Source organism: Blautia schinkii, assembly GCF_013304825.1.
Taxonomy (GTDB): domain Bacteria; phylum Bacillota; class Clostridia; order Lachnospirales; family Lachnospiraceae; genus Blautia_A; species Blautia_A schinkii_B.
The window spans coordinates 57,672-115,342 of sequence record NZ_JAAWUO010000001.1 but is presented as its reverse complement, the minus strand read 5'-3'; the positions used below and the strand labels follow the sequence as shown (position 1 = coordinate 115,342).

Here is a 57,671-nt window from a genome sequence, read left to right as displayed (position 1 = left end):
CGGCACGTAAAAATATTTCACATAGCTGGCTACCGGATTGAAACGCTCCGGAATCTGACCCGGGTGAAGTTCCTCATGGCCTTCCCACGGATACTGGACATTTGCATACTGCGGAACATCGTATCCTTCCATCTGGATATGTGCAGGCACATAAATATCTTCCCAGTCTTTGCAGGAATAAGCCTCTGTCTCAAAGCCCTGGATCGTTCCGGCATAGTTCGGTGCATACTGGAATTTCCAGAGGCCGTTCATATCATAGCGGTAAGAAGTCTCACCATCTTCTCTCTCTTCCTCAGAACGGTAGTAAGTATGGTCAGAATGTGCCGCCATTCTTCCATCACAGAAATACTGAGGATCTTTTACCAGTGAATAATCGAATTTTTTCATTGCTTCCTCCTGTTTGAATCTTTAATTAGTTTCTTTCGCTCTTTTTTTCCTGTTGATATAGTTATTATAGTATAATCCGACGGATTATGGTATAATATGTTTCACCAAAATATATAACATTCAGAAACAGGTGAATACAATGTCAATTTATTTCAGAAATACCCCCGTCAGTGCTCCGTTTATCTTTGAATCTCTCGGCAACCACTGGAAGCAGGATACCGTACTCCGTCCGGGCGGATACCCTTACTATCATTATCTCCAGACAGAAAAAGGCTGCGGACGCATAGAAGTACAGGGAGAAAATTATTCTCTTGGTGCTAACGAAGGAATTCTTATAGCCCCCAATGTTCCCCATTCCTATCACAGGGATTCCACTACATGGATCACCATGTTTGCCACATTTACAGGCACTCTGGCAGGAAGCATTCCTTCCATGACGGAGAATCACGATGTTATTTTTATTGAGAAAGAACAGGGAGAGCATATTCAGAAGCTGATCTCCAATGCTCTCCGTAAATACCACCAGCCCAGCCCGGATCTGAAATCTCTTTCCTCGGACTGCTACAGCCTTCTGCTGAATTTCTCGGACTGTGCAGCTTCCCCGAAGATCCAGGAGAATCCTCTTTATCAGAGATACGTAGTTCCTGTAATAAAAGAAATTGAAACGAACTACCAGCTGGAACTCACAGCTGCTGAGCTGAGTCAGAGCGTATTTGTTTCTCCGCAGTATCTTTCCAGGATTTTCCGTCGTTTTTTGGGATGTTCTGTATATGAATACGTTACCATGTACCGAATCAGCAGAGCCAGAGAGCTTCTTTTATCCAATCCGCACATGAAAATCCAGGATATTGCCGGAGCTGTGGGCTTCTCCGATGCCAGCCACTTTATTGCCATGTTCCGTAAGATCACAGGAATAACGCCTCTGGATTTCAGGAAGATGTATTAGCAGCTTATGCGATTGACAAAAAAATCCGGCAGGAAATCTCTATTGAGTTAAATAACTCATGAATTTCCTGCCGGATTTTAATTTATCTCAGCTTTCGTAATACAGCTCAAGAATACGGTCAACTCTCTGACTGATCTCCAGATTCTTCAGCAGGTCGCTCCTGCTCATGATCTGGCTGTCCATCTTGCTGCGTTCCTTCTGCAGCTGCTGAAGCAGTGCTGCTCTTCGGGATTCTCTCGTTTCCCGCGGTATCTTGTTCTGGTTCATTCTTCTCTCCCTGTACAGTCTCTGTTTTTACAGGTTCTGCTGTGTTTTCTCTCTTCTCTGCTGCTTCCCGTTCCGCCTGATAGTCTTTCTCCATTCTGCGCATCCTGGCTGCAGCACGTTTCCTTGTCATAATACATCTTACTGTAACGATCACTGTACATACAACGAAGAGTATGCCTGAAATGACCAGTGAAACATCAATTTCTGTTCCCGGAAAAAATATTTTGTCTGTGCGGAACCACTGAACCACAAATCTTCCCAGTCCATAGCCGGCCAGATATCTCAGAAAAATCTCTCCCTGAAATACTTTTTTTCTAAGGTGCATCATAAGAATCAGAAGCAGCAACAGGCACCAGAGGCTCTCATAAAGGAACATCGGCTGAACCAGAACGCAGGCTGAACCACCCACAGTTTCCAGATTCTCACGCATCTTCGTTGTCACCTCACCAGCTCTTACCGCAGTCAGCGGAAGCTGCATGGAAAGGACATTATCAGCGTATTCTCCAAAAGATTCCCTGTTAAAGAAACATCCCCACTTTCCTATTATCTGTCCGATGAGAACTCCCATACATGCAATATCTGCCATCTGCCAGAAAGATTTCCGGCGGATGTGGCAATACAGTACTCCACCGATCACGCCGCCCAAAAGTGCCCCGTAGAACATCATTCCTCCGGAACGGACATTCAGGATCTGACCCGGATCATTCTTATAAAGGCTCCATGAGAAAGCCACGTAAAAAAGCCGCGCTCCGATCACACCGGTAATCAGCGTTACAATCGCCAGATCCAGGCATGCGTCTGCATCTTCATGGTTCCTTCGGGCTTCTAGCACTGCAAAAAAGATACCCAGGAGCATTCCTGCCGCGATCAAAATCCCGTAAATCGTTATCTCAAATCCAAAAATTTCAAAAGATCTCGGCACATAGTCCAAAACCAGATTCAGTCCTGGAAACCGAATTGACATATCCATAAAATCACCTGTTTATTATACGTTGAAACGGAACAAGATCACATCTCCATCCTGAACAACATAGTCTTTTCCTTCCATGCGGACAAGACCTTTCTCCCTGGCTCCTGCGTAAGAACCGCAATCCAGAAGATCCTGATAATTCACGACCTCAGCTTTAATAAATCCACGCTCAAAGTCTGTATGGATCTTACCGGCTGCCTGCGGTGCCTTTGTTCCGATCTTGATGGTCCATGCTCTTGTCTCGTCCTCACCTGCTGTCAGGAAACTCATAAGTCCAAGAAGATGATAGCTTGCGCGTACAAGTTTCTCAAGGCCGGACTCTGTAAGTCCAAGATCCTCAAGGAACATCTTTCTCTCATCTTCATCAAGCTCAGAGATCTCTTCCTCGATCTGAGCACAGATTACAAATACCTCACTGTTCTGTCCGGCTGCATATTCGCGTACAGCCTGAACATGACTGTTGTTCCCGCCGTCATCTGCAATATCATCCTCTGCAACATTTGCAGCATAGATCACAGGTTTTGCAGTAAGAAGGTTGTATGTTGCAAGCCATGCATCCTCATCCTCGTTCTCTGTCTCAAGAGTGATGGCAAGATTGCCCTCCTCAAGGTGTGCTTTTACTCTCTCAAGGAATGTAAGCTCTTTGGCTGCTTCCTTATCCATCCGTGCTGTCTTTGTAACCTTGGCAATTCTTCTCTCCAGAATCTCAAGATCTGAGAAAACAAGCTCCAGGTTGATCGTTTCAATATCGCGAATCGGATCAATATTTCCGTCTACATGGACAACATTGGAATCTTCGAAGCATCTTACAACATGAACGATAGCATCTACCTCACGGATGTTTGCAAGGAACTGGTTTCCAAGTCCTTCACCCTTGGATGCGCCTTTTACAAGTCCTGCGATATCAACGAACTCGATAACTGCAGGTGTCACTTTCTTGGATTTATAGAAATCGCCAAGAAGGTTCAGTCTCTCATCCGGCACTGTTACAACACCTACGTTTGGGTCGATGGTACAGAACGGATAGTTTGCTGATTCTGCTCCGGCCTTTGTCAGTGAATTAAATAATGTACTTTTTCCTACGTTAGGAAGTCCTACAATTCCTAATTTCATTTCTCTGTATTTCTCCTTTAAATATATAGATTTTACGGTAATTTCAGATACCTCCTGATATCAGACGGGTCATTTGCAGAGCCATTATGCTTCTTTGAGGGTATCTGCTACTTTCAGTATTTTTGCCTTTCTCATCTTACCATACACAGGTAGAATACGCAACCCACCGTACTTTCAGATTTATTTCTGCCGGCTTCGCCAGCCAAAGCAGCTCACAGAACACTGCCGGTGATCCGTAACCGTACACTAATCTCTTGACATGATCATAAGCAGCTGACCGCTGTCATACGTGATTTCTGCCGTCTCTTCTGCGATTTCATTGCTGACTGTGAGGCCGCTGTCCGCAACTGTAAGACGATATTTATTCAACGGATATTTAAATCCCTTCAAGGTCAGTCCGTCCACATCACCGCCAACAGTAAAAAACGAAACATATTTTCCAAACTGGGAATCCCGTTTCAGCACAGTTCCGCTTTCAGCCAGAGTTATGTAATTCCACTGATCCGCAATGGAAATATGCACACCTTTATCTTTTCCCATGGAAAGCAATCCCAGATTGGCCAGAACATGATCCAGTCTTGTCCCGGTCGCACCGAAGATCAGTATATCCCTGGCCCCTTTTTCTATGATGTGATTGACTGCTGACTGAGTATCGGAATCATCTTTCTCCGGGCAAAGCCTGATGATCTCAAGATCTGAAAGGCTTCTCATATAGGCTTCCCCTTCTTCGGAAAGACTGTCAAAATCTCCCACTGCAAGATCTGGTGTGATCTCCGGATTTCTCATAAACCACTCCAGGCCTTTGTCTGCCGCTACCAGCTTCAGGCTCTCTCTTTTACCCTCTTCAATTCTTTTTTTCAAAAAACCGAGGGCAAAACCATCCTGGATATTGCCCCCGCTCATTACTATCGTATCAATCATTTTCAGTCCAGCTTTTCTTTGATATTGTGAATCCTGTCTGTGATATGTCTTACATTGGCTGCCACATCTCCCTTAAATACCCAGGAGCCTGCAACCATAAAGTTGGCGCCGGCACGCATAACCGTTTCAAGTGTATCATCATTGATACCACCGTCCACCTGGATATCAACGTCCAGATCTTCCTCGTCAATAAGCTCACGAAGCTCCTGGATCTTTTCAGTGCACTCGTCCATGTATTTCTGTCCACCGAATCCCGGCTGAACAGTCATCACAAGCACCATATCCACATCTTCGAGAAGATGGCTGATGTCATTTACCGGTGTGGATGGCTTAATGGAAACTGCCGCTTTTACTCCTGCTGCCCTGATCTGCTCCAGTGTACGTTCCAGATCCTCACAGGCCTCTGCATGAACTGTAATGGAATCTGCTCCACACTCTACAAAATCACGTATATATCTCTCCGGTTCTGTTACCATCAAATGTACGTCGAAAAACATGTTGGATTCTTTTCGGATTGATTTGATCACCGGCATTCCAAAGGATATGCTCGGAACAAAATCTCCATCCATAACATCAATATGCAGATATTCCACGCCTTCTTTTTCCAGAATTTTAATCTGTTCTCCCAGTCGGTTAAAATCTGCTGATAAAATCGACGGGCACAATCGGTATTCCATGACTCAGTATCTCCTTTTCTCTTTTAATTCCTGGTGCAGCTCCAGATAATCTTCATACCGGAGTCTGCTGATCTTATTGTTCTCAAGGGCTTCCTTCACGGCACAGCCCGGTTCGTGTATATGACGACAGCCCTGGAAACGGCACTGGTCTTCATATCTCCGGAACTCCGGGAAATAATCCTTCAGTTCCTGTTCCTCCATGTTCTCAATATACAGGGAGGAAAATCCCGGTGTATCCACAAGAAATGTGTCCTGTGCCACCGGTATGATCTGTGCATGGCGGGTGGTGTGCTTACCCCTCTTCAGCTTACGGCTGATCTCGCCGGTCTCCATCTCCACTTCTTCCTGAAGGGAATTGGTAAGAGAAGATTTACCAACGCCGGAAGGCCCTGCTACTACCGTAGTTTTGCCTTTCAGCACCTCTTCGATCTCGCCGAGACCTTCGCCTTTCAGCGCACTTGACATGATCACCTGATAACCGCAGCTCTGGTATGTCTCACAGAGAAATTCCAGGTCTTCCGCTGTTGCCAGATCTTTTTTATTAAAACAGATGACGGCCGGAACATCCTCCCTCTCCATCATAATGAGAAAGCGGTCAAGGAGCATGAAATTGGGCTTCGGGTTATCCATGGCAAAGATCACCAGTGCCTGATCCACATTAGCTACTGCCGGACGGATCAGGGAATTCTTACGTTTATGGATCTCTGTCACGCTGCCTTCCAGCTCTTTTTCATCCAGAACTGTAATGTCCACGTTGTCACCGACCAGGGGCTTGAACTTATCCTTGCGGAAAATACCCTTGGCTCTGCATTCATATGTATTGCCGTCTTCTGCATATACATAGTAGAATCCGGCAATACCTTTTATAATTTTACCCTGCATATCACTCAGCTTTCTTGAAAGTGACTGTGTAGGTTCCAAGCTGCTGATAATCTCCGTTTACCTGCTCATAGAGATAAATGGTACCGCTTGTCACACCCTCAGCACCGGAAATATCCAGCTGGTACGGGAAGCTTACATTCTGACCGTTAATGATAGTAGACGCTTTCGGCTCTCCATTTACATCCTGGATCAGTTCCAGACGGATTGCTCCTCCGTTATATCCAGACGGAGTATCCAGAGTCTGTGTACATTTCCAGCCGGTATTAGCATTATCTGCAGTGCTTGTTGTGCTGTCTGCGGATACTGTACTGTCTGTAGCAGCAGTACTATCTGATGCTGTACTCTCTGAAGATGCTGTACTGTCTGCTGCGGATGCACTGTCTGCAGATGCTGTACTGTCTGCTGCCGGTGCCTTATCTCCGGAGCTGATCGTAATATAGACCGGCTGATCCGGATCTGCTGCTGTATAAGCTTCCGGATCCTGTGCAATAACAGTACCTGCTGCTTCTGTACTCTGCTGCTCTGTGATCTGAATATCAATAAATTTACCTAAAGTGGTAAGTGCATCATCCTTGGTCATTCCAACAACACTTGGAACTTCCGCATTATCACCATAATCAACACCTCTGCTGACTGTCAGTGTTACAGAAGAACCGCCCTGTACAGAAGTACCTGCTGCCGGCTCAACATTATATACATATCCAGGATCTACAAGTGCATATCCATTATCATCTGTATCGCTGTATTCTTTCTGAACAGTTACCTGAAGACCAAGATCTTCCAGTGTCTGCTGCGCATCAATACCTGTGCGTCCGTCCAGATCCGGAATTGTAACCTGTGCTGTTCCTGTACTTACCCAGTATTTCACAGTTGTATTCTCTGCAACCTGTGTTCCTGCAGCTGTCTCCTGACGTGAGATCTTGCCTTTCTCCTGATCGGACGCTTCCTCCCCGGCCATCTGTACGCCAAGATGTGCGTCATTTGCAAGAGTCTTAGCCTCTTCCTCAGTCTTTCCTACAAGATTCGGAACTATTGCCATTGTTGTGCCGGAAGTATCTTCTGTCTGTTCTTTCTGCGTATCATTTGTCTTACCGCCAGTTCCGAAAAGACCAGCTGCACGTCCAAGTACGACCACCAGAACGATCAGAAGCACTGCTCCTCCGATGAGAGCTGCAATCGTCAGTGCTCTTCCGGAACCGTGTTTCTTTTTCTTTTCGGATTTATGACTGGATTTCGGCTGATAATCATCCTCTGCATCATCGTAATCGTTATCATCGTATTGCTCTTTCTCAAGAGCTTCGATCTCCTGCTTGAGACTCTGCTTCGGTGTGTTCTTGATCTCACCAAGCTCTTCCTCTGAGATCACAACTGTCTTGGCATCATTGTCCACAGTAGCAAGCTTTACAAAATCTCCCTGCGGATCGATCAGTGAATGTTTCAGATCTGCGATCACATCTTCCATCCGGCTGTATCTGCGGTCAACACTCTTCTGTGTACATTTCAGGATGATCTGCTCCAGGCTGTACGGAAGATCCGGTGTGTAAACACTTGGCGGAACCATTTCTTCCTGCAGATGCTTGATGGCAATAGCAACTGTTGTATCCCCGTCAAAAGGAACTCTTCCTGTAACCATCTCATACAAAGTGATTCCAAGAGAATAGATGTCACTCTTCTCATCGCTGTATCCGCCTCTTACCTGCTCAGGTGAACTGTAATGAACAGATCCCATAACATTGGAGCTGATCGTATTGGAGGAAGCAGCTCTTGCGATTCCGAAATCCGTGACCTTTACCTTACCATCTGTTGAAATGATAATGTTCTGAGGCTTCACATCTCTGTGAACGATCCCGTGGCTGTGTGCTGCTTCCAGTCCCATTGACACCTGAATGGCAATACTTGTTGCTTCTTTAATAGAAAGCTTGCCTTTCTTGGAGATATACTCCTTCAGGGTGATTCCCTCGATCAGTTCCATTACAATGTAATAAACACCACCATCATCACCTACATCAAAAACATTGACAATATTCGGATGTGTCAGCCCGGCTGCTGCCTGAGCCTCACTTCTGAATTTCCTGATAAATGTGGTATCTTCCCGAAACTCCGGTTTCAGGACTTTCACTGCCACAAAGCGGTTGAGCTTATGATCCATAGCCTTATAGACATCTGCCATTCCGCCAGTTCCGATTTTTCCTACAATCTCATAGCGTTCGGCTATGATCATTCCCGTCTTCAACATGTTTTCACCTCATTCGTGAATGGTTCTACCAGTACGATTGCAATATTATCCTTACCACCATTCTGATTTGCTTCCCGAAGGAGCGCATTGCCCTTCTGATCAATATCTGCTTCCGGATCGGATATGATCTCCTGAATTTTGGAATCTTCCACCATATTGCTCAGACCATCCGAACACATCAGGATCGTACAGTCTTTCTCAAGCTTCAGATCAAAGAAATCAACATCCACCGTTTTCTCTGCGCCAAGTGCCCTTGTAATAATATTCTTATCCGGATGATTACGTGCTTCCTCCTCACTGATCTCACCCATTCTGACCATCTCCTGAACCAGAGAATGATCTTTGGTAATCTGTCGGATTTCATCACTGATCACATACAAGCGGCTGTCGCCAACATTGGCAATATAGGCATACTGATCTACAATAGTCGCTACCACCATAGTGGTTCCCATGCCCCGGAGATTTGCATCTTCCTGCGCACGGTTTCTGATCTCCGTATTGGCAGCTTCAATGGCATGACGAATGACCTTCACCGGATTGTAATCCGCGTCTTCACGGATTTCATCCACAAGGATCCGTACTGCATGTGAGGATGCATAGTCACCGGCGTTATGGCCTCCCATTCCGTCTGCGACTGTGAAAAGGTTAGGCAGATTTCCTACCGGACCTTCGGACACAAATACGTAGTCCTGATTCATCTTCCGCTTCTGCCCTACATCAGTAGCTGAGTATATCCTCATGTCACTTCTCGCTTTCTGTTTTTTCCATGTAACTTTTTCTTAGCTGTCCACAGGCACCGTCAATGTCGCTGCCCATTTCCCTTCTAATAGTAACATTAATTCCGTATTTTTCAAGTTTTATTTTAAAATTCTCAACAGCCTGTCGAGTAGAACGGACATAGGACCGTTCCTTAATAGGATTTACAGGAATCAGATTTACATGGCAGTTGATCCCCCGGATGCGTCCTGCAAGCTGTTTTGCATCTGCCTCGCCGTCATTTACCCCGGCCACAAGACTGTACTCAAATGTAATACGTCGTCCTGTCTTGTCAAAGTAATTCCGGCAGGCATCTAAGACCTCATCCATGGAGTATTTATTCGCTATAGGCATCAGTTCCCGGCGTTTCTCATCATTTGGTGCATGAAGAGAAAGTGCCAGTGTGATCTGAAGTTTCTCCTCTGCAAGATCATACATCTTAGGTACGATGCCACAGGTAGAAACCGTTATATTACGCTGGCTGATGCCAAGCCCGTTCTCATCTGTCAGGATCTTTATGAAACGGATCAGATTATCATAATTATCCATCGGCTCACCGGTTCCCATCACAACTACATTGGCAACGCGCTCACCGGTATCTGCCTGTATCCTGTAAATCTGATCCAACATCTCAGACGGTTTCAGGCATCTGGTAAGCCCTCCGATGGTGGAGGCACAGAACCGGCAGCCCATACGGCAGCCAACCTGTGAGGAAATGCACACCGAATTTCCATGATGATATCTCATAAGAACACTCTCGATCACATTTCCATCTTCCAGCTGAAACAGATACTTTCTTGTTTCGTCAATTTTCGATATCCTTACATCAGCCTGGATCAGAGCTGTGATCGGATAAACCGAAAGCTTTTCCCGAAGGCTTTTGGAAAGATTCGTCATTTCATCCCAGGAGGTAACAAGCTGCTGGTGCAGCCATGCGTAGATCTGTTTTGCCCGGAAAGGCTTCTCACCGATCTCAGTCATCAGATTTTTCAGTTCCTCCAGTGTCATGGATTTTATATCTGTCATTTTGTGTTATTTCCTTCTGAATCTGGCAATGAAGAATCCATCCGTCTTATGTATTCCCGGAAGGAGCTGCAGATAACCAAGTTTGGTTGACTTGCAGTGAAGCTCCTCCGGAAGATACGGATCCAGGCTTTCCAGCCTGTACGGGTAATTCTTCAGAAACCATAATACGTTTTCTTCGTTCTCTTCTCTTGCGATGGTACATGTGCTAAAAATCAGTGTTCCATCCGGCTTCACATACTTCGCAGCCTTGTCCAGAATCTTTCTCTGAAGCATAACAATCTCTTCCTGTTTCTGCGGAGTTGCCCTGTATTTGATCTCAGGCTTCTTTCCGATTACGCCGTATCCCGAGCATGGGACATCTGCGATCACAATATCTGCCTTCTCTTCAGAATCCGGATCATAAATGGTAGCATCCTGCACTTTTGCTTCCACATTGATCACACCTGTTCTCTGGATATTTTCCTCAATAAGATCAGCCTTGTACTGGCTTACATCCCTGGCATCCACATTACCATAATCGCCCATCTTATCTGCCACATGGATACTCTTTCCGCCAGGTGCTGCGCACATATCGATAATGTAGTCACCTTTTTTCGGACTGGCAGCCTCTGCCACCATCATGGAACTTACATCCTGCACCAGTATCTGTCCCTGGAGAAAAACATCCAGCGTCAGAATATGATTGTAATCTGAAATCTTCAGTGCATATGGCAGATATGGAGCCTGCTCCACAGTAACTCCCTGTGATCTGAGACTTGTAACAATGGCTTTTTTTGATGCCCTGTGCGTACGGCACCGCACTGTAAGCGGTCTCTCTGTAAGAAAATCTTCCAGGATCTTTTCCGTGGTCTTCACTCCATAGGCATCAATCCATTTATTCACCAGATATTCCGGCATGGAATATTTCACGGAAAGATACCGTACCTCATTCTCTTCTCTGGAAGGAAGCTCCAGATTCTTTAACTCCCTGGCGATCGTGCGGAGAACACCATTTACAAAAGGCTTCAGGTTGTAGAAGCCTTTCCGCTGGGCAAGCTTCACAGCCTCATTGCACACTGCACTGTCCGGAACACTGTCCATAAATTTCAGCTGATAAACACCGCTTCGGAGGATCTCCCTGATCTGCGGTTTCATTTTATTTACGGAAACCTTGGAAAAAGAATCGATCACATAATCAATATAAATCCGATATTCCAGAGTTCCCTCACACACTCTCGTAATAAAGCTTCTCTCCTGTTTCGGAAGAAACTGGTATTTGGAAAGAGCATTGCGGATCGCGATGTGGCTGTGCTCTCCTTCCTCCTCGATTTGTAACAGGATCTCAAGGATCAGTTCTCTTGTATTCACTCCGCTGCTAATCACGGTCTCTACCTCCTGCAAGGATAATCAGTCTCAGAAGCTGAAGAATGGATGATGCAAGAGCTGCCACATATGTAAGTGCAGCTGCTGTCAGCACCTTTCTTGCTCCTTTTTTCTCGTCAGTGCCTAAAATACCGGTAGTCTCCAGCATTGTAAGTGCTCTGGAGGAGGCATTGATCTCAACCGGAAGAGTTACCAGCTGGAAAAGTACTGCAAGTGAAAACAATGCAATTCCAAGCGTAACCAGCGGATGAATGGAAAAGATCAGTCCGGCGATAAACAGCGGCCAGGAAAGCTGTGAGCCGATATTCGCAGCCGGCACGATCGCAGAACGGATATTCAAAGGTGCATAATTGGTTGCATCCTGGATCGCATGTCCGCACTCATGTGCTGCCACGCCAACTGCTGCCAGAGAGTTTCTTCCATAAATATCCTCAGAAAGCGAAACTGTTTTCGTCCGTGGATCATAATGGTCTGTCAGGCTTCCTCTTATCGGAACAACCTGTACATCTGTGATCCCTGCTGCCCGGAGAATCCGCTGTGCTGCCTCCGCACCGGTAATCCCGGAATGATTCCTCACTTTCTTATATACTGCAAAAGTACTCTTAAGTTTTGCAGATGCGGCAAGGGAAAGAATCATTCCGATTACAAGCAGGAGCACTGTAGGGTCCATCCCATATCCATAATAACCATATCCGTACATTATTCATCACTCCCTGGAATCTGAAAACATGTCTCCTGGTTTCAACTGACATCCGCGCAGAAAAGCATCTGCTTCCATACGTTTCTTGCCTTCCAGCTGTACTTCGTGAAGTACCAGTACATCCTGTCCGCAGGCTACGTGGATACCATCTTTATCTGTGCTCACAACGGTACCCGGTATCTCTTTAACCTCTGCCTGCTCAACGGAACTCCTCCATACTTTAAGAGTTTTTCCATTGATAAAGGTAAATGCACTTGGCCATGGATTTAAACCACGCACAAGACGTTCCAGTTCCCGAGCACTTTTTGAAAAATCCAGAAGTCCCATTTTCTTTGAGATCATAGCTGCATATGGTGTCGGACTCTCCTCCGGCTGTTTCTCATATACAGCTGTTCCGTCAAAAATAGTCGGCAGCGTCTGAATCAGAAGCTCTGCTCCTGCCTCTGCCAGCTTGTCAAAAAGACTTCCACCTGTCTCATCTTTCGCAAGCGGCACCACGATCCTGGAGATCATATCTCCGGTATCCAGGCCGGTTCCCATCTGCATGAGGGTAACGCCGGATTCTTTTTCCCCGTCAATAACTGCCTGCTGGATCGGTGCTGCTCCGCGGTATTTCGGAAGTAAGGATGCGTGGATATTGATACATCCGAATTTCGGCATCTCCAGAATACTCTTCGGTATGATCTGTCCAAAAGCTGCTACAATAATGATATCCGGTGCAATTTTTGCAAGTTTTTCCACAAATTCCGGATCACGCACCTTCACAGGCTGCAGGACCGGAATGTCATGTTTCAGTGCTTCTTCTTTTACAGGGGTAAACATCATGGTTTTGCCTCTGCCCTTAGGCTTATCCGGCTGTGTGATCACAGCCTCAACCTCATATCCGTTCTTTACCAGTGCAGCAAGAGGTGCAACTGCAAAGTCCGGAGTTCCCATATAAACAATTTTCATATTATCCCGCCTTTAGTCTTCTTCGTCGTAGTCGTAAGTTACCTTGTGAAGTTCTCCCTCTACAAGTTCTGTGTACATTTTCCCATCGAGATGGTCAATCTCATGGCAGAATGCTCTGGCAAGAAGCTCCTCGCCTTCGTAGATCACTTCTTCCATGTTTACGTCAAGTGCTTTTACTTTCACATAGTTCGGACGCGTTACCTGTCCTGCCATTCCCGGAACACTTAAGCATCCCTCATCACCTGTCTGCTCACCACTTGTCTCTAGGATCTCCGGATTGATAAGAACGATCGGGCCTTCTCCCACATCGATCACAACGATACGTTTCAGGATTCCTACCTGCGGTGCTGCCAGACCTACACCCATTGCATCATACATGGTATCCAGCATGTCTGTGATCAGCTCACTGATCTTTGGTGTCATTTCCTCTACAGGACGGGATTTTTTGGTCAGTACAGGATCTCCCTCTACTCTGATTGTTCTAAGTGCCATTTTTTCTTCTCCTTTTCATTTCAGATGATAAGCTTCTGCCGGCTGTCCTGCCTTATCAGCTCATATCAAATTGTATGTATATTTTCCGGAAACCGGAATTTATCTCTATATACTGCTCAAGCTTCTCTCTTACTGCCGTGAGAAAAGCCATGTCCACGTTTTTCAGATGGAGCACCTGGCGGTATACATCCTTCACTTTTCCCACAGATGCTGCTGCAGGACCGATCATGTGAAGTTCCTCTTTCGGACTTACCCTGCAGATAAAAGCTTCTATATAATACATGGCTTTTTTCAGAAGTTCTTCATCCTGGCAGGCGCCAAAAATCGTCATTATATGTGCTGCGGGCGGATAATCCATAAGCAACCGGTAGCCCATTTCTTCTTTATAAAATTCAGCGTAATCCTGGGTAGCTGCTGCCCTGATACTGTAGTGTTCAGGCTGATAAGTCTGTATCACCGCATGCCCTGGCTTCACTCCGCGGCCTGCACGCCCTACGGCCTGGGTAAGAAGCTGAAATGTCCGCTCTCCGCAGTGATAATCATCCATATTCAGGGAAAGATCCGCTGCGATCACACCAACCAGCGTCACATCCGGAAAATCATGACCCTTGACGATCATCTGGGTTCCCACCAGAATATCTGCTTCATGCCTGGAAAAAGCTGCCAGGATCTTCTCATAGCTGTCCTTTGTCCTTGTGGTATCAAAATCCATCCGAAGGACTCTTGCCTCCGGAAAATCCTTCTCAAGAACCTTCTCGATCTGCTGAGTTCCTGCCTTAAATCCTCCGATGTGAGGGGATCCGCAGGAAGGACAGACCTGTGGCTTCACCGTCTCATAGCCGCAGTAATGGCAGATCAGGCGGCGGCCATTATGCTCACTTAAAGACACATCACAATGCGGACATTTCATCACATGGCCGCAGGCACGGCAGGAAACAAATCCCGCATACCCTCTTCTGTTGAGAAAAAGCATGGCCTGCTCTTTCTTTCGGAGAGTTTCACTTAAAGAAGCTTTCAGTTCCATACTCAGAACAGAACGGTTTCCTTTCTTTAATTCTTCCCTCAAATCCACGATTGATACCTGCGGAAGAGGTCTTTCTTCATAACGGGCATTCAATTTCACCAGAAGATACTCCCCGCTTTCTGCACGGCTGTAAGCAGAAAGTGATGGTGTAGCTGATCCCATCACCACATTCGCATGCTCCATCCGGGCCCTCTGGATGGCGGTTTCCCTTGCATGGTACCGCGGTGTATTCTCACTTTTGTAGGTAGACTCATGTTCCTCATCAATAACGATCAGTCCCAGATTGGAAAATGGTGTAAAAAGTGCAGATCTTGGCCCTACCATCACCTGCACTTCACCACGTTTCGCTCTTTTAAACTGATCGTAACGCTCTCCCTGGGAAAGTCTGGAATTTAAGACTGACACCTTATCTCCGAACATGGCATAAAATCGCCGCACAGTCTGATAGGTGAGGGCAATCTCCGGGATCAGGACAATAGCCTGTTTTCCCTCCTGTATCACCTGCTGGATCAGCCGCATGTACACCTGAGTCTTGCCACTTCCCGTAACTCCGAAAAGAAGTACCGGCCTCGGTTCCTGTTCCTTCCATTCCCTGAATATCTGCTTAACTGCCACATTCTGTTCCGCATTCAGACATAATTCACAGTCTTCTTTTACAAGATCAGCCTGATTCGGAATCCTGTACATTTCCTGATTCTCTAAGCGGATCATACCTTTTTTTTCAAAAAAATCAAGAACCGATGCACCTGCGCCAAGTTCCTTCGAGGCATAAGTATATTCCAGTCTTCCGGCTTCCAGTATCGCCCGGAGGAAACGTTCTCTTGCCCTGAACCGGCTGCCGGAGAGTTCTTCCAGTAGCTCTTCCGCAGCCTGTCTTTCTCCGCAGAAAAAAATCAGCCGCTTTTCTTTTGCACGTATCTTGTCCTTTACAGGAAGAACGGTTTTAAGAGCCTGGATCATGGTTGAACCATAAGTCTCCTTCATCCAGGCAGCCAGGGCGATGAGACGTGATTCTGTTGTCTCATCATCTGTAGACACGCTCTGGATCATCTTAATCCTGGAAGTATCATATTTGGCTTTTTCTGTGACTCCGATCACATAACCTTTCCGAAGCGTGTTGCCCTTCCCAAACGGAACGGTGACAACAACGCCCGGCTTTATCTCCTGTTCCAGTTCATCCGGGATCCGGTACTGAAAATCCCGGTCAACTTTCTCATGAGAAATATCAATGATCACATCTGCATAGGTCATGCGTTTACGCTTTCCTGTCTTCTTCCAGAATTTCCTGAATCAGCACACGCTCATCCATCGGATATTTTTTGCCCTTGATCTCCTGATAATCTTCGTGTCCTTTTCCTGCGAGGACAATGATATCTCCCGGCTCACCATGATGGATAGCATAGGCGATCGCCTCTTTACGATCCGGGATCTCCACAAATTTACCATCTGTCTTGGCCATTCCCACTTTAATATCGTCAATAATAGCCTGCGGTTCTTCATCTCTCGGATTATCAGAAGTAATGATGGTAAGGTCTGCCATTCTTCCGGAAACCTCGCCCATTTCATAACGACGGAGTTTGGAACGGTTTCCTCCGCAGCCGAACAGGCATACCAGTCTGTGAGGATTATATTCTTTCAATGTGCCAAGAAGGCTCTCAAGTGCCATTGCATTGTGGGCATAATCGATCATCAGAGTAAACTCATCAGATACCTTGATCATCTCGATACGCCCTTTGACCCTGGCTACCTTGAGAGCTTTGACGATGTTCTCCTCAGATACCCTGAAATGACGGCAGATTGCAATAGCTGTCAGGGAATTGTAGATACTGAACTTACCTGGAATGTCGATCTCTACTGGGAAGTCGAGAAGGCCTTTTACATGGTAGGAAATTCCCAGATATCCCTTTCTTCCTACAAGTTTCGCATCCTCAGCGCAAAGATCTGCTTTTTCGGAAAAGCCGTATGTTTCAAGCTCGCAGGTATGTCCTTCGATGATCTTCTCAAAATGCTCATCATCTCTGTTCACGATGCCCACCTTACATTGTTTGAGAAGCATGGATTTACAGTGAAGATAATCATCAAAATCCTTATGCTCATTCGGTCCGATATGGTCTGGCTCGATATTGGTAAAAATACCGAAATCAAAGATAAATCCCTGTGTTCTGTGAAGCATCAGTCCCTGTGAAGATACCTCCATAACAACAGCATCGCAGCCTGCTTCTACCATATCATGAAAATATTTCTGCACCATGTAGGATTCCGGTGTTGTGTTAGCTGCCGGAATATGTTTCTCACCGATGATCGCCTCGATAGTTCCGATCAGGCCAACCTTATATCCTGCATTCTCAAGAATGGATTTCACCATGTATGTTGTGGTTGTTTTTCCCTTGGTTCCGGTGATTCCGATGGTTTTCAGCTTTCGGGCCGGATGTCCGAACCATGCAGCGGAAATAAATGCCATTGCATAACGTGTGTCCTCTACCTGGATCACAGTCACATCAGCAGGAGCTTCTACCGGTTCCTCCACGATAAGGGTTTTGGCTCCTTTGGCAATTACATCCGGTACGAATTTATGGCCGTCCACCACAGCACCTCTGATGCAGATAAAAAGGCTTCCTTCTTCCACCTTGCGGGAATCATATACAACAGAGGTTACCTCCTGCTCTGTATTCCCCTGAAGGCATTTGTATTCAAGATGTTCCAATAAGGATAAAAGTTTCATTTCTTCTCCTCCATTTCCCCCTTTTTCTGCCTGTTTCTGTGACAGCGGAAAGCGGGAAGACATGCTGGTTTTTGATTTATATACATACCATATAGAATAGCACACCTCCCCCCTGTTTTCAACGTTTCTTTCCCCGGAAATGGCTTGTCCATGGCATATCCCGATACTTTCTGTGAAGCCAGAATCCGCCAAGTATGGTAATTCCTGCTGCAAGTAACAACAGGGTAAAAAACTCTGTCCTCGTATTATCGCCGGTCTTTGGATGAGAAGACACACTTCTGGCCTGGGATTCATTCTGAACTGCTGCATGGTTTTGTTCTTCTGAATATCTTTCCAGTTGTGACTGTTCCTGCTGCTCTGTTGGTGCTGCTGTTACAGCCCCTCCTTCTACTGTGATCTGCGCAGATGCTTCAACAACCCGCTCTCCTGTTTCCTGGCTTGTGACTGTTACCTGATTCAGAAGCTTCTGATTCACAGATTTCTCCGGGATCTTTACAACTGCCTGGAGGAAAACTGCTTCTCCCGGAGCGATCTGCGGAATCAGAGCTTTCGTTTTTGTGCGGTTCAATGTAATACCTTCCTGCTCCACAAACTGAGCCTGGATTCCTTCTGCCTGAAAACGCTCGGTTCCTACAACTGAATGAAGTGTTTTTTCTCCTGTGTTGACAATGCAGATCTGATAAGTTACCATTTCTCCAGGTTCCGCTTTTTCTTTATCTGCTGTTTTCTTTACCGTAAAATCAGCTTTCAGTGCCTGTAGTTCATCTGTAACCGATACAGTTCTTGTAATGGCTGCATCCGGTTTTTCTTTTATGGTGGCAGTTGCTTCTATTTTATGCTCCAGAGGTTTCTCCTGCTCATTTTCCAGCGGAGCCAGAACGTACAGAGCTCTGCTTTCACCAGCCTTTAATGTAAAGATCTCTGCCTTGTCCCCTTCTGTCCGGAAATTTCCAGAATTTGAACCCTCCTTGTTCTCCCACCGCTGAATAATCTTCGGACAGGAAAACGTACTGGTAAGATGAACATCTGTAAGATCCAGTTTTCCTGTATTAGTCAGGTCGATCCTGTATCGGATAGTCTTTCCGGCTTTCATTTCTTTCGTTTCGGAGGCCACCGCCACATTCATATCTGCCTGAGCAGCTTCCACATCCAGCGATGGTGAAATTCCTTCTGCCAGTATCTGTGTCTCCTCATTTTCTTCCATAAGAAGAAAGGTTCCAGCACCGTTTCGGTCTTTTTTCAGAGGTTCATCCTGAACAAGGCTGTAACCGGATGCCTCTGCCGGATAACGGTATTCTTCCCGCAAAGTCAGTGGAATGCGCAGAGAAAGAGCTTCTTCCGGCATATTTTCCGTGTCTATCTTATATTCCAGTTTCATGATCTCTGTATTTTTTCCCTTTTGATTCTTTATGGTAATTGGTGTAACAGATATATCTCCCGGAAGCTCCGAGATTTCCGCAAAAAAATATTCTGAGATGTATGTGACAAGTGTCAGTTTCTTCTGCGCCGCCTCCGGAGCTGGAATTTCTTCTGAAACTGCAGTATCTTCCGGGGCTATGGCAGGGATTCCTCCTTCTGATGGTTCTGCATACTCTGTTTTTTCTACAGCTTCTCCGCCGGCCGCTTCTCCCTCCTGTGGGCTCGCACCCGTTTCCTCCTGCTCTTCATTCTCCTGCTGTACTGTTTCCCCGGATGCCAGCTCCTCCACGTACTCATATTCTTCCTCCCTTTCCTGATCCTGATCGGTACGTTCCTCGTCTTCCTGCTCCTTGTCAGTACTCTCCATATCTTTCATGGCTTCTCTCTGCTCCAGCCAGCCTCTGAGTCGTTCCACCCGAATCTGTAGTTCTGCTTTTCCATTCTCTCTGTCTGTCCAGCTTCCAATCTGACCAATTGAAATATTTACATCTGTCAGATCTGCACTTTTTACAGTTTCCGGCTGGAATCCTGCACCTAATACAGCCCCTGCAGCGGCAGCGGCGATCCCGATTCTTCGTATCTGTCTCCATATTCTGTTTTTCATCGAAATTCTCCCATCTCTGTTTCACAGCATGATATCTGCGGATTGCTCCGATTTATACAGTTTTCACAATCCTCATATCATTTTTACACATAGTTTCCATATCACAGCTTACTTTTCCACAGACAAAGGCATCCCTCCCTGAAAAATCGGTGCATAACCGCCGGTGATTCTGTTAATTTCTAAATACAGTGAATTTTTGCATCGAACTGATGCGTGAATGTTTCCCGCAGAACGCGGAAATAAGACCTCTTTAATGTAACACATTCTCTGATATCGTGCAACTGCATATAAAAAATATAAAGTTTGTTTAAACTTTCTTTATAAATTTTCGATTTCTTTTAGAATGCCGACATAATTTAAACATATTTCATCTATATAATAGAACTTGGATAGATGAAAAACCACTCTCTATCTCCCCCCTCAAAAAAATAGTAGGAAATGAGCCGTCTGAGAAATCAGACGGTTTTTCCTTTGTCCCACATTACAGTCTGACATACAGCCTGTTTGCAGTCAGGCTGATATTCACACTCCGCATTCGCCACATAACTCTACACCGAATAGCTGCTTCACAGTTTATCAGTTAAAATTGTATTGCATTTCCCACATGGGTCTTTTATAATAAATATAATAATGTCAGGGCAGAAAATCTTTTGTCCCGACCTGATCGCGGCTTGTTCCGCAGCAGTTCAATTTTAAAGAGAAATGAGGTATTTCCTATGAGCGAAAAAACCGTAGTAGTTGCATTAGGCCACCGAGCACTTGGTACCACACTCCCTGAGCAGAAAACAGCCACACGTCTCGCAGCAAAAGCGATCGCAGACCTGGTAGAAGAAGGAACCCGCGTGGTAATTTCCCACAGCAACGGTCCGCAGGTAGGGATGATCCACACCGCAATGAATGAATTCGGCAAGGCGCATCCTGATTATACATTTGCACCAATGTCTGTCTGCTCTGCCATGAGCCAGGGTTACATCGGCTATGACCTTCAGAACGCCATTCGTACGGAACTGATTTCCAGAGGAATTTTCAAGCCGGTAAGCACAGTTCTTACACAGGTTGTCATCGATCCATATGATGAGGCTTTTGCTGAACCTGAGAAGGTCATCGGTCGTGTTCTCAACGCTGAAGAAGCTGAGGCCGAAGAAGAGAAAGGTAACTTTGTTACAAAAGTTGGCGACGGCCAGTACAGACGAATCCTTGCAGCACCGAAACCGCAGAAGATCGTTGAAATCGAAACAGTGAAGGTTCTTTCCCAGGCTGAGCAGATCGTTATCGCAGCAGGCGGCGGCGGAATCCCGGTTCTTGAGCAGGGCGCACAGCTAAACGGTGCCAGTGCCATCATCGAGAAAGACCGGGCAGCCGGACTTCTTGCCGAGGAGCTGAATGCAGATACCCTGATGATCCTCACAAGTGTTGAGAAAGTAAGCCTTGACCATGAGACAGATCATGAGTCCTATCTGGATACTATCTCCACAGATGATGCGAAGAAATATATTGCAGACAACCAGTTCGCACCTGGTTCCATGCTTCCTAAGATCGAAGCAGGCGTTTCCTTCGTTGAGAAAGGAAACGGACGTCGTACCATCATCACAGATATGGCCCATGCAAAAGATGGTTACTGCGAGAAGACAGGAACTATCATTAAATAAATCTCTGAATATAAAAAAATCCCATGCCCGGATCAAGAGTAAATCCTTGATCAGCGCATGGGATTTTTTATATTATTATTGAATAAAGCACAAACACAACCGCCTCTGTGACCGACCTGTATATTACATAGATTTTCTTTCAGCGATCTCCGCCATCTTCGCCTCATTCAGACGTGTATCACCATGCACACGGCTGTAGGAAAGATATCCGTTCATACGATCGATCTTAGTCAGGTTTCTGGAACCGCATACAGGGCATACGTCCATCTCAAGCTCCTCGTGACCACAGTCGTCACAGTATGCAAGAGAAAGATTTACTCCCTCATAATATCCCAGATCCATGGCTCTGCGGATCAGAGTACGGATCGCTTCTTTATTATATCCGATCGGATAACGTACATACTGAATCTTACCGCCATTGCAAAGCTCCCAGAAACGTCCCTCAAGATCCTGCTTCTCGATGGGAGTCACATCCTCAGTTACATGACAATGGAAACTGTTGCTCACATACGGTCTGTCGGAAACGCCTTCGATAATTCCGTACATCTTACGGAACTGCTCTACCTGCAGGCCGCAAAGACTCTCTGCCGGAGTTCCGTAGATCGCATAAAGATAACCGTCCTCTTTCTTATACTCGTTTACCTTGTTATTGATATATCTCAGAACTTCCAGAGCAAACTCACCATCTTCTGCGATAGATTTGCCATTGTAAAGCTCCTGCAGCTCATTCAGTGCTGTAATACCGAAGGAAGCTGTCATTGGCTTCAGGATCTTACCGATTTTTTCATTTGGTTTCAGATGTCCGCCATAGAAACCACCCTCGCAATATGCAAGCGGATTTGTAGAAGCACGCATCTGTCCCAGGTATTCATAAGTGCGGATATGCAGGTTACGGATCATCTCAAGATAGAAATCCAGAACCTCGTAAAAATCTCTGCTCTCTGCTCTGGCTTTCGCAAGGATCATAGGCAGATGAAGACTCACTGCACCAATGTTAAAACGTCCTACAAAAACAGGTGTATCATTCTCATCAGCCGGCTCCATTCCTCCGCGCTCATACCATGGGCTTAAGAAAGCACGGCATCCCATGGGGCTGATAACTTTCTTATATTTCTTGTACATACTGGAGATGTAGCCTGCACCTGACATGGAAAGCCAGTCCGGATACATGGTCTTGGAGGAACACTCCACACCAGCCTCAAAAATATCCTCACAGCATTTTCCAGGGCCATGGATCTCCTTGTCATAAAGGAACACGATCTTAGGGAAAAGCACCGGCTTCTTATGACCTGTCTTACCCTGTCCGCCCTGATGGACTTTCAGGAGAGAAACAGTACACATCTTCTCAAACTGCTCAGTCCCCAGTCCCAAAGTCACTGTAACAAACGGATAATCGCCTCTGGAAGAACCAACCGTATTCAGCTTGTACTCAATTCCCTGCCATCCCTGGTCGTACTCTCTTCGTACTTTATCAAGAGCATACTCTATTGCTTTCTCCTCGCGGCCCTTCCAGCTCTCATCGGAGTATTTCATAAATTCGGAAATATATTTATCATAGCTCTTCTTGGCATATGGCGCAAGGATCTTATCTACCTCCGGCACTGTAAATCCACCGTACTGCTGTGCTGCTGTACTGAGGATAATATCACCCATAACATCAAAAGCAGTATCCAGAGTCTTAGGCTCGTTATACCATACATTACCCATCTCAAAACCACCGCGCAGAACAGCAGCTACATCAAAGAGACAGCAGTTCATGGTATCCAGACGTGCTGACTGATCATGAATATAAATATAGCCATCCTTACATGCCTGAAGCTCGTTGCGGTTCATAAAGAATTTACGGTAAAGCTCCTTGTTCAGCTCATTAAAGATCAGACTTCTCTTGGTAGCTACAAGTGCACTGTCTGTATTGGCATTACTCTTGTCTCCAATGTAACGGATTGCCTGACTCTTGGTATAGACGTCATCCATCATATGAATGAAATCCAGCTTATAATTACGGTAATCGCGATAGCTCTTGGCTACAGCCGGGTTCACACGCTCCAGGGCACCCTCTACGATATTGTGCATCTCCTGGATCTCGATCTCATTTTTTCCAAGGGAATCTGCATGCTCCTGGGCAAATCTGCAGATAAAATCCTTCTCCTCATCTGAAAAAGTATAAAGTATACGCTCTGCTGACTTATTCACGGCAGCCACGATCTTCAGAGGATTGAACTCCTCTCTTGTCCCGTCTTTCTTAATCACATATATCATGACTCATCTCTCCCGATACTATATATAGTACTATAGTTCTCTATATCTTGATTTTTCTCTATATATTGTGCTAGGCATGAGTATACCACAGCTGGCATGAAAAGAAAAGGGGGTATTTCTGTATACAAGAAAATACAGACTCTTAGTACTGCCTGATCTCACTGCGGAAATATTCTTACAAATTTGTTCCGATCCAGTCAATAATAGTATCCAGCAATCCCGGAATTGCACAAAGCAGACCGATGATCAGCCATATGATCCAGCCTTTCCCGCCGGATTTCCGGCTGATATTTCCGCTTCTGCTGTTCTGCCTGTCCACGTTTCCTGTATTTCGATTCCCGTTCGTATTCCGGTTTTCTCTTCCACCACGCTGCACTGTTTTGCTCCCAGGCTGCTCATACTGCCGCATCAGATCACGCACTTTAGCTGAAGCGTGCTTATAATGTACCTCCCTAGGCTCATTAAGGTGATACAGTATTTCATCATTTCTATAAGGCATCCCACACAATGAACACCTTCCATTTATAACCTTTCCTCCGCAAATCTGACATTTCTCAGCCATAAACAACCTCCATTCGGTCTGTCAGAACAGACATTTTAAAATAATTCTCTTTTTTCCAGTATATCACACCAGACCTTTAATACCCAGTATTTTTCCTGAATTCAAAGCCAGACTTCCCTCTCCCCTTATTGCCACTCCCCCCATTTTCTGCTATAATACCACACAGAGCAAACAAGCAAAAAAATCATCAGGAGGACCGATAATGAATACAATCACAATCCCCGCAACCTATCATGCAGACCTGAACCTCCATGATACACAGATTGCGATCAAAACTGTAAAAGATTTCTTTCAGCAGACACTCTCCCAGAAGCTCAATCTTCTCCGGGTATCCGCACCGACTTTCGTAGCACCGGAATCCGGTCTTAACGATAACCTGAATGGTGTGGAGCGTCCTGTAAGTTTTGATATCAAAGCTATCGAAGGCAGCAACGCTGAAATCGTACACTCCCTGGCCAAGTGGAAACGCTACGCACTGAAGAAATACGGTTTTTCTCACGGAGAAGGACTTTACACAGATATGGTAGCAATCCGCCGCGATGAAGATCTTGACAATATCCACTCTGTTTATGTAGATCAGTGGGACTGGGAGAAGATCATCTCCAGGGAAGAGCGTTCCGTAGAAACCCTTAAGGAAACTGTACGCAATATCTACAGCGTCCTTCGTAAAACTGAGAAATACATGGCAGTACAGTACGATTACATCGAAGAGATCCTTCCGAAAGATATTTTCTTTATCACAACCCAGGAACTTCTTGATATGTATCCGGACTGCACACCGAAGGAACGCGAATACAGGATCACCCGTGAAAAAGGTGCTGTATTCCTTATGAAAGTCGGCAAAACTCTCACAAACGGAGAGCGTCACGACGGACGTGCCCCGGACTACGATGACTGGGAACTGAACGGCGATATCCTGGTATATTATCCTGTACTTGATATTGCCCTGGAGCTTTCCTCCATGGGAATCCGTGTTGATGAGGACGCACTTGACCGTCAGCTCACAGAAGCAGGCTGCAATGACAGAAGAGAGCTTCCTTTCCAGAAAGCAATCCTTAACAGGGAACTTCCATACACCATCGGCGGTGGAATCGGCCAGTCCCGAATCTGCATGTTTTTCCTTCGCAAAGCACACATCGGTGAAGTTCATGTATCTCTCTGGCCAAAAGAGATCACAGATGCTGCTGAGGCACACGGACTTCAGCTTCTGTAAAACAGCTCAGAGAAATGAGGTGATAACGTGAACATTCTGTTTTTTCTGATTCCCAAAAGCGAAGTTGCCTACATCTTCGAAGATGAAACACTTCGCCAGACCCTGGAAAAAATGGAGCATCGCAAATACTCCTGCATCCCGATTCTTACCATGGACGGTAAATATCTTGGAACAATCTCAGAGGGCGATCTTCTGTGGGGAATGCGCCACGCTGATATCCATGATATCAAAGAGACTGAAGGAGTTCCTGTTATGGCGATTCCACGCCGTGCAACCTATAAGCCGGTGCACGCAGACTCCAATATGGAAGATCTTCTGGACCGCGCTATTAATCAGAATTTTGTTCCGGTTGTAGATGACCAGGGTTCTTTTATCGGAATCATAACCAGAAAGTCAATCATCAAATACTGCTACAACGAAATGAAGGCAGCACAGAAATCCGAAGACGAAAAAAACGGATAATTTTCGTTTTCAGCAGTCTGTCAGCTGCATGCAAAAAGGATGGCATTCATTTTCCGTTATACAATAATACGGAAAATGCTGCCATCCTTTTTATTTCCGGTTTCCACCGGACATTCATCTTTCACTCTTAAAAAAATCCTGCTTCACTCTGACACTCTATATCACTTTTACAATATTAAGTTTTTCATCTGCAAGCACAATATCTGCCTTCTTTCCCGGTACAAGAGATCCCACTTCATCATATATTCCAATACTTCTGGCTGGATTCCTGGTTGCCGCAAACACTGCTGCCCGCTCCGGCACTCCCATTGCGATCACACATCTCATACATTCATACAGACTGGTAGCAGAGCCGGCAATGGTTCCGTCCTCCAGCACTGCCTTCCTGTCCTTCACAGTCACCTTCTGTCCGCCAAGCTCATAAAATCCATTTGCCATTCCTGCAGCCATCATGGAATCACTGATCAGTACTATACGTTCTTCTCCAAACATACGAAATGTATTACGTACTACTGCCGGATCAATATGAATACCATCGCCGATCATCTCAACCATACATTCCGGATCATCAGCAGCCGCACAGACTACCCCCGGTGCACGATGTCCCATATCATTCATTGCATTGTAAAGATGGGTCACATGATGAGCACCGCTCTTCATGGCAGAAGCTGCACAGTCATAATCAGCATCTGTATGACCTATGGAGATCACTACATCATCCTTCAACTCCCGGATAAACGTCTCTGCCCCCTCCATATTCGGTGCCACGGTAACAACACGTATCCTGCCGCCGGATGCTTTCTGGCACTCCCTGAAAAAATCAATATCCGGTTTTCGGATATATTTTTCAACGTGTGCACCTTTTTTTACCGGATCAAGAAAAGGTCCTTCCATGTTCAGTCCGACGATTCGAGCACAATCCGCATCCGGTTTCACTGCATCTGCGGAAGCAAATATCCGTATCAGCATATCAATAGGCAGCGTCATGGAAGTAGGACAGTAAGATGTAATACCCTGGGATTTTTCATACCTGAGAATTTCTTTCAGACCAGTGGCATCTGCATCTGAAAAATCATGCCCGACTGCACCATGGCTGTGAATATCAACAAGTCCCGGCAGTACCTTTAACCCGGCCGCATCAATTTCTTCTTTTTCCGAAACCTCTGTCCCGCAGTCAACGATTCTTCCATTTTCCACATAGAGATCCATTCTCCGATAAGTGCCATCCTCCTGAAAAACATTTCCGTTTCTGATGATCATAGTTCTTCTTTTCCCCTCTCCGCAGTTCTCTCATGCTCTGTGCTTATAAAAGTCCTTTTTCTCTGATAATCCCCAAAGCCTCTTCATCTGCCACAACAGTAAGATCCGGGTGCAGCTGCAGGATAGACGCAGGCACATTCGGCGTAATAGGTCCATACAATGAATTATACAATGCTTCTGCCTTACCCGCTCCTGTGGCTATGAGAAGAATTTTTTTTGCAGCCATGATGTTCTTGATTCCCATGGTATATGCCTGTTTCGGAACCTCATCCATGCTGTCAAAAAATCTGGCATTCGCCCTGATGGTACTTTCTGTCAGATCCACACAATGGGTTTCTTTCTCAAAAGCCGATCCGGGCTCATTGAAGCCGATATGTCCGTTTCCCCCGATTCCCAGAAGCTGCATGTCCACACCACCGGTTTCACGGATAACCTCATTGTATTGTGCGCACGCCTTCTCACTGTCTTCTTCCAGACCATCCGGCACAAAAGTTCTTGCCTTGTCAATATTTACATGGTCAAAAAGGTTCCTGTTCATAAAATAGCGGTAACTCTGGTCATTGTCTCCTGAAAGTCCCTTATATTCATCCAGATTCACAGTTGTCACCTTTGAAAAATCCAGATCCCCTTTTCTGTACCATTCTGCCAGCTGTGCATACATGCCTACAGGCGTGGAACCTGTAGCCAGACCGAGAACTGCATCCGGTTTCATGATAATCTGTGCAGACATAATATTGGCTGCCTTTCTGCTTACATCCTGATAATCTTTTCCTGCGTAAATAACCATATTTTTATTTCCCCCTTTTATATTTTTTGCTGTTTACGCCCAAATTTTGTAAAATACAATCCCATATTTTAATCGCTGCTGTTCACTCCGTGACCAGCAGCACTCTTCGCAAAGCAAACTTGATTCCCGGGGTTTCTGTGACCTTCTCCTACATAAAAACTCCGCAGAATATTGCCTGCGAATAATAGCATCATTATACCATATACTGTACTACAAAAAAAGCCGATATTTTCCGTTCTGCATACAATACAGTTCACGAAAAGCACCGGCTTTTGGATTTTTTTATAATGTTTTTGAAAGGAACTCACGAAGTCGTTTGTTCTTTGGATTTGCAAAAAACTCTTTCGGAGAATTCTCCTCCTGGATCTTCCCTTCATCGATAAAAAGAACTCTTGTTGCCACTTCACGGGCAAATCCCATCTCATGTGTTACCACTACCATGGTCATGCCGGATTTTGCAAGCTCCTGCATCAGTTCCAGAACCTCACCGACCATCTCCGGGTCAAGGGCAGATGTTGGCTCATCAAAAAGCATCACATCCGGATTCATAGCCAGGGATCTTGCAATGGCAATACGCTGCTTCTGACCGCCGGAAAGCATATCCGGATAGGAATCTGCCTTATCCGGAAGACCGACACGCTTCAGAAGCTCCAGAGCTGTTTTCTCTGCCTCTTCTTTGCTCATCAGCTTCAGAGTTACCGGCGCAAGCATAATGTTCTCTTTTACAGTCTTGTGAGGGAACAGGTTAAACTGCTGGAACACCATTCCGATCTTCTGACGGTGACGGTTGATATCCACCTTCGGATCTGTGATGTCTGTTCCTTCGAAGAGGATTTTTCCCCCGGTAGGCTCCTCCAGAAGATTCAGGGAACGGAGGAATGTGGATTTACCGCAGCCGGATGGTCCGATGATGGCTACTACTTCACCCCTGCGGATCTGTGTGGTAATTCCGTTGAGAACCTGATTACCGCCATAGGCCTTTTCAAGTCCCTGCACATCAAGAAGTACTTCATTACTTACGCTCATTGGTTCTCAGCCTCCTCTCAAGTTTTCCTACAAGGTAGGTAAGGAAGCAAACGATCACAAGATAGATCGCTGCTACTGCCAGCAATGGAAAAAGTGCGCTGTATGTCTGGCTTCGGATAATATCACCGCCACGGGTCAGATCTGTAAGACCGATGTAACCACTGATGGATGTCTCTTTTAAGAGAACGATCAGCTCATTTCCAAGTGCAGGAAGAATATTTTTGACTGCCTGCGGAAGAATGATCTTCGTCATAGTCTGTGTATAATTAAGGCCCAGGCTTCGGCCTGCCTCAAACTGTCCCTGGTCAATGGACATGATACCGGAACGGACGATCTCAGCTACGTATGCAGCGGAGTTCATACCGAATGCAATAATAGCAACTACGATCTTACCTGGATCTACAGTTGCAAAAATAACATAGTAAACGATCAGCAGCTGTACCATGGTTGGTGTACCGCGGATCACTGTCAGGTAAACTCTGCAGATTGCATTGAGGATCTTAAGCTTACCTGTTTTATCATGTGTGGAACGGACAATGGCGATCACAAATCCAAGGAAAATACCAAGCAGAACCGCAAAGAATGTGATTATGATGGTGTTTTTCAGACCGGATACAATGAACTGCCAGCGATTGTCGTCCAGAAAGTTAAACTGAAACTGTTCAATAAGACTCAAAATTTCCACCCTTTCCAAAATTACAGGTTCCAGACTCCGGAAATGCCCCCGGATATCCGGAACCTGAATTCAGTTCTTATAATTTTCTGTCAGAAAAATCTCTTTATTTCTGTACAATGATAACCTGTTCTGCTGTTGTGTATGGATCTGTGAAATCAACGCTCTTCTTACGGTCTTCTGTTACAGTCATTCCTGCTGCACCGAAATCTGCTTTTCCGGATTTAACCGCATTTACGATGGCGTCAAACTCCATATCCTCGATCTTCAGCTCATATCCAAGTTTATCGCAGACAGCCTGAGCGATATCAGCATCAATACCTACGATATTATCTCCGTCATAGTATTCGTATGGCTGGAATGTTGCGTTAGTTGCCATTGTAAGAGTTCCCTTGGAATGATCTGCATCCTTCGGAGACTCATATGGTGTCTTACCAGCGTCATCACCGATGTAGTTATCTCTGATGGAATCCAGTGTTCCCTCATCCTTCAGCTCCTTCAGTGCTTCATTGAACTCTTTCGTCAGATCTTCATTGTCTTTGGAAAGACAGATTGCATACTCCTCTTTGTCAAAAACATCCTCAATGATATCAAGGTCGTCGTTTTTCTCAACAAATTTCTTAGCCGGCTCGCTGTCGATAACTACACAGTCAACTTTACCCTGTTTCAGAGCAAGAACTGCATCGTTTCCTTTATTGTATCTCTCTACTGTTGCATCCTTGATGTCTGTTGCAAGTGTATCACCTGTTGTTCCAAGCTGAACACCGATCTTCTTACCTTCCAGATCATCTGCACTTTTAATCTCATCTGCTGCAAAAACAGCGGATGTCATGGATACTGTCATAGCTGCTGCAAGTGCAAGTGCCATAAATTTTCTCTTCATTTTTTTCTTCCTCCTGAATTTTGTGTACATCGCGAAAGGGGCTGCTTTCTTACAAAGCCAAAGCAGCACATTTCGCGATGCACAGCATAATTATGCAATGTTATGCATATTGCTTTGTTTTATGATACCATGTTTTCAATAAAATGCAAGCACCGAAAACCTATATCCAGGATTTTTTCTTTCCAATCCATGGTAAAATTCACTTTTCGATAACAATTATCCAGTATACTATAATACCAGAGGAAGAAATTGAAACACTGTTCACTCCGCAGCCGGCCAATATTCCCGGAATGTTTTTACAGTAAGGGCTTGTGCTCCTGCGGAAAAACCAAGTATAATAGTCTGGAATAAGGAGGTTATTATTATGAAATTCACGAAAATGCACGGCATTGGAAACGATTATGTATATGTAAACTGTTTTGAGGAGACTGTCAAGGATCCGTCAGCTGTAGCGAAATTTGTCAGCGACCGCCACTTTGGCATCGGTTCCGACGGTCTGATCCTGATCCGCCCGTCCGAGATCGCAGACTGCGAGATGGATATGTACAACCTGGATGGTTCCCAGGGTGCAATGTGCGGAAACGGAATCCGCTGCGTTGCCAAATATGTCTACGATCACGGTATTGTGGACAAGACATCCTTAAGCATTGCCACAAGAAGCGGTATTAAATATGTAGATCTCACCATCCGCGACGGCAAGGCTTCCATGGTAAAAGTCAACATGGGCTCCCCGATCCTTACTGCAAAAGAGATCCCTGTCGTTGCTGAGACTGAACAGGTCATCAATGCGCCTATCACTGTGGATGGAAAAGAATACCGCATGACTGCTGTTTCCATGGGTAATCCTCATGCGATCATTTATGTAGATGATGTAGACAGCCTTGATCTGGAAAAAATCGGCCCTTCTTTTGAGAATCACGTATGCTTCCCTGACAGGGTCAACACGGAATTTGTCCAGCTGATCGACCGCAATACTGTGAAGATGCGTGTCTGGGAGCGTGGCTCCGGTGAGACACTGGCCTGCGGTACAGGTGCCTGCGCAGTAGCTGTTTCCTCCATACTCAACGACAAAGTGGACGGCACAAAACCGGTAACTGTACAGCTTCTCGGCGGTAACTTAAGCATTTCCTGGGAAAGAGACGAAAACCTCGTATACATGACCGGACCTGCAACTACAGTGTTCGACGGAGAAATTGATCTTGGTTTTCTTGGTGAATAAATGATAAAGGGAGAAAGCCTTCAAATGCTTTCTCCCATACTTTAGAGACAATTACTTATTGCCGATCCAGATATTTTTAAGTATTCTTTGTTAAAACTTCGTTCTCTCAGATAAATACCAGCACCCGCTCCACAATAAACACTGCCGCGCATGCCAGCAGTGCCACTGTGATCAGGCTCTTTTCCTTATATGCTGCGATGAGGGCTACGAAGAAGCCTGCTGCGCCGGAGATGATGCTGTCTGTGGCTTTGAGGATGGCCGGGAAAGTCATTGCTGCCAGACAGGCGTATGGTACATAGTACAGAAAGGACTTGATAAACGGGCTTCTGATCTCATTTTTTGCAAGAGCAAGGGGCAGCATACGGATCAGGTAGGTGACTGCTGCCATCACCAGGATATAGAGATATACATTATGACTCATGAGATGCTTCCTCCTTCTCTTCCACCGGGCAGAAATAAGCTGCCAGACCTGCAACCAGCAGTGTTGTAATGATGATCATAAATCCGGAAGATACCTGCTTCAGCACAGGAATCACCGCAAAGATAGTGCTGACTGCCATGGAAGCCACAACAACACCAAGAACAGATTTGCTCTTCTTGGATGGTGGAATGATGATCGCCAGGAACATTCCGTAAATAGCCACGCTCAGTGCACTGAGCATAAAATCCGGAAGAAGGCTTCCTGAAATACCGCCCACCAGGGTTCCCAAAGTCCATCCAGGGATCGCTACACACATAGCTCCGTAATTATAAAATACGCTGACTTTTCCCTCCTGGGCCGCACTGATCCCGAAGATCTCATCTGTGATTCCGAATGCAGCGATGTACTTCAGGATACCTGATTCCTCACGCCGGAATTTCTGCGACAGGGAAAAAGACATCAGACAATACCTGAGGTTGATCACCAACTGGGTCATAGCCATCTCCCACATGGAACCCCCTGCAAAAATAATATCCAGTCCTGCAAACTGCCCAGCTGATGTCAGGTTGGTCAGCGAGATAAGAACTGCCTGCCAGATACTTAAACCTCCGGCAACGGCCATCATGCCAAAGGTGAACGACACTGCAAAATATCCCAATGCAATGGGAATGCCATCCTTCATACCTTTTCTGAAACTTTCTCTTTTCATCGATTTCCTCCATTGTATGTACGTCCGCCAGGCAGATGAGATCATCTGCGTTTACGGCCCGACCCAGAATTCTATGTAGTCATAAACCTGGTTGTACACGTAAATAAGAGCGTGCCTGGAAACTTTTTTCTGCTTCCTGACACGCTCTTTTATTGTAGCATTGCCATATCAAAACTTCAATACTTCACAGCAAAATGCGATACTTCATTCCTGAATTTCCTTTTTTATTTCTCTTCTTCTGCTCCGTCCGGATTCACAAGGCGATTGAGAACTTTGAAGCCGTTGTTGCGGAGTACGCTCTCTGCAACCAGAAGATCTTCACAGTGCATGATCGCTACCGGGACTTTCAGGCCCCTGTGGAAGAAGGTGTAAATGTAGTGAAGGTTTACATTGCTGTCGCCCATAACGCTTAAGAGCTTGTCCAGACCGCCGATCTCGTCCTGAAGGTCTACAAGGATCGCCTGTGTGATACGTGTCATGTAGCCATTCTCAGCCATGATCTTGTCTGCTTTTTCCGGTGCATCACATACCATACGGAAGTTTGCGAATTCCGGAGCGTCAAAGCAGCCAAAGCCGTAGATGTCGATCTGATTCTCCGCAAGGATCTTAGTTACTTTCTGAAGACTTCCAGGGGTGTTTTCTACAAAAACGATGTTCTGTTTTACCATAATCTATTCCTCATTTCTATATAGTTTTTCTTTCCCAAAGGAGGAGTTTTGTTACATTTTACAGGCCTTTTCAATGTTTAACAGCAGCGTGCCCGGAAAAAGGGAACGCAAAAGGAAAATGATCTCCGGGTATCCCCCTGCCGCACACAGCAACCACGTTTTATATTTGCGCGTTAAAGCGTAACGCTTTCAATCATTAAATTCAAGTATCAGTATATCATACACCCACAAAATGTCAATTACAAATTAAAAAAACATACAAAAAGCCGGACACACATCCCTCGACATGTGCCCAGTCTTTGCCTTGCGAATCTTAACAATCCACTACATTTCATGTATGCAATACAATCAGAAAACTTACCGTTTCATTTGAAACAAAACAATTCTACGCTAATCCAAGACCTCACGTCTATGAACGCACCCAATTGCAGTTGCCTATGAAGACCTCAGTCAAGTTCTTCATCCACATACTTCTGAATATTAGAAGCATTCACATACTTCTTAACCTGTGCCCCGTCAGTGATCACCAGAGTCGGAGCCTGGCGGATCCCATACTGTTTGACAAGCTCCGGATTCTGCTCTGCGTCGATGATCTCCAGCTCTTCACCTTCCAGCATCTTTTTTGCCATACGGCAGTTCGGGCAGGTGCTTGTTGTAAACAGATACTTATGAGATGCAACCGGCTGGATCTCAACCTCGTCACCTTTCATGGTCATCACACTGGTATGAACCTTTTTCAGCTGTGAATGTGTGATATCATAAAGCGTACGGTTCTTATACTCCTGAGTCTTACCGTCATTCCAGTTCTGTACAGGACGGTAATATCCTGTGATACGGCTGTAGACCTCAGCCTTCTTGCCGCATTTCGGACAGGTAAAGTGCTCTCCGCTGATGTAACCATGCTCCTGACATACAGAATATGTAGGAGAAATGGTGTAATACGGCAGGCGATAGTTCTCTGCGATCTTACGTACAAGAGAAGCTGCTGCTTTCCAGTCCGGAAGCTTCTCGCCAAGAAATGCGTGGAATACAGTTCCTGATGTATACAATGTCTGCAGATCATCCTGGATATCCAGTGCGTCAAAAATATCCGCAGTATAGTCAACAGGCAGATGAGAGCTGTTTGTATAATACGGTGTGTCGCCCTCTTTTCCTGCTGTCAGAATGTCCGGATAACGCTTTCTGTCATGCTTTGCAAGACGGTAAGCTGTAGACTCCGCAGGTGTTGCCTCCAGGTTGAAAAGTTCTCCCGGATACTGCTCCTGGTAGTCAGACAAACGGTTTCTCATATGCTCCAGGACTTCCTTTGTAAACTTCTGGGTTGCAGGATCTGTCATATCCTTCTTAAGCCAGCATGCGTTCAGACCGGCCTCGTTCATTCCCACAAGACCAATGGTGGAAAAATGATTATCAAAGCTTCCAAGATATCTCCTGGTATACGGATACAATCCCTCATCAAGAAGCTTGCTGATCACATCTCTCTTAATGTGAAGAGATCTTGCGGAAATATCCATCATTCTGTCCAAACGGCGGTAAAACTCCTGAGGACTTTTTGACAGATATGCGATACGCGGCATGTTGATGGTAACAACGCCTACAGAACCTGTACTCTCACCGGAACCGAAGAAACCACCGCTCTTTTTGCGAAGCTCACGGAGATCCAGGCGGAGACGGCAGCACATACTGCGGATGTCGCTTGGTTTCATATCGCTGTTGATATAGTTGGAAAAATACGGAGTACCGTACTTGGATGTCATTTCAAAAAGAAGTCTGTTGTTCTCAGTGTCAGACCAGTCAAACTCTTTAGTGATGGAATAAGTCGGGATTGGATACTGGAATCCACGGCCGTTGGCATCGCCCTCGATCATGGTCTCAATAAATGCCTTATTGACCATATCCATCTCTCTCTTACAGTCTTTATACTTGAAATCCATATCCCTGCCGCCTACAATAGCAGGAAGCTCTGCAAGATCATCCGGAACTGTCCAGTCCAGTGTAATATTTGAGAACGGTGCTTGTGTTCCCCATCGGCTCGGTGTATTTACCCCGTAAACAAAAGCCTCGATACATTTCTTAACCTCCGGATAGGAAAGATTGTCTGCCTTTACAAAAGGAGCCAGATACGTATCAAAAGATGAAAATGCCTGTGCCCCGGCCCACTCATTCTGCATGATCCCCAGGAAATTCACCATCTGGTTGCAGAGCACGCTTAAATGCTTCGCAGGTGCGGAAGTGATCTTGCCCTCGATCCCGCCAAGTCCCTCACGAATCAGCTGTTTCAGTGACCAGCCTGCACAGTAGCCTGTAAGCATGGAAAGATCATGGATATGGATATCTGCATTCCTGTGTGCCTCTGCGATCTCATTATCATAAATCTCAGACAGCCAGTAATTGGCAGTTACTGCACCGGAATTGCTTAAGATCAGTCCTCCTACGGAATAGGTGACAGTTGAGTTCTCTTTTACACGCCAGTCTTCAACCTTCACATAGCTGTTTACGATCTCTTTATAATCAAGGATGGTAGATTTCATATTGCGGATCTTCTCACGCTGTTTACGATACAGGATATAAGCCTTGGCAACATCGGAATATCCTGCCTGGATCAGTACATTCTCCACACTGTCCTGGATATCCTCTACTGAAATTCGATTGTTCTCGATCTTATTCTGAAAATCTGCAGTAACACGAAGCCCCAGAAGATCGATCATATCCGGGCTGTAATTCTTGCCCTTCGCATCGAATGCCTTGTCAATGGCTGCGGTGATCTTTCCCATTTTAAATCCATCCAGTTCGCCGTCTCTTTTTACTACCTGAAACATAAAAAATGCCTCCCTCACACATGTATATATAAAGTGTTTTTGATCACTGATCAGACCTCATCCAGTGACGTTTTTCCAAAAACGCTGTAGGCTCATTGTATCAGACCGGCACCTTTGCGTCAACACAAAAAGTACCATATATAGTGTCCATTTTGTTCACGGTACTATATATGGTACTAAGTTAATTATTCAACATTATGTTACTTTCGGATAGATTTCACGGGGAATCCTCGCTTTTACAGCAATTCCGCCCTCTGTATACTCCTCGAAAAGAAGCTGTCCGTACTCACGGATCAGCTGGATCTGACCAGCTTCTGAATACGGAAAAAGCCGCTCCATATAGATCTGTCCCTCTGCCAGAATCCTGGAAAGGAGTTCCTTAAATTCGCCGAGTCCCTCTCCTGTTCTTGCAGAAATCTTCAAGGTATGATCTGCACGAAGATCCCGGAGACTCTCCCCCGCTGCTTTGTCCTGCTTGTTAAAAAGCGTGATCGTTTTTTTGCCAAGGGCACCTAATTCTTTCAGGGTCTCATACACAATGTGCATCTGCATTTCTGCCTGAGGATTGGACGCGTCCACCACATGGATGATATAATCCGCGTATTTTGCCTCCTCCAGGGTACTCTTAAAAGCCTCTACCAGATTGTGTGGAAGTTTTCGGATAAATCCTACAGTATCCGTAAGAAGCAGCTGCTGCCCGTCATCCAGGGTCAAAAGCCGCGTTGTAGGATCAAGTGTTGCAAATAGCTTGTCTTCAGAAAGCACGGAAGCTCCTGTCAGCGTATTCAGAAGTGTGGATTTACCTGCATTTGTATATCCCACAATGGCAGCTGTCTTAAGATTACCTACCGCTCTTCTGGAACGGATCAGCTCTCTGTGCTTCTCTACCTGGGAAAGCTCCTGCTTCAATGCTGAGATCCTGTTTCGGATCAGACGTCGGTCTGTCTCCAGCTTCTTCTCACCAGGACCTCTTGTTCCAATTCCGCCGCCAAGACGGGAAAGAGAGGATCGAAGTCCTACCAGTCTTGCTGAACGGTAACGAAGCTGCGCCAGTTCGACCTGGATCTTACCTTCACTTGTCACTGCCCGCTTTGCAAAAATATCAAGGATCAGCAAGGTTCTGTCCATAACCTTGCATTCCAGCTCACGTTCCAGATTGTTCATCTGGGCAGGAGAAAGCTCATCATCACAGATCACACCATTGGCATTTAACGCATAGAGAAGGCCTTTTACCTCATCGATCTTACCTTTGCCGATATAAGTTCCCGGATGGACGGCCTCACGGTTCTGAATGATCCTGCCTGCCACCGCTGCTCCGGCTGTAGCTGCAAGCTCTCCAAGCTCGTCCAGGGATTCCTCCATATCATCACCAATACTGGCCTGCACGCCGATCAGGATGACTCGATCCTGTATCTCGTCAAAATATTCCATATCAGCCCTCCGAAGATGTTCTGGTTTTCAGAAAAGCCAGCTCTTTTTTTGCTGCGGAGTCTTCCGGGAACATATCAATATATTCCTTGACCTTGGTCAGTGCTGTAGCAAAATCGAGTTTTTTCTCATAAGTTACGATCTCATTGAACAAAAGACTCTGCATCTCATCGGTTGTAGCTGTCGGCAGACCTTTGGTAATATTATCAAGAGCAGAATCATAATCTTCGTTCCTGATATCACACAGTGCAAGTCCGTTATAACCTTTTGCTGAATCACCTGCCGCTGAAATATACTGTGTATACATGGCTTTTGCATTATCCACATCGTCCTGTGCCAGATACACCATACCCAGAAGAAGTAATGCCTCTGTATTATCCTTTTTGGAGGCTTCCAGAAGTTCTTTTTTCGCATTACTGTAATCTTCCATATAGTAGTAGACACGGCCTCTGTCGCAGTGATCCTTGGCATCCTTCGCCTCAGAGGAAAGTGCAGCTTCCAGATATCTGGTTCCGTCTGCTTCCATATCTTTATCAAGATATGCCTCATAGATCTGGATTGCCATATCGTAGGTAGAATTCTCACCGTAAGCCTGCTTAAAGTTAGATGCAGCTTCCTCGTAGGAATCCATGGCAAGCGCAACCTTTCCGGTGAGGAAATAACTGCCGGCATCCATTTCAAAATCTTCTCCAAGAGTCTGACAGTCTGCCATTGCGTCTTCATACTTACCGGATTTCAGCTCTGCTGTTGCCCTGTAGGAAAGAATATCCTTGCGCAGACTTTTGCTTACTTTGTCACAATTCAGTGCATCTGTAAAGCTGGATATCGCGTCATCATACTTGCCCAGACGGAGACTTGCAATACCTGCACCGCGGTAAGACTGTGCAGGTTTTACCCCGTTTTGAATAGAAGTCTGGTATTCTTCTAGTGCATATTTATAGCTGCCCTGGGAAAGATCTTTTCCTGCCTGCTCATATATTTTTGTTTTTTCGCTGCCGCAGCCGCCCAGGAGAAGAGCTCCTGTCACGGCCGCGAGAATCAATACTGTCTTTGTATTTTTCATGAAATTCCTTATTCTACAACAAGCCCTTCGGCTTCCATTACATCAACAACACTGTCTACATATTTATGGCAGAGTTCATCTGTTCCTGCTTCTACCATTACACGGATCAGCGGCTCTGTACCACTCTCACGCACCAGGATACGTCCGTCATTTCCAAGAGCCTCTGCTGTAGCCTCGATGGCAGCTTTCACCTTCTCATTGTCCAGTGCTGTCTTCTTGTCAGAAACACGCACATTGCGCAAAAGCTGCGGATAAACCTTCATTTCCTTCGCAAGGTCACAAAGTGTAGCTTTCTTATCCACGCAGGCCTCCATGATCATCAGGGAAGTGAGGATTCCGTCACCTGTAGCAGAATAACGGCTGAAAATAATATGTCCGGACTGCTCGCCACCGATGCTGTAATTATTTTCCATCATATTCTCAGCAACATATTTGTCACCAACTGCTGTCTGCTCGTAATCAATGCCCTCACGCTCAAGCGATTTATAAAGACCAAGGTTTGACATAACAGTTGTAACAACTGTATTTCCGTTAAGCTGGCCTTTCTCTCTGAGATATTTGCCGCATACATACATGATCTTGTCGCCGTCGATGATATTTCCACGGTGGTCTACTGCGATACATCTGTCTGCATCACCATCGTATGCAAAACCGATATCCAGTCCTTTATCGATCACATACTGTCTCAGAACTTCAATATGTGTGGAGCCGCAGCCACGGTTAATGTTGGTTCCGTCCGGCTCATTGTTGATCACATAAGTTTTTGCACGAAGTGCATCAAAAACACTCTTGGCAATAGCTGAAGAGCTTCCGTTGGAGCAGTCCAGACCAACCTTGATGTTCTTGAAATCATGGCATGGGATAGAAATCAGATGTCCGATATAACGGTTTCTTCCGGATGCAAAATCAACGGTACGGCCGATATCCTCGCCTGTTGCCATCGGAAGCTCCTCAATCTCTCCGTCAAGATATGCCTCAATGCGTTCCTCGATCTCTGCTGAAATTTTCTGACCATTCTCATTGAGAACCTTGATTCCGTTATCATTAAACGGATTATGGCTTGCGGAGATCATAATACCGCAGTCAAAATCCTCTGTACGTACTACATAAGATACACTTGGTGTAGTAGTTACATGAAGCAGATACGCATCTGCACCGGATGCAGTCAGTCCTGCTGCCAGTGCATACTCAAACATATAACTGCTTCTTCTTGTATCTTTGCCGATCACGATCTTTGCCTTATGATCTCTGCCATAGTACCATCCAAGGTAACGGCCTACGCGAAATGCGTGATCTGCTGTAAGTTTTACATTTGCCTCACCACGAAAACCATCTGTTCCAAAATATTTGCCCATAATGTTCTCCTTTATTAGTGATACAGTCCTTCCGGATAAACGCCCTCATCTGTCAGTTTCTTAAATGCCGCCTGCACAGATGCTTTATCTTCCTGATATGTCACACCGAACCACTCATCTTTTGTCTCAAGTACATCTACGGCTGCCTCACCGGAGTGGATCAGCTGGTCGATCAGTTCCGGAAGAAGATACTCTTTCTTGATATCGCCCTCTTTGATTCCGCCAAGGAATTCTACGAAGCCTTTTTCAAGGATCTCCATGAATTCCGGTGTCAGTCCCCACATGTTCATGGAAACAAGGCTCCTGGTATCCAGTGTCTCTGCTGTACCATCGTCATTTCTTGTCTCGGCACCATCAGCTGTCTTAAAGATATTGTGTGTCTCAGTTACGCCAACAAGCTTGCCGTCCTCGATATGGCACACACCTCTTGTAACGCTTCCGTTGTCACTTAATGTATTTCCAAGTCGGAAACCTGCCATGCAGATATGCATCGGGCCATCCTGCGGATGATCCTGTACAAGATAATCATGTACTTTAACATATGCTTCTTTTCCATAGTAGTCATCTGCATTTATTACAGCAAATGGCTCGGAAAGAACCTTCTTCGCTGCCAGTACAGCGTGTCCTGTTCCCCATGGTTTGGTACGGTCTGCCGGTTTCCTGAAATCTCCCGGAAGGTCATTGATCTCCTGGAATGCATAAGCAACTTCTGTGATCTTCTCAATACGGTCACCGATGACTCTGCGGAACTCATCTTCGATATCTTTACGGATGATAAATACCACTTTGTTGAATCCTGCTTCCAGTGCATCATGGATGGAATAGTCCATAATGATCTCACCCTTCGGTCCTACCGGTGCAAGCTGCTTGATACCTTTTCCAAAACGACTTCCGATTCCTGCCGCCATGATTACCAGTGCTGTCTTCTTCATATTACGTTTCCTCCTGATTATTATAATTTATACAATTCTTTATCTGTAACCGTTACTGTTCACCCCGTGACCAGTAAATTACTCCTGTTCATTAAGCTTAGTCAGCTTCACTGCCTGGTCCGCTGCGATCAGGCTGTCAATAATCTCATCCAGGTCACCGTTTAAGATATTTTCCAGACGGTGAAGAGTTAACTTGATTCTGTGGTCTGTCACACGTCCCTGCGGGAAATTGTAGGTACGGATCTTTTCAGAACGGTCGCCTGTACCGATCTGGCTTCTTCTTGCCTCTGCTTCTGCATCATGCTGCTTGGCAAGTTCCATCTCATACAGACGGGAACGAAGTACACGAAGTGCCTTGTCCTTGTTCTTAAGCTGAGATTTCTCATCCTGGCAGGAAATTACGATTCCTGTAGGAATATGAGTAAGACGTACAGCAGAGTCTGTTGTGTTGACACACTGACCGCCGTTTCCGGATGCACGGAATACATCGAACTTACACTCATTGAGATCCAGATGGAAATCAATTTCCTCTGCCTCAGGCATAATTGCTACTGTACAGGTTGAAGTATGGATTCTTCCGCCGGACTCAGTCTCCGGCACACGCTGTACACGATGTACACCACTCTCATACTTCAGTCTGGAATATGCACCCTCACCTTTGATCATGAAAGTAACTTCCTTGAAACCGCCGATCCCGTTTTCATTGAGACTGAGCATCTCTGTTTTCCAGCGGCGGGACTCTGCATATTTCACATACATACGGTAGATCTCAGCTGCAAAAAGTGCTGCCTCATCACCGCCTGCACCTCCGCGGATCTCAACGATAACGTTCTTACTGTCATTAGGGTCCTTCGGAAGAAGAAGGATCTTCAGTTCATGCTCCAGCTCCTCCACTCTCTTCTTTGCGTCAGAAAGCTCTTCTTTCAGCATCTCACGCATTTCCTCGTCCTTCTCGCTCTCCAGCATGGAAAGACTGTCCTCGATGGTCTCTTTATTCTTCTTATATTCTTTATATGCGTCTACGATTGGCTGCAGGTCGCTCTGCTCTTTCATCAGCTTCTGAAAATGTGCAGGATCATCGGTTACTCCCGGTTCTCCAAGCTCATTGAGAAGCTCCTCAAAGCGCACCAGCAGATCATCCAGTTTATCAAACATGTATTTCCTCCTGTTTCTGATACCTGTAAATCACAATTTTTATTCTTACAGCGGCTTCTGCCCGATCACTACACGGTCAAGGCCCGGAAGGTCTTTTATTACCTGAACCTGTTCAAAACCAGCTGTCTTCATCATCCCACTGACTGCCGCACCTTGAGTGCAGCCGATCTCATACAGAAGCCATCCACCCGGACGCAGATATTTTCCGGCTTCCGCAGTAATATTTCTGTAAAAATAAAGCCCGTCTTCCCTGCCGTCAAGTGCCCCTCTCGGGTCATGAAGGCGAACCTCTTCCATCAGTGTCTCAATTTCTTCTGTTGCTATATAAGGCGGATTTGAAATAAGGATATCATATTTTCCGCCCTCTTTTCCACCTTTTTTGTAAAAATACGGTGCTGAAAATGTATCACTTTCCACAAATTCTGCCCGTTTCTCCACACCCAGATCCTTTGCATTCTTTTTTGCCACAGCAAGAGCTTCCGGTGAGATATCTGCGCCGGCACCTTTTGCATCTTCCCTTTCCAGAAGAAGGCTTATAAGAATGCAGCCGGAACCTGTGCACATATCCAGGATCTCCGGTTCTTTCATACTGTTCATACATTTCAGTGCTTCTTCCACAAGTGTCTCTGTGTCCTGTCTGGGAATCAGTACATTCTGGTTTACATAAAATTCATATCCCATAAAAAAAGCCTGATGAGTCAGCTGCTGTACAGGAATATGGCCTGCACGCCTGCCGATCAGCTTAAGATACTCTGCTGCGATCTCATCAGACACCGGTTCATCTCCATGTGCAAAATAGTATGCCCGATTTATTCCGGTCTTAAATTCCAGAAGGAGCCAGGCATCCAGCCCGGCTTCTTCCAGTCCATTTTCTTTTAGTATGTTCGTTCCTTTTTTCAGAAGGGACTCAAGATTCTGCATTTTCTGTCTCCTCTGTCTCATAGGGGATATCCAGGTCGAATTCCTCTTTCAGATAAGCTCTCCAGTCAAAAACCGCCTCAACAGCCTTGATGGCTACTTCTGCCATATCTGCTGTCGGCTCTTTGGTTGTAAATTTCTGCATGGCAAGACCCGGCTTACTCATGATATCTGCAAACCTGCTGTCTGTTCTTCCTGCCCACTGGATGATCTCAAAAGAAATTCCCGCAACTACCGGTACCATAAGAAGTCTTCCGAACAGTCTTACCCAGTAAACCGGCACCAGTACAAACACGAAATGCAGCACAATACTTACCAGCATAACCAGGAACAGAAAGCTTGTTCCACAGCGTTTATGAAGTCTGGAACTCTTCAGCACATTCTCAACAGTCAGCGGAAGTCCGTGCTCCACACAGTTGATGCACTTGTGCTCCGCGCCATGATACATAAATGTCCTCTGGATATCCTTCATTCTGGAGATCAGAAACATATATCCCATAAACAGTGCCAGCTTCACAAAAGCCTCCACAACTGTAACCATAAACTCTGACGCGCCTACCTTGCGGATCAGACTGGCCAGTATGTAAGGCAGAAACATAAAAGCTGCCACAGACACAACCATGGAAACAGCTACTGTCACATAAAGCAGCCACTTAAACTGCCTGTCTTCTTTGGCCTTTTTCGCGGAACGCTCCTCTTCAGTAAGCTGCTTATTCTTTCTGGCAGCTTCTTCATCTTCCTCATCTCCTGCGATCTCTGCAGAATACATCAGGCATTTCGTTCCAACCACAAGAGAATCCACAAAACTTACCACACCACGGATGATGGGCTTCTTCAGAAATGAATGATTCCCAAAGGTGCATTTATAATCCTCTACTTTCAGCTCGATCTCCTGATCCGGACGTCGCACTGCAATAGAATATTTGTCCTTGTGGCGCATCATGATGCCTTCCATGACTGCCTGGCCGCCAATATTCGATGATTTCATTCATTCTCTCCTGCACAGCCTGAAAATAAAAAATATTTTCAGTTAAAGAAAGGTTGAGATTTCCCAACCTCAACCTTCTCATTTCCTGTATTCGTAATAATTACTTATTCAGGCCGTATTTCTTATTGAACTTATCGATACGTCCACGAGCCTGTGTAGCCTTCTGCTGTCCTGTGTAGAACGGATGGCATTTGGAACAGATCTCAACATGGATGTCCTCTTTAGTGGAACCTGTTACGAAAGTGTTTCCGCAGTTGCAGGTTACAGTTGCCTGATAGTAGTTCGGATGGATTCCTTCTCTCATGATTTTCACCTCTCTATATAATTTAATATTATTCGTATACATTTGACGAATTCCATTTTAAACAGCTTGCTAAGTATAACACAGCTTTTATCAAAATGCAAGGACTTTATAAAAATTTCTGTTTTCTTACTGTCTGCACCAGTTCTGCATTGGTCCTTGTTCTGGCAAAGGTGTTCAGGATCTGCTCTACTGCCTCATCGGACTTCATTCCGTTGAGGGCTTTCCTCATAATATAGACAGCTTCCTGTTCTTCTTTGCTGAGAAGGAGATCCTCTCTTCTTGTACCGGATTTCTGGATGTCGATAGCCGGGAATACCCGTTTTTCCTGGAGTTTACGGTCAAGGACAAGCTCCATGTTGCCGGTTCCTTTGAACTCCTCGTAGATCACATCATCCATCTTGCTTCCTGTGTCTACAAGAGCAGTTGCCAGGATGGTCAGGCTTCCGCCCTCACGCATATTGCGGGCTGCACCAAAAAATCTCTTCGGCATATGAAGTGCTGCCGGATCAAGGCCGCCGGATAAAGTTCTGCCGCTTGGCGGGATGATCAGGTTATACGCTCTGGCTAATCTGGTGATGGAATCCAGAAGGATGATAACATCCTGCTTATGTTCTACCAGACGGCGGGCACGCTCCACGACCATCTCGGAAACTCTTTTATGATGCTCCGGAAGTTCATCAAAAGTAGAATAGATCACTTCCACATTCGGTCCCTGGATCGCTTCTTTGATATCTGTAACCTCCTCTGGGCGCTCATCGATCAGAAGGATGATCAGATGAGTGTCACGGTTGTTCTTGAGAAGGGATTTGGCCACATCTTTAAGAAGGGTTGTCTTACCTGCCTTAGGCGGAGATACGATCATGCCTCGCTGGCCTTTACCGATGGGGCTGATAAGGTCTACGATGCGCATGGCCGTTGTTCCGCCTGCACGTTCCATTACAAGACGCTCATTCGGAAAGATCGGCGTCATATCCTCAAAATTGTATCTTCTCTGGCCCTCGCTTGGATGGAAGCCGTTTATGGAAGATACATAGAGAAGTGCACTGAACTTCTCACCCTGAGTCTTAATACGGATATTTCCCTGGATGATATCGCCTGTCTTCAGATTAAAACGGCGGATCTGGGATGGGGAAACATAGATATCGTTCTCTCCCGGAAGATAATTCTCACAGCGGATAAAACCGTAGCCGTCCGGAAGTACCTCAAGGATTCCGTCAGCCTTCTCGCCGCTGTCCAGCTGTACAGATTCAGACTGAGTATTCTCACGGCTGACTCCGTCCCTGTTGCAGCCTTCGCGGTTTCCATTATCTCTGCTATATCCCTCTCTGTTATATTCTCTGCGGACAGTTCTGTGCTCCTGCTCATTCTTATCTGCACGATATTCCGTACGGTATTCTCTTCTCTCCTGCACACCTTCTGATGTCTGACGTGTGCGGTATTCTGCAGTGCTTCCCTCGTGATTCTTCTCCCGGAATGTGCCCTCTTTCACAGTGCTTTCTCCCGGAGTATTTTCTTTCGAGCTTTTTTCTTCCTGAGTATTGCTATTAAAGGTATTCCGGGTGCTTTCTTTAGGGGTGTGATCCTCAGATGTGTTCTTCAATACTTCAGCAGGATTCCCCTTTGCACTCTCTTTCGCGTCTTCCTCCAGCATTCTCTCGATCAGTGCCGGTTTTCTCAAAGTGGAAATACCTTTCATACCTCTTGCCTTCGCCAGATCTTTCAGTACGGCCAGAGATAATGATTCATATTTTTCTCTCATAAATAAATCCTCTATTCTTAAATCTTATAAATTGTAATTTATAAATGGAATCAGATGCAGCCTGACATGGCTGCACGTTTTTTTGAATGAAGCATGTTTTTCGCTTAGTTTTAATTATACACGCCTTACTGTTTCTATTGCAAGAAATATTTATCGACATTTTTTCGCCATTCTCGGGTTTTCTGTTACCATTCATTGCAAGGTTTCTGTCTTTTTTTCCATAATCTGCTATACTGTTTTCTATAAAAAGCAGCGAAAATCGCTCTGTAAACAGGAGATAGGCTATTCCGGAGATATCAGGCATGCCTGGATCGATGTATATATCCGTACAAAAGGCTTGGTCACGAAAGCTATCTCTTTTGAGGGAGACACCTGGAAATTTTAGAAATTTTACTTATATGTCAAAAACTCCCCTGCTGTCAGCTCATATAGCCAACATGCAGGGGATCTTTCATAGGCGGGAATTTTATATTCCGCTCTGCCACATACTTATGAATATAATCTGTCACATTTCTGCTTTCAGTCAATCGGATATTCGCAATCCGCTTTCGCTACTTGCTCATAACCGAATAACTGCTCCGCAGTTTATCAGGAGGGGCTTGTACCCCTCCTGATACAAGTAAGTCCCACCCACTGCTTATTGCTCCTCGCAATTGAAGCAGGGGACTTCCTTGATTCAGTTAATGTACCACATTTCCCACAATTCCATAGGAAACAACATACATGATAACAGTTGCCATCACCAGGCCGCAAAAGATAGCGATAGATGATTTCTTGATATCCACCTCGAGAAGAGATGCGATCAGAGATCCTGTCCAGGCGCCTGTACCCGGCAACGGGATTCCTACGAACAACAGAAGCCCAAGGAATTCATATCTCTTGATCTGATCACTTTTTCCCATAGCTCTGTTCTCCAGCTTAACGATCAGACCTCTGAAAAGCTTCGTCTTTTTTAACCATTTAAATATCTGCCTGATAAAAAGCAGAATAAACGGGATCGGAATAATATTTCCCGCAATACAGATCGGGATCGCCTTTACAGCCGGAATCTTCAGAAGTGATGCAGCCAGAAGACCGCCTCGAAGCTCCAGGATCGGGATCATGGAAATGATGAACACCGCACCCTCCGGAGAAATAAACTGTGAAAGGTGGGTTGAAAACCACTGTACAAGTACTTCCATAGTACCTCCTTCTTATTTCAGATATTCTGTCAGAAACTCGATCAGTTTCTTCATCTCCTCATCGGTACCGATGGTAATACGGAGATGGTTGTCGATTCTGTCCTTCGGAAAATATCTCACATAGATATGTTTCTCTCTGAGAGCTTCAAAGAGCTCTTTTGCAGGACAGCTCTCATGTGTGGCAAAGATAAAATTCGCCTTGGAATCCTGGAAAGAAAAACCAAGCTTCTTAAGTTCTGTTTTTGTCCATTCTCTTGTTGCAATGATCTTATTGCAGCTCTCCTCAAAATATGCCTTATCTTCCATAGATGCCACACCTGCTGCAATAGTAGTGCGGTCCATTGTGTAGGAGTTGAAAGAATACTTCACATCATTCAGATACCTGATCAGCTCCGGATTTCCGAATGCATATCCAATACGCATTCCTGCAAGAGATCTGGACTTGGAAAAGGTCTGCACAACAAGAAGATTATCATACTTCTCAATCAGAGGAAGTGCGGATACAGAACCAAAATCCACATAGGCCTCATCTACGATCACGATACTTTCCGGATTTTTTGCCACGATTTCCTCAATCTCAGAAAGCGGCATCTCTACACCTGTCGGTGCATTTGGATTCGGAAATACGATTCCGCCATTCTCACGCAGGTAGTCTTCCTTACGGATATGAAACTCCTCATCCAATGCCAGACGCTCATAAGGAATACGAAAAAGCTCTGCCCATACATCATAAAATGAGTATGTAATATCCGGAAACAGAATCGGCTTTTCCGAATTAAAAAATGTCAGGAAACACATGGCCAGAACATCGTCTGAACCAACACCTGTGAATACCTGCTCATCTTTCAGCCCGTAAAATCCGGCAATACTGTGTACAAGGTCTCCTGCTGTCGGATCCGGATAAAGTCTCAGCGTATCTGTATCAAGGTTCTCAAGAGCCTTCTCTACGCCTGGTGCCGGTGAATATGGATTCTCATTTGTATTCAGTTTGATCATACCGCTCTCATTTGGCTGTTCACCTGGAGTATACGGCACGACTTTTCGTATATTTGCTTCCCATGGTTTCATGCTGGCTTAGACCTCCTATCAGTTATTGTTCGTCTCACTCTTTGCTATTGTACTCACTGGAGAGACATTTGTCAAAGGGTAATACCACCTTCCCGGCAGCAAAAAGACACCCGTACCGGGTTACAGAGTACGGGTGTCTGATATATTTTCTTAATGAAGGGCTGTTTTGGTTTGTATCAGGCGTTTAAAATCAGATACGTGCTACGCCTGTTGCTTTTGCAGCTTCAGCTACAGCTTTTGCTACAGCCGGTCCGACTCTCTTGTCGAATGCCTTCGGGATGATGTACTCAGGAGAAAGCTCCTCATCTGTAATCAGATCTGCAAGTGCTTTGGAAGCTGCGATCTTCATCTCATCGTTGATATCACTTGCTCTTACATCGAATGCACCACGGAAGATTCCAGGGAATGCAAGAACGTTATTGATCTGGTTCGGGAAGTCACTTCTTCCTGTGGAGATAACCTTTGCTCCGCCTGCTTTTGCGTCATCCGGGAAAATCTCCGGTATCGGGTTTGCGCATGCAAAGATGATGGCATCCTTGTTCATTGTCTTAACCATCTCTGTTGTAACTGCTCCAGGAGCGGAAACGCCGATAAATACATCAGCACCAACCAGCATCTCTGCAAGAGTGCCCTGTTTCTTCTGAAGGTTTGTGAGCTTGCTCATCTCTTCCTTAACCGGGTTCATTCCTTCTGTACGTCCCTCATAGATAGCACCCTTTCTGTCGCAGAGTGTAACATCCTTAAAGCCTGCTTTCAGAAGAAGTCTGCAGATGGAAATAGCAGCTGCACCTGCACCGTTCATAACGATACGAACATCCTCTTTCTTCTTTCCGACAACCTTCAGAGCGTTTGTCAGACCTGCAAGTGTGATAACTGCAGTTCCGTGCTGGTCATCATGGAAGATCGGAATATCACATTTCTCTTTCAGTTTTTTCTCGATCTCGAAGCATCTTGGAGCAGAGATATCCTCAAGGTTTACACCACCGAAGGATCCGGAGATCATATAAATAGTATTTACGATCTCGTCTACATCATGGCTCTTAATGCAAAGCGGGAATGCGTCTACATCACCGAATGCCTTGAAAAGTACACATTTACCTTCCATTACAGGCATACCGGCTTCCGGTCCGATATCACCAAGACCAAGAACTGCAGAACCGTCTGTTACAACAAGACACATATTCCATCTTCTTGTAAGCTCGTAGGATTTATTGATATCTTTCTGGATCTCAAGGCAAGGCTGAGCTACACCTGGTGTATATGCAAGAGAAAGGTCGTCTTTATTCTCAACCGGTACTCTTGTAACAACCTCAATCTTACCTTTCCAATCTCCGTGCAGTCTTAATGACTCTTTTGCATAATCCATTTTCTTTTCCTCCTTGGATAATTATGGTATATTTCATTTCAAAAGGATTACCTAAATTAATAATTACCATTGAAGAATTTACTGTCCTTCGGAAGCTCATAGCCTTCAAAATAAGAGCCAAAATCAAGCTTCAGATAACTGCAGAGATCAGCAAGCTCTACCATGGTATTGTCGTTGACCGGAATGCCATTCTCTTTTCTGTCTTTTTCAGCAGCTACCTCTTTCTCGCCGTGTGTATAGATTCTGTCCTGACCGTCTGCCTTCGGACTCTCCCGAAGTGCCTCAAGGTATTCTGAAAAATGTTTACGGATCGCATCCGGATCTCCGAATGCCGCCGGGTTGATCGCCATAAATCCATGGCAGATACCAGTCTTATCCGGGAATGTACAGCACTTGTCGGAGGTAACGCCCATGGAAAGAATAGAGCTGAACAGCTCACAGAGCATTCCATAGCCATATCCCTTGTGGCTTCCGCTGACTTCCTCGTTTCCACCAAGAGGCATGATTCCGCCGCCCTTCTTGGCTACGATGTTTGCAAGTACATCCGGTGCATTATTGCTGGCATGACCGTTTTTGTCAAGTGCCCAGCCATCCGGAAGAGGCTTGCCCATCTTATTATACATTTCCAGTTTACCTCTGGTTACAACTGTTGTGGAACAGTCAAAGAAAAACGGATACGGATCTGCAGGCATGGAAACTGCGATCGGGTTGGAGCCCAGCATAGCCTTTCTTCCAAAAGTCGGTACCATGATCGCCTCGGAGTTGGTACATGCCATTCCAAGAAGGCCTTCATGGCAGGCCATGTTCGCATAATATCCTGCAATACCGAAATGGTTGGAATTTCGTACACTTACGATTCCCACACCAGTTGTCTTTGCCTTCTCAATTGCCTTTTCCATGGCAAAATGGCTGATCAGCTGGCCCATTCCGTTATGTCCGTCTATCACAGCAGAAATCGGTGTCTCAAAAACAACTTCCGGTTTCGCCTGGGGATGAATAGTCCCCTTCTCGATTCCTTTATGGTAACGAACCATCCTCTGCATTCCGTGGCTCTCGATCCCATACAGATCGGCAGTCAGAAGAACATCTTTAATGATATTTCCTTCTTCCTCAGAAAAGCCAAACGCTTTGAAAACATCTCCGCAGAAATGGTTCAGTGTGTCATAATTCCATTTTACATATCCCATAATCGCAAGTCCTTTCTCCTGATATTTCCGGCAGGTTACTGCCCGCTCTGTGGCCTGCAGCATATTTATATGATACTGCAGGGGTACAGTAACCTTCATCCTGTGCTGTCTCGTCTTATGCTGTCTCAACTTGTGCTGTCTCGTCTTACGTTGTCTCATCTCATGCTGTCTCGTCTCATGTTGTCTCGTCTCATGAAGCCTTCAGGATGCTGCCATAATATCAAACTTTTTGGTATTACCAATACAGTCCCTATTATAGCACTCGGTCTTACCAAAATCAATAGTGGTCTTACCAGATTAACGGGATTTTTACTGAAATTTTATTTATTTTTTTCAGATGGATCAGCGATGAAATACAAGGCTGTTCTCTCCCCGCTGCTGTGCGATCTCCAGTATATATTTCTCAATAGTTTCCATATGTTCACGCATCAGCTTCTCCGCCTGATTCCGATCTCCGGAAATAATAGCTTCCACCAGCCTTCTGTGCTGGTCATCCACCTCCAGAGCGGAATTATGTTTCTGCATAATATAGGCTCGGGTGCCGGAAATGATCTCCTCTGTCAGCTGCGCTGCCGCATCCAGGACATTATAGATCATAGGATTCCCTGCAATCCTGCCGATCTTCGTATGAAGCTCCTTATCAAGACCTGCACGGGCTTTCTCATCCTCTGCACTCTCCAGCTGTGCCAAAATGGAACGCAGATCTAATGCGTCCTTCTCTGTACAATTCCCGGCTGCAAGAAGAGCTGCTTCCTGCTCCAGTGCTGAACGAAGCTCCTGTACCTGCTGTACATGGCTGTTATTCAGCTGAAAAAGAAGGGCCAGTGGTGCAGAAAGCCACTGATCCATATTCTCAGTGATATAGTTGGCTCCACCGCGGACCGTTGTGACAATTCCCATCAGTTCCAGTGCCCGCAGGACTTCACGAACAGCAGGTCTGGAAACTCCCAGTGATTCTGCCATAACACGTTCCGCAGGTAAAGTATCCCCTGGCTTCAGTTCTCCCCGCCGGATATTTTCTATGATCTGCACTAATATTCCGTCAAATGCTCGTTCTTCTGTAATTTTTGTAAACATGTCGTCCGTTTCGGCCGCCTTCCTTTATTATTGTGTTGCCTTTCATTACATAAAAATCCCGGAATATAGACAGGTGGATATTTACCGTCCACAGTCGATATACAGCCCTGCATCGGATAATTATTCCACAGCCGTTGGAGTAGTCTGTGCAATTTGACTATTTACCCCCTCTATTTTCCGGACCTTTATAGTAAATATAATACGATAATTCACCAATTTAATCAATAGTAAATAACAAATTGGTCAGACATATTATTTTATTCCATTATTGAGAATATTTTCCACTTCCTCCATCTGACCCAGAAGCATTTTCTGTCGGTCATCAAAAAGAAGGCCTTTATTATGCCTGTAATACTGGTCAGAACCGTTCTCCCGAATGAACCAGAGACTATAATAGTTGGCGTTCAGTTCTGTGATAAATGCCACCATTTCCTGGCTGTCTCCAAAGGCCGCTTCCATAAAGTCGAAGACGTTCTGAAGAGTAAGAGATATCTCGTCAGTTCGGTTTTCGTAGGCTTCGGTTTCGGATTCAAAGAGGGCTTTGACAAACTCATAGTTCCTGTTTGACGATGGATCCTCCGATTCTGCTGCAACACTTCTGCCTCCTGCCAGCTCTGAACCTGATCCGGTTGATTCCGGTCCAATTGATCCCGAGGTTGATTTCGATCCGGACGCATTTTCAAAGAATGACACAACACGTTTCTGTATACGCTCCTGCTGTTTTGTAAGAAGCTCACTCTTTTTGTCCTTTTCAAAATCCACCTCTGCTTTTTCCAGGAGATTTTTTGCTGTAAGGCCATCCTGATTTTCTCTGAAGTACACCATATAATCATACAGTTTCGTGAGATAGGCATCAGTAAGACAGCATTCTGTAAAAAGCTCGCTTAGCTTTCCGTTGAGAAGGCTTACAATGCTCAGATGCTCATCCAGGGAGGCCGTGCGGATCTTGCCCAGAGTAATGGAATCCCACTTTCCTTTCAGGATGTCCTCTACTTTATAGTCCGTTCTGTACTTATAATAGAGAGCCAGATAGCTGGCGAAATCCTTTGCGATCATCCTGTGCTGGATGTACTGGCTGACTACCTCACGGTCTACGGTTTTTCCAAGGATCTCATAAACCTGGATCAGACGGGAAAGATCCTCCCAGCCTCTGGCTGTTGCAAAGATCTTTCCATCTACAGTATTCTCCACCCTGTAGAAATTTTTTCTGCGAAGCTCCAGATAGGAGATCACCGCCGGATGAATTCCCTGCTGATAGGCGTATTCCTTCCATACATCAAAGTCTGCCTCCACATCGATCTTCTTGATACGGTCCAGAGTGACCACATCGAATTCCCGAACGGATTTGTTATATTCTGGCGGGTTGCCTGCTGTGACGATCACCCAGCCTTCCGGCACCTTCTGGTTTCCGAAGGTTTTTCCCTGAAGGAACTGCAGCATCATCGGCGCTAGTGTTTCAGATACACAGTTGATCTCATCAATGAACAGGATGCCTTCTTTCAGATCTGTTTTTTCCATTTTGTCGTAAACGGACGAAATGATCTCACTCATGGTATATTCCGTGACAGAAAATTCTTCCTCACCATAATTCTTTTTTACAATAAAAGGAAGTCCCACAGCACTCTGCCTGGTGTGGTGGGTAATGGTATAGGAAACAAGAGCAATCCCGCATTCCCTTGCTATCTGTTCCATAATCTGTGTCTTTCCGATTCCCGGAGGGCCCATAAGAAGGATCGGTCTCTGTCGGATCGCCGGGATCCGGTACTCACCGAATTCGTCCTTTGAAAGATATGCTTCTATGGAATCTCTGATCTCCTGCTTTGCTCGTTTTATGTTCATGGTATTCTCCTTTTCACGGCATATAAAAAACTGCCTGCAGGATCCTCCGCCTAAAACGGGTTGCCTTGCGCGACATCTGCAAAAAATATGCCTGAATCCAATGATAAATCGAAAATTGAATTCAGGCAAGTTTTTCACTACTATATAATTTTTTTTATTCTGCTGTCAGTGTGTGTATCAGGTTCAGAATACGTCCCGCACACATTCTGACAACTTCTTCCGAAAGCTTTCCGTCTTCAAAAGCTTTTCGGATATTTTCTGCGTCGGCTGCATTACCAGGCATGATAATATCATTTCCTGCTGTCACGCATTTCCACGGAATACTTCCATCTTCCGGAACCGTTGTATTCCAGTCTGACATGATCACACCGTCAAATCCCCATTCTTTTCGGGCAATGGCTGTACAGAGATCAACACTGTTTGCAGCATGGACACCATTCAGTAAATTATAGGAAGACATGATTGCCACTGGTCTGCTTTCTTTAACTGCAATCTCAAAACCACGCAGGTAAATTTCCCTAAGGGCACGTTCTGATACCTGTGCATCTACGCCCATACGATTATCTTCCTGATTGTTGCAGGCAAAATGCTTAACGGTAACACCGCAGCCAGGTCTGCTCTGCACTCCTTTTGTCATGGCTGCTGCCATGGTTCCGGAAAGCAGCGGATCTTCGGAATAATACTCAAAATTTCTGCCGCACAGAGGGTTTCTCTGAATATTAAGACCAGGTGCTAGCCAGAGATCTATGTGGAATTCTTCCATTTCTTCTGCCACTGCTATTCCAACTTTTTCCACAAGGGCAGTATCCCAGGTCTGAGCCAGTGCAGTTCCAACAGGAAATGCCGTACAGAACTGATAATATCTGTCTGCGTTTTCGTGAGTCTCATCTGTTCTCAGGTATCCGTTTTCCAGAGATCCAAGGACACCGATTCCATATACTGTGTCTGTTTCTCTGTCTACTTCATAATTCTGCTGAAGTCTCAGTCCTGCCGGCCCATCGGCCATGATCAGTGGGGAAACGCCATATTGCTCATAAAGAGCAGCCGTGGTCTCACCGGCAGAACCAGGAACACGGATTCCTGCCGCCCCCAGATTACTGGAGATTCCAGCAATATTCCCATAAAACAGCGGGAGCAGATCCTTTGCAGGAATCTTATTTTCCGGTTGGCAGGTGCATTCTGTTCTCTTCTCTGGTTCAGGATAATAGATATATCTTCCAATCTTCTCATTCTCTGCCTTCTCTTTCCATTTCAGAGTTCTGGCAGAAAGATTCTGGCAGTCATAAACTTCTTCAGTAATATCAGTCTGGTTCTCAAGGATATTCGTTTTATCCAGGATCACACTCTCTGGCACTCCAAGCATTGCAGCCAGCGTAAGCGATGCAATGCTGTTTCCGACCCAGACAGCATAATAACCTTTTTCAGCAATCCAGGCATGCTGCTCTTCGGAAAAATATGCCAGTGTCTTTCTGTCGATCCTGATTTTCAGCAGTTCTTTTTCCCCCGGCTTCAGAAGTTTTGTTTTTGCAAAGCCAGCCAGTCGACGGTATTCCTTTCCTGATTCATCCTGTGGAAGAGACACATAGACCTGCACGACCTCTTTTCCCGAAAAAGTTTCTCCTGTATTCGTTACCTCTGCTTCAACTTCAACGCCATCCCCTGATGTTTTCATCCCATGGAAGCGTATCTGCATTTCTGTGTAAGAAAGTCCATATCCAAACGGAAACAGCGGTTTTACACCAAAAGTATCAAAATAACGATATCCTGTATAAATTCCTTCCCTGTACTCTTCTCTTTCAAGCTTGCCATTAAGATAGCTGTATTCCTCTGCACACGGATAATCCTCATACCTTCTGGCCCATGTTGCAGTCAGCTTGCCGCCTGGAGTTACCTTTCCCAGAAGGACATTGGCGAGGGCAAGTCCGCCTCTTTGTCCAAGCTGGGAAATATTCAGGACAGCACAGATATTTTCTGTTTCTTCCAGAATATCTGTCAGTTCTACCGGACCGCCGGAATTCAGGATAAGTACTGTAGGAATCTTCTGTGCATCAAGGAACCGGATATCCTCCCGCTCCCGTCTGCTCAGATAATAATCTCCCTCGACCCTGCGCCTATCCTTTCCCTCACCGGAAATCCTGCTTACCACATAGATTGCTGTCTGGGCATCGACAGTATCTTCTGCTGTGACTGCACGGCCTTCCGGCATTGCAAAGGGATTTTCCGCATAGGCATCAAAAGGATTTTCCACAAACTTTGCTTCTTCCAGTATTTTTTCTTTCCATGCCCGGCGTGCTTCTGCGTATATTGACTCATAATTGGCCAGCCATTTCTCGCTTACGATCTGAATACCGCTTTCTTTCAGTCCCTGATAAATAGAAATGTTACTTCTGTTATTCACATCACCGGAACCTGTTCCGCCTTTCACTGTCTTTCCCGCACCGGCGCCGTATAAACCTATTTTCGTGGAAATATTCAGAGGGAGTATTTTTTTATCATTTTTCAGCAGTACAATACCCTCCTCTGCTGCTTTTTCCGAAAGAAGACCGTTTCGTATTTCACGGTCTGACATGCTGTGTTTCTTTGTTCCGCTGTGTTTCCATTTCTTAACTGTCATATCTTACCTGCTACCTTTTGTTATTCTTTTACGCCTCCAAGTGTCACTCCTGCGATGATAAACTTGGAAAGAAGGAGATATACGATAATGATCGGCACAATGGCAACTGTGATCATCATGTAAATCTTACCCATATCAAAATTCATATAATCTGCTCCACGAAGTGTTGCAATCAGGATTGGAACAGTCATCTTGCTTTTAGACTGGATAACCAGAGCAGGAACGAAATAATTGTTCCAGGAGCCTACAAATGTAAAAATCGCCTGTACAGCGATTGCCGGCTTCATGATTGGCAGGACAATACTGTTGAAAGTACGGAACTCTCCGGAGCCGTCAATTCTGGCTGCTTCTACCAGTGACATCGGCAGTGAGGACTGCAGATAGCTGTACATAAAATAGAATACGGCCGGTGACGCAACAGACGGAATGATCAACGGAAGCAGGGAATCATATAATCCCATCTTTGTGATCAGACGAAGGAAGCCCATTGCAGTTACCTGTGTCGGCATGACGAGGATCGCCATGATAAATGTAAACGCTACATTCCTTGCCTTGAAATCATAGGCATAAAGACCATATGCTGTCAGTGAGGAAAAATATGTACATAATACTGCACTGCATCCGGACACGATAATACTGTTAAGAATTCCCCTGAACATCGGAAAGCTTCCGTCATTTGCAACATTCATCAGGTTTTTCCAGAAATATTTTCCAGGAAGAGCAGAAAATCCCTTCTGAAGCTCTGCATGAGAATGAGACGCATTCACGATCAGTACATAAAAGAAAAAGAGACACATAAAGGAAAGAATAATAAGTACCACATGTGCCACGATACTTCTGATCCTGCTGGCTGTCTTATCTTTCATCATTTTGTTTTTCTCCTTTCTGCTCTTGCTCTCTTTTTCGCTGCTTTCTTAGATCCGTCCGGATCATTGTCGTTAGTCATACGATATACAAAGAAGCAGAGGATTGCACTGATAATAAACAGGTATACAGACAATGCTCCGGCCATACCATAATTCTTGCTCTTCAGATGGCTGTTCAGGAACATAATCAGTGTCATGGATGTTCTGTCCGGATTACCCTGTCCGTTTGTGAGAATCTGCGGTACATCAAACATCTGAAGGCCACCGATGATGGAAGTGATCAGAGTATAGGAAAGAATCGGACGAATCAGTGGAAGCGTAATATAGACGAAACGCTGAATGCTGTTGCATCCGTCCAGATCCGATGCTTCAAAAATATCCATACTGATTCCCATTACTGCTGCCATCAGCATGATGGTCGTGTTTCCGAACCACATCAGGAAATTCATGAAACCTACCAATGATCTTGTTCCCAGAACAGAGCCCAGAAAATCAATCGGTTCCTT

At 45.5% G+C, this 57,671-nt stretch carries 50 protein-coding genes (2 of these 50 cut by a window edge); 5 read left to right on the top strand and 45 right to left on the bottom strand.

Annotated features, from left to right (window positions below; all coding sequences use genetic code 11):
* Positions 1 to 387, bottom strand: the beginning of a protein-coding gene (locus HFM85_RS00505) for a glycoside hydrolase family 2 TIM barrel-domain containing protein (RefSeq protein WP_173736794.1). Its footprint begins 2,661 nt before the window's first position; the window shows 387 of its 3,048 coding nt (coding positions 1-387); the start codon lies at positions 385 to 387; its stop codon lies beyond the left edge, outside the window.
* Positions 388 to 526: 139 nt separating this feature from the next.
* On the opposite strand from HFM85_RS00505, the gene HFM85_RS00500 reads away from it, so the two are divergent.
* A complete protein-coding gene (locus HFM85_RS00500) occupies positions 527 to 1,333 on the top strand; it encodes a helix-turn-helix domain-containing protein (protein ID WP_173736793.1) in 807 nt (268 codons plus the stop codon).
* A 118-nt stretch (positions 1,334 to 1,451) separates the two neighbouring features.
* Here HFM85_RS00500 and lgt read toward each other — a convergent pair whose 3' ends face one another.
* From lgt to HFM85_RS00425, 15 genes are all read right to left on the bottom strand, one after another.
* Entirely contained in the window at positions 1,452 to 2,570 is a 1,119-nt protein-coding gene (lgt, locus tag HFM85_RS00495; RefSeq protein WP_173736792.1) for a prolipoprotein diacylglyceryl transferase, read from the bottom strand.
* A gap of 15 nt (positions 2,571 to 2,585) precedes the next feature.
* A complete protein-coding gene (gene ychF / locus HFM85_RS00490; RefSeq protein ID WP_173736791.1) occupies positions 2,586 to 3,683 on the bottom strand; it encodes a redox-regulated ATPase YchF in 1,098 nt (365 codons plus the stop codon).
* Positions 3,684 to 3,929: 246 nt separating this feature from the next.
* On the bottom strand, positions 3,930 to 4,604 hold the full coding sequence (locus HFM85_RS00485; RefSeq protein WP_173736790.1) for a thiamine diphosphokinase: 675 nt from the start codon (positions 4,602 to 4,604) through the stop codon (positions 3,930 to 3,932).
* A gap of 2 nt (positions 4,605 to 4,606) precedes the next feature.
* The gene (gene rpe / locus HFM85_RS00480; RefSeq protein WP_173736789.1) at positions 4,607 to 5,281 is read right to left on the bottom strand and encodes a ribulose-phosphate 3-epimerase; all 675 of its coding nucleotides are present in this window, start codon (positions 5,279 to 5,281) and stop codon (positions 4,607 to 4,609) included.
* 3 nt (positions 5,282 to 5,284) lie between these two features.
* The gene (gene rsgA, locus HFM85_RS00475) at positions 5,285 to 6,163 is read right to left on the bottom strand and encodes a ribosome small subunit-dependent GTPase A (protein WP_173736788.1); all 879 of its coding nucleotides are present in this window, start codon (positions 6,161 to 6,163) and stop codon (positions 5,285 to 5,287) included.
* Between the two features lies 1 nt (position 6,164).
* Positions 6,165 to 8,399 (bottom strand): Stk1 family PASTA domain-containing Ser/Thr kinase, encoded by a 2,235-nt coding sequence (gene pknB, locus HFM85_RS00470; protein WP_173736787.1) that lies wholly within the window; start codon positions 8,397 to 8,399, stop codon positions 6,165 to 6,167.
* Entirely contained in the window at positions 8,393 to 9,139 is a 747-nt protein-coding gene (locus tag HFM85_RS00465) for a Stp1/IreP family PP2C-type Ser/Thr phosphatase (RefSeq protein WP_173736786.1), read from the bottom strand. Before HFM85_RS00465 ends, pknB begins: the two co-directional genes overlap by 7 nt.
* Position 9,140: 1 nt before the next feature.
* Positions 9,141 to 10,181 (bottom strand): 23S rRNA (adenine(2503)-C(2))-methyltransferase RlmN, encoded by a 1,041-nt coding sequence (rlmN, locus tag HFM85_RS00460; RefSeq protein WP_173736785.1) that lies wholly within the window; start codon positions 10,179 to 10,181, stop codon positions 9,141 to 9,143.
* A gap of 6 nt (positions 10,182 to 10,187) precedes the next feature.
* Entirely contained in the window at positions 10,188 to 11,540 is a 1,353-nt protein-coding gene (rsmB, locus tag HFM85_RS00455) for a 16S rRNA (cytosine(967)-C(5))-methyltransferase RsmB (protein ID WP_173736925.1), read from the bottom strand.
* Positions 11,536 to 12,243: a zinc metallopeptidase gene (locus HFM85_RS00450; RefSeq protein ID WP_173736784.1), complete on the bottom strand. Its 708-nt coding sequence runs from the start codon at positions 12,241 to 12,243 to the stop codon at positions 11,536 to 11,538. The genes rsmB and HFM85_RS00450 overlap by 5 nt, the downstream gene beginning before the upstream one ends.
* A 6-nt stretch (positions 12,244 to 12,249) precedes the next feature.
* Positions 12,250 to 13,194, bottom strand: coding sequence for a methionyl-tRNA formyltransferase (fmt, locus tag HFM85_RS00445; RefSeq protein ID WP_173736783.1), 945 nt, complete (start codon positions 13,192 to 13,194; stop codon positions 12,250 to 12,252).
* A 12-nt stretch (positions 13,195 to 13,206) separates the two neighbouring features.
* Positions 13,207 to 13,686: a peptide deformylase gene (gene def, locus HFM85_RS00440; RefSeq protein WP_173736782.1), complete on the bottom strand. Its 480-nt coding sequence runs from the start codon at positions 13,684 to 13,686 to the stop codon at positions 13,207 to 13,209.
* A gap of 55 nt (positions 13,687 to 13,741) precedes the next feature.
* The gene (gene priA / locus HFM85_RS00435; RefSeq protein ID WP_173736781.1) at positions 13,742 to 15,961 is read right to left on the bottom strand and encodes a replication restart helicase PriA; all 2,220 of its coding nucleotides are present in this window, start codon (positions 15,959 to 15,961) and stop codon (positions 13,742 to 13,744) included.
* A gap of 4 nt (positions 15,962 to 15,965) precedes the next feature.
* A complete protein-coding gene (locus HFM85_RS00430; RefSeq protein WP_173736780.1) occupies positions 15,966 to 17,432 on the bottom strand; it encodes a UDP-N-acetylmuramoyl-L-alanyl-D-glutamate--2,6-diaminopimelate ligase in 1,467 nt (488 codons plus the stop codon).
* 118 nt (positions 17,433 to 17,550) lie between these two features.
* A complete protein-coding gene (locus HFM85_RS00425) occupies positions 17,551 to 19,455 on the bottom strand; it encodes a COG1470 family protein (protein ID WP_173736779.1) in 1,905 nt (634 codons plus the stop codon).
* A 716-nt stretch (positions 19,456 to 20,171) separates the two neighbouring features.
* On the opposite strand from HFM85_RS00425, the gene arcC reads away from it, so the two are divergent.
* Entirely contained in the window at positions 20,172 to 21,104 is a 933-nt protein-coding gene (gene arcC / locus HFM85_RS00420) for a carbamate kinase (RefSeq protein WP_173736778.1), read from the top strand.
* Between the two features lie 123 nt (positions 21,105 to 21,227).
* Here arcC and nrdD read toward each other — a convergent pair whose 3' ends face one another.
* Both nrdD and HFM85_RS00410 read right to left on the bottom strand, forming a co-directional pair.
* Positions 21,228 to 23,363, bottom strand: a complete 2,136-nt coding sequence (gene nrdD / locus HFM85_RS00415; protein WP_173736777.1) for an anaerobic ribonucleoside-triphosphate reductase — start codon at positions 23,361 to 23,363, stop codon at positions 21,228 to 21,230.
* Between the two features lie 175 nt (positions 23,364 to 23,538).
* On the bottom strand, positions 23,539 to 23,925 hold the full coding sequence (locus HFM85_RS00410; RefSeq protein ID WP_173736776.1) for a hypothetical protein: 387 nt from the start codon (positions 23,923 to 23,925) through the stop codon (positions 23,539 to 23,541).
* 202 nt (positions 23,926 to 24,127) lie between these two features.
* Between HFM85_RS00410 and asnA the strand changes: the two genes are divergently transcribed.
* Positions 24,128 to 25,138 (top strand): aspartate--ammonia ligase, encoded by a 1,011-nt coding sequence (gene asnA, locus HFM85_RS00405; RefSeq protein WP_173736775.1) that lies wholly within the window; start codon positions 24,128 to 24,130, stop codon positions 25,136 to 25,138.
* 27 nt (positions 25,139 to 25,165) lie between these two features.
* Complete coding sequence (locus HFM85_RS00400) at positions 25,166 to 25,600, top strand: CBS domain-containing protein (RefSeq protein ID WP_173736774.1); 435 nt, start codon at positions 25,166 to 25,168, stop codon at positions 25,598 to 25,600.
* Between the two features lie 156 nt (positions 25,601 to 25,756).
* Here HFM85_RS00400 and nagA read toward each other — a convergent pair whose 3' ends face one another.
* The 5 genes from nagA to HFM85_RS00375 form a co-directional block, all read right to left on the bottom strand.
* Positions 25,757 to 26,860, bottom strand: a complete 1,104-nt coding sequence (gene nagA, locus HFM85_RS00395; RefSeq protein ID WP_173736773.1) for an N-acetylglucosamine-6-phosphate deacetylase — start codon at positions 26,858 to 26,860, stop codon at positions 25,757 to 25,759.
* A gap of 43 nt (positions 26,861 to 26,903) precedes the next feature.
* Positions 26,904 to 27,647 (bottom strand): glucosamine-6-phosphate deaminase, encoded by a 744-nt coding sequence (nagB, locus tag HFM85_RS00390; protein WP_173736772.1) that lies wholly within the window; start codon positions 27,645 to 27,647, stop codon positions 26,904 to 26,906.
* A 282-nt stretch (positions 27,648 to 27,929) separates the two neighbouring features.
* Positions 27,930 to 28,673, bottom strand: coding sequence for an amino acid ABC transporter ATP-binding protein (locus HFM85_RS00385; protein ID WP_173736771.1), 744 nt, complete (start codon positions 28,671 to 28,673; stop codon positions 27,930 to 27,932).
* Positions 28,660 to 29,349 (bottom strand): amino acid ABC transporter permease, encoded by a 690-nt coding sequence (locus tag HFM85_RS00380; protein ID WP_179976534.1) that lies wholly within the window; start codon positions 29,347 to 29,349, stop codon positions 28,660 to 28,662. Before HFM85_RS00380 ends, HFM85_RS00385 begins: the two co-directional genes overlap by 14 nt.
* 103 nt (positions 29,350 to 29,452) lie before the next feature.
* On the bottom strand, positions 29,453 to 30,229 hold the full coding sequence (locus tag HFM85_RS00375) for a transporter substrate-binding domain-containing protein (RefSeq protein WP_173736770.1): 777 nt from the start codon (positions 30,227 to 30,229) through the stop codon (positions 29,453 to 29,455).
* Between the two features lie 364 nt (positions 30,230 to 30,593).
* Here HFM85_RS00375 and dapF point away from each other — a divergent pair, with 364 nt between their 5' ends.
* Positions 30,594 to 31,448 carry a diaminopimelate epimerase gene (gene dapF / locus HFM85_RS00370; protein WP_173736769.1) on the top strand — a complete coding sequence of 285 codons (855 nt, stop codon included), beginning with the start codon at positions 30,594 to 30,596 and terminating at the stop codon, positions 31,446 to 31,448.
* Between the two features lie 106 nt (positions 31,449 to 31,554).
* On the opposite strand, the gene HFM85_RS00365 is transcribed toward dapF, so the two are convergent.
* The 22 genes from HFM85_RS00365 to HFM85_RS00260 form a co-directional block, all read right to left on the bottom strand.
* Positions 31,555 to 31,869, bottom strand: coding sequence for an AzlD domain-containing protein (locus HFM85_RS00365; protein WP_118168807.1), 315 nt, complete (start codon positions 31,867 to 31,869; stop codon positions 31,555 to 31,557).
* On the bottom strand, positions 31,859 to 32,578 hold the full coding sequence (locus HFM85_RS00360) for an AzlC family ABC transporter permease (RefSeq protein ID WP_173736768.1): 720 nt from the start codon (positions 32,576 to 32,578) through the stop codon (positions 31,859 to 31,861). The genes HFM85_RS00365 and HFM85_RS00360 overlap by 11 nt, the downstream gene beginning before the upstream one ends.
* Positions 32,579 to 32,802: 224 nt before the next feature.
* Positions 32,803 to 33,246, bottom strand: coding sequence for an amino acid-binding protein (locus HFM85_RS00355; protein ID WP_119239356.1), 444 nt, complete (start codon positions 33,244 to 33,246; stop codon positions 32,803 to 32,805).
* Between the two features lie 446 nt (positions 33,247 to 33,692).
* On the bottom strand, positions 33,693 to 36,065 hold the full coding sequence (locus HFM85_RS00350) for a ribonucleoside triphosphate reductase (RefSeq protein ID WP_173736767.1): 2,373 nt from the start codon (positions 36,063 to 36,065) through the stop codon (positions 33,693 to 33,695).
* Positions 36,066 to 36,260: 195 nt separating this feature from the next.
* Entirely contained in the window at positions 36,261 to 37,496 is a 1,236-nt protein-coding gene (gene hflX / locus HFM85_RS00345) for a GTPase HflX (protein ID WP_173736766.1), read from the bottom strand.
* Between the two features lies 1 nt (position 37,497).
* Complete coding sequence (locus tag HFM85_RS00340) at positions 37,498 to 38,556, bottom strand: tetratricopeptide repeat protein (protein WP_173736765.1); 1,059 nt, start codon at positions 38,554 to 38,556, stop codon at positions 37,498 to 37,500.
* Between the two features lie 8 nt (positions 38,557 to 38,564).
* On the bottom strand, positions 38,565 to 39,911 hold the full coding sequence (gene glmM / locus HFM85_RS00335) for a phosphoglucosamine mutase (RefSeq protein ID WP_173736764.1): 1,347 nt from the start codon (positions 39,909 to 39,911) through the stop codon (positions 38,565 to 38,567).
* A gap of 14 nt (positions 39,912 to 39,925) precedes the next feature.
* Positions 39,926 to 40,843 (bottom strand): nucleotidyltransferase family protein, encoded by a 918-nt coding sequence (locus tag HFM85_RS00330; protein ID WP_173736763.1) that lies wholly within the window; start codon positions 40,841 to 40,843, stop codon positions 39,926 to 39,928.
* Positions 40,844 to 40,921: 78 nt separating this feature from the next.
* Positions 40,922 to 41,998, bottom strand: a complete 1,077-nt coding sequence (gene prfA / locus HFM85_RS00325) for a peptide chain release factor 1 (RefSeq protein ID WP_015526148.1) — start codon at positions 41,996 to 41,998, stop codon at positions 40,922 to 40,924.
* 45 nt (positions 41,999 to 42,043) lie between these two features.
* A complete protein-coding gene (gene prmC / locus HFM85_RS00320; protein WP_173736762.1) occupies positions 42,044 to 42,919 on the bottom strand; it encodes a peptide chain release factor N(5)-glutamine methyltransferase in 876 nt (291 codons plus the stop codon).
* Positions 42,906 to 43,904, bottom strand: a complete 999-nt coding sequence (locus HFM85_RS00315; protein WP_173736761.1) for a DUF1385 domain-containing protein — start codon at positions 43,902 to 43,904, stop codon at positions 42,906 to 42,908. Before HFM85_RS00315 ends, prmC begins: the two co-directional genes overlap by 14 nt.
* A 100-nt stretch (positions 43,905 to 44,004) precedes the next feature.
* The gene (gene rpmE, locus HFM85_RS00310; protein WP_015526151.1) at positions 44,005 to 44,208 is read right to left on the bottom strand and encodes a 50S ribosomal protein L31; all 204 of its coding nucleotides are present in this window, start codon (positions 44,206 to 44,208) and stop codon (positions 44,005 to 44,007) included.
* 106 nt (positions 44,209 to 44,314) lie between these two features.
* Positions 44,315 to 45,967, bottom strand: coding sequence for a transcription termination factor Rho (gene rho / locus HFM85_RS00305; protein ID WP_173736760.1), 1,653 nt, complete (start codon positions 45,965 to 45,967; stop codon positions 44,315 to 44,317).
* A 680-nt stretch (positions 45,968 to 46,647) separates the two neighbouring features.
* Positions 46,648 to 47,148: a COG2426 family protein gene (locus HFM85_RS00300; protein WP_119239370.1), complete on the bottom strand. Its 501-nt coding sequence runs from the start codon at positions 47,146 to 47,148 to the stop codon at positions 46,648 to 46,650.
* A gap of 12 nt (positions 47,149 to 47,160) precedes the next feature.
* Positions 47,161 to 48,216 (bottom strand): histidinol-phosphate transaminase, encoded by a 1,056-nt coding sequence (gene hisC, locus HFM85_RS00295; protein WP_173736759.1) that lies wholly within the window; start codon positions 48,214 to 48,216, stop codon positions 47,161 to 47,163.
* A 190-nt stretch (positions 48,217 to 48,406) separates the two neighbouring features.
* Positions 48,407 to 49,582: an NAD(P)-dependent malic enzyme gene (locus HFM85_RS00290; protein WP_173736758.1), complete on the bottom strand. Its 1,176-nt coding sequence runs from the start codon at positions 49,580 to 49,582 to the stop codon at positions 48,407 to 48,409.
* A gap of 56 nt (positions 49,583 to 49,638) precedes the next feature.
* Positions 49,639 to 50,868 (bottom strand): Ldh family oxidoreductase, encoded by a 1,230-nt coding sequence (locus tag HFM85_RS00285; RefSeq protein ID WP_330594652.1) that lies wholly within the window; start codon positions 50,866 to 50,868, stop codon positions 49,639 to 49,641.
* A 243-nt stretch (positions 50,869 to 51,111) separates the two neighbouring features.
* Positions 51,112 to 51,846, bottom strand: coding sequence for a FadR/GntR family transcriptional regulator (locus tag HFM85_RS00280; protein ID WP_173736757.1), 735 nt, complete (start codon positions 51,844 to 51,846; stop codon positions 51,112 to 51,114).
* A 252-nt stretch (positions 51,847 to 52,098) separates the two neighbouring features.
* Positions 52,099 to 53,685 (bottom strand): ATP-binding protein, encoded by a 1,587-nt coding sequence (locus tag HFM85_RS00275; protein ID WP_173736756.1) that lies wholly within the window; start codon positions 53,683 to 53,685, stop codon positions 52,099 to 52,101.
* A gap of 154 nt (positions 53,686 to 53,839) precedes the next feature.
* Positions 53,840 to 56,299, bottom strand: a complete 2,460-nt coding sequence (locus HFM85_RS00270; RefSeq protein WP_173736755.1) for a glycoside hydrolase family 3 protein — start codon at positions 56,297 to 56,299, stop codon at positions 53,840 to 53,842.
* Positions 56,300 to 56,319: 20 nt separating this feature from the next.
* On the bottom strand, positions 56,320 to 57,165 hold the full coding sequence (locus tag HFM85_RS00265) for a carbohydrate ABC transporter permease (RefSeq protein ID WP_044961860.1): 846 nt from the start codon (positions 57,163 to 57,165) through the stop codon (positions 56,320 to 56,322).
* Positions 57,165 to 57,671 carry the 3' portion of a carbohydrate ABC transporter permease gene (locus HFM85_RS00260; RefSeq protein ID WP_129974721.1) on the bottom strand. The gene runs 447 nt beyond the window's last position, so the window shows 507 of its 954 coding nt (coding positions 448-954); its start codon lies beyond the right edge, outside the window — the gene reads right to left on this strand; the stop codon is at positions 57,165 to 57,167. Before HFM85_RS00260 ends, HFM85_RS00265 begins: the two co-directional genes overlap by 1 nt.

Coding starts and splice junctions, on each gene's coding strand:
- HFM85_RS00500 (WP_173736793.1), top strand. CDS start 527: ATGTCAATTTATTTCAGAAATACCCCCGTCAGTGCTCCGTTTATCTTT.
- lgt (WP_173736792.1), bottom strand. CDS start 2,570: ATGGATATGTCAATTCGGTTTCCAGGACTGAATCTGGTTTTGGACTAT.
- ychF (WP_173736791.1), bottom strand. CDS start 3,683: ATGAAATTAGGAATTGTAGGACTTCCTAACGTAGGAAAAAGTACATTA.
- HFM85_RS00485 (WP_173736790.1), bottom strand. CDS start 4,604: ATGATTGATACGATAGTAATGAGCGGGGGCAATATCCAGGATGGTTTT.
- rpe (WP_173736789.1), bottom strand. CDS start 5,281: ATGGAATACCGATTGTGCCCGTCGATTTTATCAGCAGATTTTAACCGA.
- rsgA (WP_173736788.1), bottom strand. CDS start 6,163: ATGCAGGGTAAAATTATAAAAGGTATTGCCGGATTCTACTATGTATAT.
- pknB (WP_173736787.1), bottom strand. CDS start 8,399: ATGTTGAAGACGGGAATGATCATAGCCGAACGCTATGAGATTGTAGGA.
- HFM85_RS00465 (WP_173736786.1), bottom strand. CDS start 9,139: ATGAGGATATACTCAGCTACTGATGTAGGGCAGAAGCGGAAGATGAAT.
- rlmN (WP_173736785.1), bottom strand. CDS start 10,181: ATGACAGATATAAAATCCATGACACTGGAGGAACTGAAAAATCTGATG.
- HFM85_RS00450 (WP_173736784.1), bottom strand. CDS start 12,243: ATGTACGGATATGGTTATTATGGATATGGGATGGACCCTACAGTGCTC.
- fmt (WP_173736783.1), bottom strand. CDS start 13,194: ATGAAAATTGTTTATATGGGAACTCCGGACTTTGCAGTTGCACCTCTT.
- def (WP_173736782.1), bottom strand. CDS start 13,686: ATGGCACTTAGAACAATCAGAGTAGAGGGAGATCCTGTACTGACCAAA.
- priA (WP_173736781.1), bottom strand. CDS start 15,961: ATGACCTATGCAGATGTGATCATTGATATTTCTCATGAGAAAGTTGAC.
- HFM85_RS00430 (WP_173736780.1), bottom strand. CDS start 17,432: ATGAAACTTTTATCCTTATTGGAACATCTTGAATACAAATGCCTTCAG.
- HFM85_RS00425 (WP_173736779.1), bottom strand. CDS start 19,455: ATGAAAAACAGAATATGGAGACAGATACGAAGAATCGGGATCGCCGCT.
- arcC (WP_173736778.1), top strand. CDS start 20,172: ATGAGCGAAAAAACCGTAGTAGTTGCATTAGGCCACCGAGCACTTGGT.
- nrdD (WP_173736777.1), bottom strand. CDS start 23,363: ATGATATATGTGATTAAGAAAGACGGGACAAGAGAGGAGTTCAATCCT.
- HFM85_RS00410 (WP_173736776.1), bottom strand. CDS start 23,925: ATGGCTGAGAAATGTCAGATTTGCGGAGGAAAGGTTATAAATGGAAGG.
- asnA (WP_173736775.1), top strand. CDS start 24,128: ATGAATACAATCACAATCCCCGCAACCTATCATGCAGACCTGAACCTC.
- nagA (WP_173736773.1), bottom strand. CDS start 26,860: ATGATCATCAGAAACGGAAATGTTTTTCAGGAGGATGGCACTTATCGG.
- nagB (WP_173736772.1), bottom strand. CDS start 27,647: ATGGTTATTTACGCAGGAAAAGATTATCAGGATGTAAGCAGAAAGGCA.
- HFM85_RS00385 (WP_173736771.1), bottom strand. CDS start 28,673: ATGAGCGTAAGTAATGAAGTACTTCTTGATGTGCAGGGACTTGAAAAG.
- HFM85_RS00375 (WP_173736770.1), bottom strand. CDS start 30,229: ATGAAGAGAAAATTTATGGCACTTGCACTTGCAGCAGCTATGACAGTA.
- dapF (WP_173736769.1), top strand. CDS start 30,594: ATGAAATTCACGAAAATGCACGGCATTGGAAACGATTATGTATATGTA.
- HFM85_RS00365 (WP_118168807.1), bottom strand. CDS start 31,869: ATGAGTCATAATGTATATCTCTATATCCTGGTGATGGCAGCAGTCACC.
- HFM85_RS00360 (WP_173736768.1), bottom strand. CDS start 32,578: ATGAAAAGAGAAAGTTTCAGAAAAGGTATGAAGGATGGCATTCCCATT.
- HFM85_RS00355 (WP_119239356.1), bottom strand. CDS start 33,246: ATGGTAAAACAGAACATCGTTTTTGTAGAAAACACCCCTGGAAGTCTT.
- HFM85_RS00350 (WP_173736767.1), bottom strand. CDS start 36,065: ATGTTTCAGGTAGTAAAAAGAGACGGCGAACTGGATGGATTTAAAATG.
- hflX (WP_173736766.1), bottom strand. CDS start 37,496: ATGGAATATTTTGACGAGATACAGGATCGAGTCATCCTGATCGGCGTG.
- HFM85_RS00340 (WP_173736765.1), bottom strand. CDS start 38,556: ATGAAAAATACAAAGACAGTATTGATTCTCGCGGCCGTGACAGGAGCT.
- glmM (WP_173736764.1), bottom strand. CDS start 39,911: ATGGGCAAATATTTTGGAACAGATGGTTTTCGTGGTGAGGCAAATGTA.
- HFM85_RS00330 (WP_173736763.1), bottom strand. CDS start 40,843: ATGAAGAAGACAGCACTGGTAATCATGGCGGCAGGAATCGGAAGTCGT.
- prfA (WP_015526148.1), bottom strand. CDS start 41,998: ATGTTTGATAAACTGGATGATCTGCTGGTGCGCTTTGAGGAGCTTCTC.
- prmC (WP_173736762.1), bottom strand. CDS start 42,919: ATGCAGAATCTTGAGTCCCTTCTGAAAAAAGGAACGAACATACTAAAA.
- HFM85_RS00315 (WP_173736761.1), bottom strand. CDS start 43,904: ATGAAATCATCGAATATTGGCGGCCAGGCAGTCATGGAAGGCATCATG.
- rpmE (WP_015526151.1), bottom strand. CDS start 44,208: ATGAGAGAAGGAATCCATCCGAACTACTATCAGGCAACTGTAACCTGC.
- rho (WP_173736760.1), bottom strand. CDS start 45,967: ATGAGAGAAAAATATGAATCATTATCTCTGGCCGTACTGAAAGATCTG.
- HFM85_RS00300 (WP_119239370.1), bottom strand. CDS start 47,148: ATGGAAGTACTTGTACAGTGGTTTTCAACCCACCTTTCACAGTTTATT.
- hisC (WP_173736759.1), bottom strand. CDS start 48,216: ATGAAACCATGGGAAGCAAATATACGAAAAGTCGTGCCGTATACTCCA.
- HFM85_RS00290 (WP_173736758.1), bottom strand. CDS start 49,582: ATGGATTATGCAAAAGAGTCATTAAGACTGCACGGAGATTGGAAAGGT.
- HFM85_RS00285 (WP_330594652.1), bottom strand. CDS start 50,868: ATGAAGGTTACTGTACCCCTGCAGTATCATATAAATATGCTGCAGGCC.
- HFM85_RS00280 (WP_173736757.1), bottom strand. CDS start 51,846: ATGTTTACAAAAATTACAGAAGAACGAGCATTTGACGGAATATTAGTG.
- HFM85_RS00275 (WP_173736756.1), bottom strand. CDS start 53,685: ATGAACATAAAACGAGCAAAGCAGGAGATCAGAGATTCCATAGAAGCA.
- HFM85_RS00270 (WP_173736755.1), bottom strand. CDS start 56,299: ATGACAGTTAAGAAATGGAAACACAGCGGAACAAAGAAACACAGCATG.
- HFM85_RS00265 (WP_044961860.1), bottom strand. CDS start 57,165: ATGAAAGATAAGACAGCCAGCAGGATCAGAAGTATCGTGGCACATGTG.